Here is a 51,247-nt window from a genome sequence, read left to right as displayed (position 1 = left end):
GTGTCGCGCAGGCCGCCGCCGCCGAAGGGCTGCCCACCGCCGAACTGGCCCGCCGCAACTCCGACGTGTTCCAGCGGCTGCAGGAGCGGCTCGACGTCTCCTTCGACAGGTTCATCCGCACCACCGACGCCGACCACCACGAGGCGTCCAAGGAGATCTGGCGGCGGATGGCCGCCGCCGGCGACATCTACCTGGACACGTACGAGGGCTGGTATTCGGTGCGCGACGAGAGGTTCTTCGTCGAATCGGAGACCGAGGTGGTGAACGGGACGCGGATCGCCGTCGAAACCGGCACACCGGTGACCTGGACCGAGGAACAGACCTACTTCTTTCGGCTGTCGGCGTACACCGACAAGCTGCTGGCCCACTACGAGGCGAACCCCGACTTCATCGCGCCCGAGGTGCGGCGCAACGAGGTGGTCAGCTTCGTCTCCGGCGGCCTGCGCGACCTTCAGGCCGTGCTCGTCGGTTCCGGTCAGGAAGCGTACGTCGAAACCGTCGAGCCGCTTGAACCGCGCGATGGCGTCGGTGGCGATGTACTCGTACGCGTGCCCCAGGTGCGGCGCGGCGTTGGGGTACGTGATCGCGGTGGTGACGTAGTAGGGCTTCATCGGGACTCACCCTATTGTGTGGCGGTGAGCTCCAACCGCTCTGGTAAACGCGAGGCGCCGCCGGCGCCCGAACCGCTGGCGCCCCTGATCGACGCGCACACCCATCTCGACGCGTGCGGCGCGAGCGACGCCGCGGGAGTGCGGGCCATCGTGGACCGGGCGGCGGCCGTCGGGGTGGAGGCGGTGGTCACGATCGCCGACGACCTGGACTCGGCGCGCTGGGTCACGCGCGCCGTCGACTGGGATCCCCGCGTCTACGGCGCCGTGGCGTTGCATCCGACCCGCGCGAACGCGCTGGACGACGCGGCCCGCGCCGAGATCGAACGACTGGTCGCCCTGCCCCGGGTGGTGGCCGTCGGCGAAACCGGAATGGACCTGTATTGGCCCGGCCGCCTGGACGGCTGCGCGGAGCCCGACGTGCAGCGGGAAGCCTTCGCGTGGCACATCGACCTGGCCAAGCGGTGCGGAAAACCGCTGATGATCCACAACCGGGAGGCCGACGCCGCGATTCTCGACGTGCTGGCCGCCGAGGGCGCCCCCGACGTCGTGATCTTTCACTGCTTTTCCTCGGATGCCGCGATGGCCCGCCGCTGCGTGGACGCGGGGTGGTTGCTGAGCCTGTCGGGGACCGTGAGTTTCCGCAACGCCCGCGCCCTGCGGGAGGCGGTGCCGCTGATACCGCTGGAGCAGCTTTTGGTGGAAACCGACGCGCCGTTTCTGACGCCGCACCCCTACCGGGGCGCAGTTAACGAGCCGTACTGCCTTCCCTATACTGTGCGGGCGATCGCTGAACTGCTGGAGCGTCGGCCGGAGGACTTGGCGCGCATCACGACCAGCAATGCTCGGCGGGTTTACGGGCTGGCCTCGTGACCGGCGCCATCGGCGGGTAATTTCCCTAACACCGTCGCGCCGGAGTTGCCCAACATTGGCCGGTTCGTTACCGTCTTGTGATCGTACGGACGGGGCCCCACGGCCCCGCTGTCGTTTGTAGTCATTTTCTTGCTGAGTGGTTCGTGACTGGTTGCTGAGGTCGGGGTAGCGCGCGTTGACTGTATTGACAAAACTTCATCACAATTCATCGCCCACATTGCGCCTCCTGGTTGGAGCGCTGCTGTTGGTCCTGGGGTGCGCCGGCGGCCTTGCGGTGTCCGCGTCCAAGACGGTCACGCTGACCGTGGACGGAATGGCCATGCGGGTGACGACCATGAAGTCGCGGGTGATCGACATCGTCCGCGAGAACGGCTACCACGTCGACGATCGCGACGACCTTTACCCCGCCGGCGATGTGCAGGTCCGCGACGCCGCCAACATCGTGTTGCGGCGCAGCCGCCCGCTACAGATTTCGCTCGACGGCCGCGACGCTAAGCAGGTGTGGACGACGGCGTCGACCGTCGACGAGGCCCTGGCCCAGCTCGCGATGACCGACACCGCGCCGGCCGCGGCCTCTCGCGGTAGCCGGGTGCCCCTGGCGGGGATGACGCTGCCGGTCGTGAGCGCCAAGACGGTCCAGATCAACGACGGCGGCGCGGTGCGCACCGTGCACCTGCCGGCGCCCAACGTCGCGGCGCTGTTGAACGCCGCCGGCGCGCCGCTGCTGGAGAGCGACCAGGTGACGCCGGGCGCCGCGACCCCGATCGTCGACGGGATGCAGATCCAGGTCACCCGCAACCGCATCCAGCGGGTCACCGAGCGGGTCCCGCTGCAGCCGCCCGCGCACCGGATCGAGGACCCGGGAATGAACATCAGCCGCCAGGTCGTCGAAGACCCGGGCAGCCCGGGCACGCAGGACGTGACGTTCGCGGTGGCCACCGTCAACGGTGTCGAGACCGGGCGACTGCCGGTCGCCAACACGGTGATCACGCCGGCCCGCGAGGCCGTGGTGCGCGTGGGCACCAAGCCCGGCACCGACGTGCCCCCGGTGAGCAACGGGTCCATCTGGGACGCCATCGCGGGCTGCGAGGCCGGCGGAAACTGGGCGATCAACACCGGCAACGGGTATTACGGGGGTGTGCAGTTCGATCAGGGCACCTGGGAGCGCAACGGCGGGCTGCGGTTCGCCGCGCGGGCTGACCTCGCCACCCGCGAGGAGCAGATCGCCGTCGCCGAGGTGACCCGGGAACGGCAGGGCTGGGGTGCCTGGCCGGTGTGCAGCGGAAGAGCTGGTGCGAGCTGACCATCCGGCTCCTCGGGCGCACCGAGGTCAGGCGGCTGGCCAAAGAACTGGAATTTCGGCCACGGAAGGCTCTGGGGCAAAACTTCGTCCACGACGCCAACACCGTGCGACGGGTCGTTTCGGCCTCCGGCGTCGGCCGGTCCGACCACGTCCTGGAGGTCGGTCCCGGCCTCGGTTCGCTCACCCTGGCGCTGCTGGACCGGGGCGCCACCGTCACGGCCGTGGAAATCGACCCGGTGCTGGCCGGCCGGCTGCCGCAGACCATCGCGGAGCATTCGCACAGTGAGGCCCACCGGCTGACGGTGTGCAACCGCGACGTGCTGACCCTGCGCCGCGACGAGCTGTCCGCCGAACCCACCGCCGTGGTGGCCAACCTGCCGTACAACGTCGCCGTCCCCGCGCTGCTGCACCTGCTCGCCGAGTTTCCGTCGATTCGCGTCGTCACGGTGATGGTGCAGGCCGAGGTCGCCGAGCGGCTGGCCGCCGAGCCCGGCGGAAAGGACTACGGCGTGCCCAGCGTGAAGGTTCGTTTCTTCGGGCGGGTTCGGCGCTGCGGCACGGTTTCGCCGACGGTCTTCTGGCCGATTCCGCGGGTCTATTCCGGCCTGGTTCGCATCGACCGGTACCCGACGTCCCCGTGGCCGACCGACGACGCCTTCCGCCGGCAGGTGTTCGAGCTGGTGGACATCGCGTTCGCGCAGCGGCGCAAGACGTCTCGCAACGCGTTCGCCGCGTGGGCCGGCTCGGGCAACGAATCGGCGAATCGGCTGCTGGCCGCCAGCATCGATCCGGCCCGCCGCGGTGAGACGCTGGCCATCGACGACTTCGTGCGCTTGCTGCGGCGTTCGGCCGTTTCGGGGCACGCTTCGGCGAGCTGACCGCGATAGTCTGCTGCCGTGGCTGACGGGGCTGATCGTGTCTGACGGCAACACCGCCGCGCAGTGGGTGCCCACCGGGTCGGTCACCGTCCGCGTGCCGGGCAAGGTGAACCTGTACCTGGCGGTGGACGATCGCCGCGAGGACGGCTACCACGAGCTGACGACGGTGTTTCAGGCCGTCTCGCTGCTCGACGAGGTGACCGTCCGCAACGCCGACGTGCTGTCGCTCGAGCTCGTCGGCGAGGGCGCCGGCACGTTGCCCACCGACGAGCGCAACCTCGCCTGGCAGGCGGCCGAGCTGATGGCCGACCATGTCGGCCGGGCGCCCGACGTCTCGATCATGATCGACAAGTCCATTCCGGTGGCCGGCGGCATGGCGGGGGGCAGCGCGGACGCGGCCGCGGTGCTGGTCGCGATGAACTCGCTGTGGGAGCTCAACGTGCCGCGCCGGGACCTGCACCTGCTCGCCGCGCGGCTGGGCAGCGACGTGCCGTTCGCCCTGCACGGCGGCACCGCGTTGGGAACCGGGCGTGGCGAGGAGCTGGCCACCGTGCTGTCCCGCAACAGCTTCCACTGGGTGCTGGCGTTCGCCGACGGCGAGCTGCTCACCCCCGACGTCTTCACCGAGCTGGACCGGCTCCGGGACGGCGGGGATCCGCCGCGACTCGATGAACCGGGGCCGGTGCTGGCCGCCCTGGCCGCCGGCGACCCCGAGCAACTCGCGCCGCTGCTGGGCAACGAGATGCAAGCGGCCGCGGTGAGCCTCAACCCGTCGCTGCGCAACGCCTTGCGGGCGGGCGTGGAGGCCGGCGCCCTGGCGGGCATCGTGTCCGGCTCGGGCCCGACGTGCGCCTTCCTGTGCACCTCGGCGGGCGAGGCGGTCGACGTCGGAACGCGGCTGTCGGGCGAGGGCGTCTGTCGCACCGTCCGCGTCGCGAGCGGTCCGGTGCCGGGCGCCCGCGTCGTGCCCACACCCACTGAAGTGTGAATTCGCGCTCACCGCGCGCCACAGTTTGGCAGTTACTTAAGAGGAGTTTAAGATGGCTCCCGGTGACGAGCATCGCTAAGCACGACCACTCGATTCCGTTGTCCGCCGGGCATCCCGGCGGACTCGTCGGCTCATCACCGCTTCGAGACCTAACCGCCGCCCAACTGTGCTCGCGCGCCTGCTACCCAGCGGCGGCCAGCAGGCGGAATATGAGAATCCAGGCCTTGGGGAAATTGCCGGAACCGAGGAGGTTTTTGTGAGCAGGTTTACCGACAAGATGTTCCGCAATGCCCGCACGGTGACGACGGGCATGGTCACCGGTGAACCGCACGCGCCCATCCGGCACACCTGGGGCGAGGTTCACGAGCGCGCCCGGCGCATCGCCGGCGGCCTGGCCGCCGCGGGCATCGGTCTCGGCGACGCCGTCGGCGTGCTCGCCGGCTTCCCGGTGGAGATCGCCCCGACCGCGCAGGGCCTGTGGATGCGCGGCGCCAGCCTGACCATGCTGCACCAGCCCACGCCGCGCACCGACCTGGCGATGTGGGCCGAGGACACCATGACCGTCATCGGCATGATCGAGGCCAAGGCCGTCATCGTCTCCGAGCCCTTCATGGTGGCCATCCCGGTCCTCGAGGAGAAGGGCATCACGGTCCTCACCGTCGCCGACCTGCTGGCGTCGGAGCCGATCGACCCGGTCGAGGTCGGCGAGGACGACCTGGCGCTGATGCAGCTGACGTCCGGTTCGACCGGATCGCCCAAGGCGGTCCAGATCACCCACCGCAACATCTACTCGAACGCCGAGGCCATGTTCATCGGCGCCCAGTACGACGTCGACAAGGACGTCATGGTGAGCTGGCTGCCCTGCTTCCACGACATGGGCATGGTCGGCTTCCTGACGATTCCGATGTACTTCGGCGCGGAGCTGGTGAAGGTCACGCCGATGGACTTCCTGCGCGACACGCTGCTGTGGGCCAAGCTCATCGACAAGTACAAGGGCACCATGACCGCGGCGCCCAACTTCGCCTACGCGCTGCTGGCCAAGCGGTTGCGCCGCAACGCCAAGCCAGGCGATTTCGACCTGTCCACCCTGCGGTTCGCGCTGTCGGGCGCCGAGCCCGTCGAACCCGCCGACGTCGAGGACCTGCTCGACGCGGGCAGGCCGTTCGGGCTGCGGCCCTCGGCGATCCTGCCGGCCTACGGCATGGCCGAGACGACGCTGGCCGTCTCGTTCTCCGAGTGCAACGCCGGGCTCGTCGTCGACGAGGTCGACGCCGACCTGCTGGCGGCCCTGCGCCGGGCCGTGCCCGCCACCAAGGGCAACACCCGTCGGCTGGCCACGCTGGGTCCGCTGCTGAAGGACCTCGAGGCCCGCATCATCGACGAGAACGGCAACGTGATGCCCGCGCGCGGCGTCGGCGTCATCGAGCTGCGCGGCGAGTCGCTGACGCCCGGCTACCTCACCATGGGCGGCTTCATCCCGGCCCAGGACGAGCACGGCTGGTACGACACCGGCGACCTCGGCTACCTGACCGAGGAGGGCCACGTCGTGGTCTGCGGCCGCGTCAAGGACGTGATCATCATGGCGGGCCGCAACATCTATCCGACCGACATCGAGCGGGCCGCCGGCCGCGTCGAGGGGGTCCGGCCGGGTTGCGCGGTCGCGGTCCGCCTGGATGCCGGCCACTCCCGCGAGACGTTCGCCGTGGCGGTCGAGTCCAACGCCTGGCAGGACCCGGTGGAGGTGCGCCGCATCGAGCACCAGGTCGCCCACGAAGTGGTGGCCGAGGTCGACGTGCGGCCGCGCAACGTCGTGGTGCTGGGCCCCGGCACCATCCCGAAGACGCCGTCGGGCAAGCTGCGTCGCTCCACCTCGGTCAGCCTGGTCAGCTAGCTCGCTTTTTTGCCGCGAGCGTGCGCAGATTGCCACTGTTTGCGGCGTGTCGTCGTACGGACACGCACGCTCGCGGATGGGTAAGGGTCACGCCAGCGGGGCGAGCCCCGTGCGCACCAGGTCCAGGCAGGTGGCGGAGATGGCCCCCAAGTCCTCGACACAGCCGTTGCGCCCCCACGTCTCGACCCCGATGACCATGGCCGCCGCCAGCGTGGAGCCGGCGACGGCGGCGACGAGGTCGATGTTCCCCACGTCGGGGTAACGCTGCCGGACGAAGTCGGTGATCACCGCGGCGAACGACGCCTGAACCACCCGCAGGTGGCCGGCGATCTGCTCCCCGGTGATCAGTTCGGCGCGGGCGAGCGCCGCCTGCCGGACCAGCTCCATGTCGTGCGGATAGCTGGCCATGCTGGCCAGCACCGCGTCGAACACCGATTCGGAGCGCGGCCGTTGCGCCAGCGCCTCCGCCAGCCACTCCACCTGGGTGTCGTAGTCCTGGAACAGCACGGCTTCCTTGGTGGGGAAGTGCCGGAAAAACGTGCGCTCCGTGACGCCGGCCTCCCGCGCGAGCTGCTGCACCGTGACGTTGCCGAAGCCCTCGCTGGCAAACCGCTTCAAGGCCACCTGCCGCAGCGCCTCATGGGTCCGGCTGTGGCGCAGCTTGTGCAGGTTCGTCCGCTCGGTCATACCCCGCATCCCATCACATCCGTTGGCCTGTCAGTGCCGACATCTTCCAATTGAGTCAGTACTGACATATATTAGGGGCGCCGCGCGACGGGTGCCTGGCCAGGTCGCTGCGCAGACCATTCGGAGAAGGAGCATCAGCGATGACGGATTATGACGCGATCGTGGTCGGGGCTGGCCACAACGGGTTGACCGCGGCGGCGGTCCTGCAGCGCGGCGGCATGCGCACGCTGTGCCTGGAGGCCAACACCTACAGCGGCGGAATGGCGGCCACGGTCGAGCTGATCGACGGATTCCGTTACGAGATCGCGGGTTCGGTCCAATTCCCCACCGCCCCTGCCATCACCAAAGAGCTGGGGCTGGACACCCTGCCCACCGTCGACGCCGAGGTCCAGTCGGTCAACCTCGGCGACAACGGCGAAGAACCCATGATCTTCTACCGGGACCCGATGCAGCTGATGACCCACCTCGCCGAGAAGCTCGGGACCGAAGCGGTCACGGGCATGGCCGAGATGATCGGCTGGAGCCAGGGGCCGGCTAAGGCGCTCGGCCGCTTCGAGGTGCGCACGCCACCCAAGACGCTCGACGAGATGTATGCCTGCGCCGCAAACGAATTCGAACGCCGAGCCATTCACGAGGTGCTGTTCGGGACGGCGATGGATGCCATCGACCGCTTCCTGCCCGACAAGGACAAGCATGCGGTGCTGCGCGGCATGCTCGCCTTCCTCGCCATCAACTCCACCTACCGCGGACCCTACACGCCGGGCAGCGCGACATGTCTGGCGTTCGCTCTGGCCGTCCCGAACGAGGGCACCGCGATGATGACGAAGCTCGAAGGCGGAATCGGGGCACTGGGCCAGCACCTGCACGACCTGTTCGTCTCCCACGGGGGCGAAATCAGGTATCGCGCCAAGGTCGAGAAGATTCTCGTCGAGAACGACCGCGTCACCGGCGTGCGCCTCAAGGACGGCTCCGAGATCAGCGCGCCGGTCGTCGTGTCCAACCTGTCGCCCGATTTGACCATGATCGATCTGGTCGGCGCCGAGCATCTGACCGCGGACCTGGTCACCCGGCTCAGTGGACGCGACCACCGGGCGCCGTTCGTCCAGATCCACTTCGCCCTCGACGGGTTGCCCGAATTCGCCCCGCCGTATGACTTCCTCAACGAACCCGGCATGCAATCGTCCATCGGCATCTTCGGCTCACCCGAAGAACAACAACGCCAATGGGAGGAGTGCAAGCGGGGCATCATTCCCGACAATCCGTCGATGGGCATGCAGATCCCGTCCGTGCACGATCCCAGAATGGCGCCTCCGGGCAAGCACGCGGCGAGCGCGTTCGCCTACGCGTTCCCCGTCGAAACCCCCCGCGAACTCCACGGCCAACTCAAGAACGTGATGGCCGAGAAGGTCATCGACAAGATCACCCGCTATGCGCCCAACTTCCGCGACATCCAGATCCGGCACATCACCTTTGCCCCGTATCACATGCAGACGATGTTCGCGGCTCCCGCCGGCGACTTCTGCCACGGCATGCTGCATCCGGACCTGATGGGGCCCAACCGGCCCGGGCCCAAGGGCTTCCTCGACCTGCCCCTCGGCATCGAGGGGCTTTACCTGGGTGGCGCGGGATGCCATGGGGGACCGGGGATCACCTTCACGCCCGGCTACAACGCCGCCCACCAGGCGCTGGAGGACATGTCGCGATGACCTACGTGATCGCCGAGCCCTGCGTCGATCTGAAAGACAAGGCGTGCATCGAGGAGTGCCCCGTCGACTGCATCTACGAGGGCGCCCGGATGCTCTACATCCAGCCCGACGAATGTGTCGACTGCGGTGCCTGCGAGCCGGTCTGCCCGGTCGAGGCCATCTACTACGAGGATGACCTGCCCGACCACTACAGCGGCTACACGCGGCTCAACGCCGACTTCTTCGAACAGCTCGGCTCGCCCGGCGGCGCGGCCAAAGTCGGTGTGTGCGAGCATGATCCGTCGGCGGTCAAGGAATTGCAGCCGATGGGAGGTCAGGGCCAATGACGCGACCACTCGACGGCGCGATGGCCCTGGTCACCGGCGCGAGCCAGGGGATCGGGCAGGGCATCGCGATCGAGCTCGGCAGGCAGGGCGCCACCGTGTGGCTCACCGCCCGGACCGCCGCCGGCCTCGAGCAGACCGCCGACCAGATCGCCGAGCTCGGCGGCGCCGCGGTGGCCCGACCCTGCGATCACGCCGACGACGCTCAGGTGGTGGCCGTCTTCGACGAATTGCGTCGGGAGGCGGGCCGGCTCGATGTGGTGGTCAATGTCGCGTCGCCGGACTTCACATCGATGGTGGGACAGCCGTTTTGGACGCTGCCATTCCAGGCGATCACCGACAGCCTCGCGGTAGGGCCCCGCGCGAACTTCGTGACGTCCGCCCTTGCCGCCCCGCTCATGATCGAGCAGGGGGGCGGGCTGATCGTCAACATCTCCTCGCACGGCTGCGAGGACTACATACTGTCCACGCCCTACGGGGCGGCCAAGGCCGCCATCGAAAAGATCACGCACGACACGGCGCTCGAACTGCGCGAGCACAACGTGGCGGTGATCGGGTTGTGGCCGGGCCTGGTGCTCACCGACCGCATCCTCGCCTTCGCGACCGACGGCCCGTCGGGGTCGCGCCAGCTGTTCGGGCTCGACCTCGACATCTGCGAGTCCCCGCGGTTCTCCGGCCGCGCCGTCGTCGCGCTGTGCACCGACCCCGACCGGATGGCCCGCACCGGCCGATCGTTCTTCGCCTCCCGCCTCGCCCGCGAGTACGGCTTCACCGATGTCAACGGCCAGCTGCCCCCCGAGGTGCGGCTGCTGGTCGACCTCCTCGGTGACGGCAATGTTCCGGAGTATTGGCAGATGGTGGAGCGGTTCGGCCGTGGCTTCGCCGCAGCGTCGCCGGCGTAACCCGCGCGCAGGGCGGTCGAATTCGCCAAATTTGTCAGTACTGACGTCTTCCAATTAAGTCAGCACTGACATATTCTGGCGTCACTCGCGGGGGGTTGTGGCGGGGGAGCCCGGGGGACTGTCGAAAAGGAGCTCGAGCATGACTGATCAGCACGCGGTCGGGCCGGGTGCGCGGTAGCGATGGCACGTAGCTCGGCGGCCACCTGATGGCAGCGCGTGCCGTTCGCCCCTTGATGGGCCTGGTGACCGTCGCGGCGATCGCCGGGGTCATCGCGCTGGCCGCGGGCTCGTTTCGCGGCGACTTCACGGACAGCGTGCCGGTGACGGTGCTGTCGCCCCGCGCCGGGCTGGTGATGAATCCGGACGCGAAGGTCAAATTGCGCGAGGTGCAGGTCGGTACGGTTTCGTCCATCGAAGAGCGGCCGAACGGCCAGGCGGCGCTTCACCTGGCGATCGATCCGTCGAAGCTGCGTCTGATCCCGGCAAATGTGCTCGTCGACATCGCCTCGACGACGGTGTTCGGAGCCAAGTTCGTCCAGCTGATTCCGCCGGCCGATCCCTCCGCGCAACAGCTTCGGGCGGGTCAGGTGCTCGACGCCAAAAACGTTACGGTGGAGATCAATACGGTGTTTCAGGAACTCACCGCGGTGCTGGCGAAGGTCGAACCGGAAGAGCTCAACGAGACGCTGGGCGCGCTCGCGTCGGCGCTCAACGGCCGCGGGCACCAGATCGGTCAGATGCTCGCGGATCTGGATTCGTTTCTGGCCAAGCTGGATCCGGCCCTGGCCAACCTGGGGCATGACATCGCGGCCTCCCGAAAGGCGTTCGGCGCCTACGCCGATGGGGCACCGGACCTGGTCGAGGTCGTCAACAATGCGACGCGGGTCGGTCAGACGATCGTGGACCAGCAGGCCAACCTCGATGCGCTGCTGATCAGCACGATCGGGCTGGCCGACATCGGGAACGACGTCGTGGGCGGCAACCGGCGCGCCCTGACCGACGTTGTCCAACTGCTGTTGCCGACGACCGATCTCACCAACGAGTATCACGAAGCGCTGAATTGCGCGATCGCCGGAATGCTTCCCGTGGCGAAGAACCCGCCGCCACCGGACCCCGGCGTCGTGGTTTCGGTCAGCTTCACGCTGGGACTCGAACGCTATCGATACCCGGGTCACCTGCCGAAGGTCGGGGCCAAGGGCGGTCCGCATTGCCAGGACCAACACCTGCCGGCCGTGCCGTACGAAACGGCGCCGCCGTTCCTGGTCACCGACGTGGGCGCCAACCCATGGCAGTACGGAAACCAGGGCATCCTGCTCAATTCCGACGGGCTCAAGCAACTGCTCTACGGACCGATCGACGGGCCACCGCGCAACTCCGCTCAGATCGGACAACCCGGGTGAGCGGCGGGACGCGCGCGACGGTATTCAAGTTCGGCGTCTTTGCCGTCGTGATGGCCACGCTGACCGCGTTTCTCTTCTTCATCTTCGGCGAGTACCGCACCGGCGCGACCAACGACTACTCCGCCGTGTTCTCCGACGTCTCGCGCCTCAAGGTCGGCGACTCCGTGCGCGCGGCCGGCATCCGGGTCGGCACCGTCAACGGCGTCGAACTGCGCACGGACAAAACGGTTTTGGTGACGTTCGACGCCGATCGCACCGTGGCCCTCACCACCGGCACCAAGGCGGCGGTTCGCTACCTCAACCTGGTCGGCGACCGCTACCTCGAGCTCGTCGAGGGGGCCGGGTCGACCCGGCGGTTGCCGGCGGGTGCCCAGATTCCGCTCGACCGCACCGCACCCGCCCTCGACCTCGATCTGCTCCTCGGCGGCCTGAAACCCGTCGTCCAGGGACTCAATCCCCAGGACGTCAACGCGCTCACCTCGTCGCTGGTGCGCGTCTTTCAAGGCGAAGGCGACACCCTGGACTCGGTCTTCTCGAAGACATCGTCGTTCTCGAATGCCATGGCCGACAACAACCGAACGGTCCAGCAACTCATCGACAACATGCACGCGGTGCTCGCCACGCTCGTCAAGGACGGCGACAAGTTCTCCGGCGCCATCGACCGGCTCGAGCGGTTGACCACCGGCCTTGCCCAAGATCGCGACACGATCGGCGCCGCGATCGACTCGCTGGACAACGGAACCGCGTCCATCGCCGATCTGCTGAGGAAAGCGCGGCCGCCGCTGGCCGGTACCGTGCAGCAATTGGGCCGCCTGGCGCCGCTGCTCGATCAGGGCAAGGACCAGATCGACGTGGCGCTGCAAAAGGCCCCGAACAACTATCGCAAACTCGTCCGCCTCGGCGCGTACGGCAGCTTCATCCAGTTCTACATCTGCGGCATGACCGTCCGGGTCTCCGACCTGCAGGGCCGAACCGCCGTATTCCCCTGGCTCAGGCAGGTCGGCGGCAGGTGCGGGGAGCCCGATGAGTAAGTACCGCGGTGCCCACCTGATCCGGGCCGGCTTCATCGGCATCGTCCTGATACTCCTCGTCATCGCGGTGGGTCTGCAGCCGCAGCAACTCGTTTCGCTGGCGACCGACGTCCGTTACCAGGCGCTGTTCGCCGAAGCGGGCGGGCTGGAAGTCGGCAACGACGTGACGACATCCGGGATCAAAGTCGGCACGGTCTCCGACATCGAGCTGCGCGACGGCAACGCCCTGGTCACGTTCACCGTGCGCGGAAAGGTCAAGCTCGGGTCGTACAGCACCGCTCACATCAGGACGGGTTCGTTGCTGGGCCGGCGGGTGCTCACCCTCGATTCGACGGGCAGCGGGGCGCTGCGCCCGTCCGACGTCATCCCGGTCTCACGCACCTCGTCGCCCTACACCCTGACCGAATCGGTCAGCGACCTCACGACAAACCTCGCGGGCACCGACACCGCATCGCTGAATCAGTCGCTGGACACGCTCTCGGCGACGATCGACCGCGTCGCACCGCAATTGGGGCCGATGTTCGACGGCCTGACCCGCCTGTCGGAGTCCCTCAACGGCCGCAACAAGACGCTCGGCGACGTCCTCAAGGACACCAGCACGCTGACCGGCATCCTGTCGGAACGCAGCCAGCAGGTGAACAGGTTGATCCTCAACACCAATGACCTGCTCGACGTGCTGGCGCGGCGGCGCGAGGCGATCGTCGACCTGCTGGCGAACGTGTCGGCCGTCGCCAAGCAACTGTCCGGTTTGGTCCGCGACAACGAAAAGACCCTGACACCCATGTTGCAGAAGCTCAACGCGGTGACGGCCGTCCTCGAGAAGAACCGCGACAACATCGCCAAAGCCCTTCCGGGCCTGGCCAAATACGAGGTCACCCAGGGCGAGGCGGTGTCCAGCGGGTTCTACTACCAATCGTTCACCCCGAACGTGATGCCGCCACAGTTCATCCAGCCGTTCCTCGATTACGCGTTCGGGTTCCGCAGGGGCGACATCCCCGGTCAACCACCGGACAACGCCGGACCGCGCGCGGAATTCCCCTGGCCGCGCAACGGGATTCCGCAGGGGCCGCACTGATGCCGCGGAACAGGTTGGTAGTGATCGCGGCCATCGCGCTGGTCGCGCTGGGAGTCGGCGGTACGGCTTTCGTTGCCTACCGGACGTTCCTGCGGCCGAAGACGATCACGGCGTACTTCACCACCGCGACCGCGATCTACCCCGGCGACCGGGTGCGGGTGTCCGGCGTCAGGGTCGGCGAGATCACGGCGATCCGCCCCGAGGGCAACCTGGTCAAGGTCACCCTTCATGTCGACCGCGACGTGCGCATCCCCGCCGACGCCAAGGCGGTGATCGTCGCCCAGAACCTGGTCGCCGCGCGCTACATCCAGCTGGCACCGGCCTACCGCGGTGGCGGGCCGACGCTGGCCGACGGGGCGGTGCTTGGCGTGGAGCGCACCGCGGTACCCGTCGAATGGGACGAGGTGAAAACCCAATTGACGCGACTGGCCACAGATTTGGGACCTAACAGCCAGGTGTCGACGCCGTCGGTCGCACGGTTCATCGACAGCGCCGCGGGCGCGTTGAGCGGCAACGGCCAAAAGTTGCGCCAGACCCTGGCGCAGCTGTCCGGGGTGGGCCGAATCCTGGCCAACGGCAGCGGCAACATCGTCGACATCATCAACAATCTGCAGGTCTTCGTCACGGCGCTGCGCGACAGCAACGAGCAGGTGGTCCAGTTCGAGAATCGGCTCGCCACGCTCACCAGCGTGCTCGACGACAGCAGGTCGGAGCTGGATGCCGCCCTGACCGATCTGTCGAGCGTGGTGGGCGACGTGCAACGATTCGTGTCCCGAAGCCGCGACCAGGTTTCCGAACAGATCCAGCGGTTGGCCAACGTCACGCAGAACCTCGTGGACCATCGCACGGACCTGGAGAACCTGTTGCATGTGGCCCCGAACGCGTTCGCCAATTTCTACAACGCCTACAACCCCGACACCGGTGACACCATCGGATCGATTGTGCTCAACAACTTCTCGAACCCCGTGCAGTTCATCTGCGCACAGATCGGGGCGCTGGAAAACGCCACCGCGACCGAGACCGGCAAGTTGTGCGCCCAATATCTCGGCCCGGCACTGCGAGCGATCAACTTCAACTATCCGCCGTTTCCGATGAGCATGGTACTGATGAAGTCGGCCAACCCCGACAACATCGTCTATTCCGAGCCGCGCCTGGCGCCGGGCGGCGCGGGCCCGGGGGCCGCGCCACCCGAGCTGCCGCCCGCGGTGTCCGCTTACACGGGCCTGCCGGGCGACACCCCGCCGGCGGCGCCGCCGCCCCCACCGCTGGGACGCATACCCGGTGCGGCGCAACCCGAGCCGCCGCCGACGACGGCCACGGGCACCGGGACGCAAGACCTACCGGCGCGCGAACCCGCGAACGTGCAGGACATGCTGCTACCGGTGGGAGGGCCGCAGCCATGAACCCAGTGCCGCAGCTGCGCCGGGCGATCGCCGCCGGCGCCGTCGTGCTGTCGACCGCGACCGGCTGCGCGTTCCAGGGGCTGAACTCGCTGCCGCTGCCCGGCACGGTGGGGCGAGGGCCGGGTGCGGCCGTCTACCACGTCGAGTTGGCGAATGTCAGCACGCTCGAGGCGAATTCGCCGGTGCTGCTCAACGACGTGGTCGTCGGCAGCATCGATCGGCTGACCTTTCGCGACTGGCACGCCGATGTCGAGATCTCGGTGAAACCCTCCGCCGTGGTGCCCGCCAACGCGGTGGCCCGCGTCGGGCAGACCAGCCTGCTGGGGTCGATGCATCTCGAGCTGAACCCACCGCCGGGCGAGGCCGCGACCGGCCGGCTGCAACCCGGCTCGACCATTCCGCTGAACAGGTCCGCGACCTACCCGTCGACCGAGCAGACGCTCTCGTCGTTGTCGGTGGTGGTCAACGCCGGCGGGCTGGGGCAGATCGGCGACATCATCCACAACTTCGGCGCCGCCATGGCCGGGCACGAGGACCAGATCCGCGACCTGCTGATCCGGCTCGACGACTTCGTGGGCACGCTGGATACGCAGCGCGACAACCTCATTGGCTTCATTCAGGAGCTGAATCGGCTCACCGACACGTTCGCCGGACAACGCGACGTGATCACTGCGGCGCTGCACAAGATACCGCCGGCGTTGGACGTGCTGATCCGGGAGCGGCCGCGCCTCACGACGGCGTTGGACAAGTTGCGGGTCTTCAGCGACACCGCGACCGGGCTCGTCAACGACACGCGGGACGACCTGGTGCACAACCTGAAGAACCTGGAACCGACGATCAAGGCGCTCGCCGATATCGGTCCCGACCTGGACACCGCGCTGGCCTGGGCGACGACCTTTCCGTACGGCCAGAATCTGATCGACCGAGGCGTCCGCGGTGACTACATGAACATGTTCCTGATCGCGGACCTGACGCTGCCCCGGGTCAAGCGGACGCTGCTGCTCGGCACCCGGTGGGGTCAGGTCGGCGCGAAACTGGTTCCGGCGCCGGGAGAACCGGAATACCTGAACTTCACCTACGGTCAGCCCGCCGCGGGGGCGCCACCGCCGCCGCAAGGCGTTCCGGCGCCGGCGGCGCCCACCGCGGGCGGGACGGAACCCGGCCCGCCACCGCCGGCTCCGGTCGCCCCGCTGCCCACCGATTTCCCGCCGCAAGACCAGGCCGGTGGCTGATGCTGACGCGCCTCGTCAAGATCCAACTGGCCATCTTCACGATCGTGTCGATCCTCGGCGTCGTTGCCATGGCCGTGGTCTACATCCAGGCGCCGACCCTGCTCGGCATCGACCACATCACCGTGCGACTCGAATTGCCCTCCGGCGGAGGGATATACCGATTCGCCAACGTGACCTACCGTGGCGTGCAGGTGGGCAAGGTCACCGCGGTCGACCTGCGACCCGGCGGGGTGCAGGCGACGCTGTCGCTCGACACGTCGGTGCGGATCCCCGCCGACCTGCAGGCCGAGGTGCGCAGCGTCTCGGCGGTGGGCGAGCAGTACGTGGACCTGCGGCCGCGGAACAACGCCGGCCCCTACCTCCACGACGGCTCGGTCATCCCCGTCGAGCGCACCACGATTCCGCAAGCCGTCGGGCCGATGCTGGACCGGGTCAGCGCGCTGATCAACAGCATCCCCAAGGACAAGATGAGCGCGTTGCTCGACGAGTCGTTCAAGGGGCTCAACGGGGCCGGCTACGATCTCGGCTCGCTGCTCGACTCCTCGGCCCAATTCACCCGGGACGTGGCGCCCGTCTCCGATCGGACCCGGACCCTCATCGATGACGCTGTGCCGCTGCTGGATTCACAAGCCGGGACGACCGGCGCAATCCGCACCTGGGCGCACAGCCTGGCGGGTGCGACGCACACGCTTGCGACCGACGATCCGCAGCTGCGCACGCTGCTGAAGACCGGACCGGGCGCCGTCAACGAGGTCTCCCGCCTGCTCGACCAGATCAAGCCCACGCTGCCGGTCCTGTTGGCGAACCTCACCACCGTGGGTCAGGTCCTGGTGACCTACAACCCGTCGGTCCAGCAGTTGTTGGTGTTGCTGCCACCGGTGATCGCGTCGCTGCAGGCGTCGGGTCTGTCGAAGAACAACCCGACCGGGATGGCGCTCGGCGAGTTCGCGATCAGCATCGGCGACCCGCCGCCGTGCACGGTCGGCTTCCTGCCGCCGTCGTCGTGGCGATCCCCCGCCGATACGACCACGGTCGACACACCGGACGGGTTGTATTGCAAACTGCCCCAGGACTCCCCGATCGCGGTCCGCGGCGCCCGCAATTATCCCTGCATGGGCAAGCCCGGCAAACGCGCGCCGACCGTGCAGATCTGCGACAGCGACAAGCCCTACGAACCGCTGGCCATGCGCCAGCATGCGCTTGGTCCCTATCCGTTGGATCCGAACCTGATCTCGCAGGGCATCCCTCCCGATGACCGGGCCACGTTCGGCGATCACACGTACGGCCCGGTGGATGGGACCCCGCTGCCGCCGGGCGCCGCGCCGTCGGGAACGCCGCCCGGCGCCGCGCCGAGTTCGCTGACGACCGACGGGCCGGCGGCCAATCCGCCTGTCGGCGTTGCCAGATACGACCCCCGGACCGGCAAGTACCTGGCGTCCGGCGGCCAATTGTTCCGGCAATCCGACCTGGTGACCGCCGGGGCGCCGAAGTCGTGGCAAGACATGCTGCCGAGATAGGGCGGCTACCAGGCGTGGACGCGGTTCTGCGCCGGCTCCAGCCCCAGCTCGATGAGCAACTCGGTGGCGTCGGCGGCCTGCTCGCAGATCGTCGGGACCACGCCGCGCTCGGCGGCGGCGAAGTTCTCCAGCACGAAGGCCGCCGGGTCCTTGCGTCCGGGCGGGCGGCCGATGCCGATGCGCACGCGCTGAAACTCCTTGGTGCCCAGCGCCGCCGCCACCGAGCGCAGCCCGTTGTGGCCGCCCTCGCCGCCGCCGATCTTGAGCCGGATGCTGCCGAACTCCAGGTCGAGGTCGTCGTGGATGACGATGACGTCGGCCGGGGCAACGGAGTAGAACTTCGCCAGCGGCCCGATCTGGCGGCCGGACTCGTTCATGAAACAGCGCGGCTTGGCCACCAACACCGAGTGCCCGGCCAGCCGACCCGTGACCACCTCGGCGCCGGACCGCTTGTGCGCCTTGAACTTTGCCCCGAGCCGCGCCGCGAGCAGGTCGGCGACCATGAACCCCAGGTTGTGCCGGGTGCGCGCGTAGTTGTCTCCGGGATTGCCCAGGCCGACCACCAGAAGCGGTTCGGCCACGTCGCGAACCGCCTACTCGGACTCTTCGGCGGGCGCCTCGGCTTCGTCGCCCTCTTCGGCCTCGGGGGCCGCCGCCTCGCCCTCGGCGGCCTCGCCCGCGCCCTCTTCCGCGAGGTCCGCGGCCGTCGGCGCGTTCACCACGTTGACCACCAGCAGGTCGGGGTCGGAAACCAGGCTGACGCCCTTCGGCAGCGTGATCTGCCCGGCGGTGAACTGAGTGCCCGGAGGGGCGTCCTCGACGGACACGGTCAGCTGCTCGGGAATCGACATGGCCTCGGCCTCGATCTCGATCGTGTTGGTTTCCTGGGTGACCAGGGTGTCGGGCCCGGCCTCGCCCTCGATGACGACGTTGACCTCCACGCGCACCTTCTCGCCGCGGCGCACGACCACCAGGTCGGCGTGCTGGATGGTGCGGCGGATCGGGTGGATGTCGAGCGCCTTGGTCAGCGCCAGCTGCTCCTTGCCGGCGATGTCGAGCGTCAGCACCGCGTTGGTGCCCGAGTGCCGCAGCACCGCCGCGTAGTCGTGGCCGGGCAGCTCCAGGTGCTGGGGCTCGGCGCCGTGACCGTAGAGCACCGCGGGAATCTTGCCGTCGCGCCGGGCCCGGCGCGACGCGCCCTTGCCGGTCTCGGTTCGCACCGTCACCGCGAGTTGGTTGACTGCTGACTTGGCCATCGTGTCGCTCCTGTTGCTCACTCGTTCGGGGCACGGCCAGGTCGCGACAATGAAGTCGGTCTCCGTCGATAACGGTGTGCTAGCACCCTCGCCGTGACGCCCGGTCAGGGTAGCGCATGGGTAGCTCGCAGCGGAAATTGACGAGCGTGCATTCAGGGCTTTCGGTGTGCATCCAGGGCGCATATTTGACGCGGTTTTCGCCCAGGGCGCACAGCCAAAGCCCGCAGCGCACACTCGGTCAGAGCGGGAATTTGGTGCCCGTGAGCTGCTCGGATAGCTCCCACAGCCTGGTGGCGGTGGCCGCGTCTCGCGCCCGCCGGCTGCGCCCGACCGGTTGGGTTCGGCCCAGGTAGCCGAATCGCGGGCCGACGAACGTGTCGCCCGGCAAGTCCCGCGACGCCGCGTACAGGGTCTGGCGGGCGCCGAAATCGGCGTCGGTGGCCACCACCCGCGTGGCGGCCGACATCAGCGCGTCGCCCAGCTTGCGGCCCGACGCGCCCTGCAGGTTGGTGTGCGAGTAGCCGGGGTGAACGGCCAGCGCCCGCAGCGGCGAACCCGCCGCATCGAGGCGGCGCTGCAGTTCGCTGGTGAACAGCAGGTTGGCGAGCTTCGACTGGCTGTAGGCCAGCCAGGGGGAGTACCGCCGGTTCTTCCAGTTCAGGTCGTCGAAGTCGATGCGGCCCGGCCAGTGCGCCATCGACGACACTGTGACGACGCGATCTGTGAGCTTGGGCAACACCAGGTTGGTGAGCGCTAAATGGCCGAGATGGTTGGTGCCGATCTGGCTCTCGAAGCCGTCGACGGTCAGCGCGTAGGGGGCGGCCATGATGCCGGCGTTGTTGATCAGCACGTCGGCCCCGTCCACGCCGTCGGCGAACTCGCGCACCGACGACAGGTCCTGCAGGTCGAGCCGGCGCACCTCGACGTCACCGGTCATCTGCTTCGCGGCGGCGTCGCCCTTGCCCGTGTTGCGGACCGCCATGACGATCTTCGCGCCGCGGCCGGCCAGCTCGCGCGCCGCCACCGCGCCCAGCCCGCTGTTGGCGCCGGTGATGATCACGGTGCGCCCGGCGAACGACGGCAAATCCGCGGCGGTCCAGTCAGTCATGCCTGCTGAGCTTAATGAAAGCGTGCCGCGAGCGTGCAACTACCGACGGCGCCACTCGGAAATGCGCAGCCAGTCGCACTTTCGCGGCGCGAATCACTTTGCGGCCACGACGAATCCGTGGATGATCGCCTCGATGTCGGGTGCCTGCGCGGCGGCCTGGTCGGCCAGGCTGGTGATGGTCAACTGAACCAGGTAGCGCTGGTTCGCGGGCGGCGACCCGGTGGGGATGACGATCCGGTTGAAGCTGTGCAGCCGCGTGCCGTCGAGGTCGTAGCTGCCCTGGATCATCGACGACGGAAAGCCGTTGTAGTTCGCCGTCGAGGCGTCGAGCTGCTTGAAATCCGCGAACAGCTGGGCGTCGTCGTTGCCGTGCTTGATCACCTGCGCCGGATCGAAATCCCCCGTCAGCTTGAAGACCACGAGCCGGGCGGTCGGATACTTGCCGCCGTGCGAGATGATCACCGTCTCCTTGGCGATGTTCGGGCTGGTGAACGGCGACCAGCCCGGCGGTGTCGGTATCGACACGGTCAGGTCGGGCAGGGAGCCCGGCGCCACCTGGTGCCCGTTGACGCCGATGTTCTGCAGATACTGCGACAGGGGGACGGGCTTGCCCGTCGTCGTGGTGGTGGTGCCGGCGGTCGAACTCGTGGTCCAAACCGACTGGTAGTCCGGGGCTTTCGGCGGTGAACAGGCGCACAGGAGCACAGCGACCACCGCGACGGCGGCGCCCCCACGCAACTTCACAGAATCTCGCGCACCGCGTCGATCGGCCGCGCCAGCCGGGTGCCCTTCGGTGTGACGACGAACGGGCGCTCGATCAGGACGGGGTGTTCGGCCATCGCGTCGAGCAGTTGGTCATCGGTCGCTGCCGCGAGATTGAGTTCGGCGTAGAGCGGTTCGCGCTTGCGCACGGCGGTGCGCACGTCGATGCCGGCGGCGCGGATCATGTCGACGAGTTCGGCCCGCGACGGCGGCGTCTTCAGATACTGGACGATCGTCGGCTCGACACCGTTGTCCCGCAACAGATCCAGCGTCTTGCGGGAGGTGCTGCATTTCGGGTTGTGGTAGATGACGGTATCGGCCATCTAGGCGTCCCCGTCGAAAAGCCCTGTCACGGAGCCGTTTTCAAAGACGGCGCGAATGGTGCTGGCAAGCAGCGGCGCGATGGACAGGACGGTGAGCTGCGGGAAGCGCTTCTGCTCGTCGATCGGCAGCGTATTCGTGACGATCACCTCCCGGGCGCCACAGGACGCCAGGCGCTCGGCGGCCGGATCGGACAGCACGCCGTGGGTCGCCGCGATCACCACGTCGCTGGCGCCGTCGTCGCGCAGCAGGTTCACGGCACCGGCGATGGTGCCGCCGGTGTCGATCATGTCGTCGATCAGCACGCACGTGCGCCCTTCGACCTCGCCGACGACGCGGTTGGACACCACCTGGTTGGGCACCCGCGGGTCGCGGGTCTTGTGGATGAAGGCCAGCGGCACGCCGCCCAGCGCGTCGGCCCACTTCTCGGCGATGCGCACCCGGCCCGAATCGGGGGAGACCACCACCATGTTGCCGTCGGGGTAGTTGTCCTTGATGTAGCCGGTCAGCAGGTTCTGGGCCCGCATGTGGTCAACGGGCCCGTCGAAGAAGCCCTGGATCTGGTCGGTGTGCAGGTCGACGGTCACGATCCGGTCGGCGCCCGCGGTCTTGAGCAGGTCGGCGACCAGCCGCGCCGAGATGGGCTCGCGGCCCCGGTGCTTCTTGTCCTGCCGGGCGTAGGGGTAGAACGGCATGACCGCGGTGATCCGCTTCGCGCTGCCGCGCTTGAGCGCGTCGATCATGATCAGCTGTTCCATCAGCCAGTTGTTCACCGGCGCCGGGTTCGATTGCAGGACGAACGCGTCGCAACCGCGCACCGACTCGTGGAAGCGGACGAAGATCTCGCCGTTGGCGAATTCCCGCGCCGTTTGCGCGGTGACGTGGACGTCGAGTTCCTTGGCAACCTGTTCGGCCAGCTCCGGATGCGCGCGGCCCGAGAACAGCATCAAATTTTTTCGGTTATCGGTCCAGTCGTGGCTCACCGCACTGCCCTCGTTTGGGATCGAAATGGAAGCCTCATCGTACGTAGCGAATCGTACGGAAACGCGGCCGGGTTACCAGGGACCAAATTCACGGTGTCTGTTCGGGCTCTGGTTTGTCCGGGGTTTTTTCCAGCGCCTCATCGGCCGCCTTCGCCGCCGCGCTGCCCGGCCGCTTGCGCTGCACCCAGCCCTCGATGTTGCGCTGCGGCCCCGCCGACACCGCCAGCGCGCCGGGCGGGACGTCGTCGCGCACCACCGTGCCGGCGCCCGTGTAGGCGCCGTCACCGACGCTCACCGGCGCGACGAACATGGTGTCCGAGCCGGTGCGGACGTGCGAGCCGATGGTGGTGCGCCGCTTGGTTTCGCCGTCGTAGTTGACGAACACGCTGGACGCGCCGATGTTGCTGTGCTCGCCGATGTCGGCGTCGCCGACGTAGGTCAGGTGCGGGACCTTGGTGCCGGCCCCGATGGTGGAGTTCTTGGTCTCGACGAACGCGCCGAGCTTGCCGTCGGATCCCAGCGCGGTACCCGGCCGCAGGTAGGTGTACGGCCCGACCGTGGCGCCGTCCCCGATCGACGAGGACGTGCCGTGGGTGCGGACCACCGAGGCGCCGTCACCGACGATCACGTCGGCCAGGGTGGTGTCGGGTCCGACGACGCAGCGGCCCCCGATCCGGGTGCGGCCATGCAGCTGGGTGCCGGGATGGATCACGGTGTCGCGGCCGATCGTCACGTCGACGTCGATCCAGGTGCTGGTGGGATCGATGATCGTGACGCCGGACATCTGGTGGGCGGCGACGATCCGGCGGTTGAGTTCGGCGCCCAGTTCGGCCAGCTGGACGCGGTTGTTGACGCCGGCCACCAGCGCGCTGTCGGCGACGTGCTGGGCGTGGACGGTCCGGCCGTCACCGCGCAGGATCGCGATGGCGTCCGTCAGGTAGAGCTCCTGCTGGGCGTTGTTGGCGCTCAGCCGGCTCAGCGCCGACCGCAGCGCCGCGATGTCGAAGGCGTAGACGCCGGCGTTGACCTCGTGGATCTCGCGCTGCGAGGGCGTCGCGTCGGTGTGCTCGACGATGCCCATCACCTCGTTGTCCTGGGTGCGCAGGATGCGGCCGTAGCCGACCGGATCGCCCAGCGTCGTGGTGAGCACCGTGACCGCGGCCCCCTGGGCGCTGTGGGTGGCAATCAGGCCGGCCAGGGTGTCGGAGTCCAGCAGCGGCGTGTCGCCCGAGGTGACGACGACGATGCCGGCGTAGTCGTCGGGCAGGGCCGACAGGCCGCACAGGACCGCGTGGCCGGTACCCAGCGGCCGGTCCTGCAGCGCCACGTCGATCGAGCGCCCGAGGGCCTCGCCCAGCTCGGCGACCAGCGGCTCGACGCGCTCGTGGTCGTGGCCGAGGACCACCACCAGGTGCTGGGGCGCCACCTTGGCGACGGCGTGCAGGGAGTGCGACAGCATGCTGCGGCCGGCGATCGTGTGCAGCACCTTCGGGGTGTCGGAGCGCATCCGGGTGCCGGGTCCGGCCGCGAGAACCAGGACCGCGGTGTCACCACGAAACGCCATGAACTCTCCTACTACCCTTCGCGCGAAGGTGCGTGTTGGTACGCCGACACGCCCTCAAGCGTGTCATTTCATGCACGCTCGCCGCAAAGAGCCACGCTGCTCCGTCGCCAGGACTCGAACCTGAACTCTCAGAACCAAAATCTGATGTGCTGCCGATTACACCACGACGGACTACCGGGGCCCATACGCCCGCGCCACCAAGACTCTAGACGGGACGGCTGCGCCGCGCCGAACCGATACGCTGATTGACGTGGCCGTTCTGGACCCCCAAACGCACAAGGAGCCGGACAAGGAAGCGCGGGCACCACGCGCCCGGATGACCGGTAGCGAGCGCCGCCAGCAGCTCATCGGCATCGCGCGCTCGCTGTTCGCCGAACGCGGTTACGAGGGCACCTCGATCGAGGAGATCGCGCTGCGGGCCAACGTGTCCAAGCCCGTCGTCTACGAACATTTCGGCGGCAAGGAGGGCTTGTACGCCGTCGTCGTCGACCGCGAGATGTCGGCGCTGCTGGACATGATCACCTCGTCGCTGACCAACAACCGGTCCCGGGTGCGGGTCGAGCGTGTCGCGCTGGCGCTGCTCACCTACGTCGAAGAACGCACCGACGGCTTCCGGATCATGCTGCGCGACTCCCCGGCCGCGATCAGCTCGGGCACCTATTCCAGCCTGCTCAACGACGCCGTCAGCCAGGTCAGTTCCATCCTGGCCGGCGACTTCGCGCGCCGGGGCCTGGATCCCGACCTGGCCCCGCTCTACGCGCAGGCGCTGGTGGGCTCGGTGTCGATGACCGCGCAATGGTGGCTCGACACCCGCGAGCCCAAGAAGGAAGTGGTGGCCGCGCACCTGGTCAACCTGATGTGGAACGGCCTGACGCACCTGGAGGCCGATCCGCGGCTGCAGGACGAGTAGGAGCTAAGGCCGCACCCCATCGAGGAAGTTGTTCAGGGCGTGTTTGCCGATCTCCCGGATGCCCAGGCGTCGCGGCAGCAGGCGGGTCACCACGAACATCATGCGGCGGTTCGGCGCCCCCACCTGCATGCTGGGCCGCTTGCCGAGGTACAACACCGCCTCCTCGACGTTTTCTTCGGGGGTATTGATCAGGCTGCCCCGGGCCCGCGCGACCTCGAGCGCATCGGCGGCCCCGGGCGAACTCGTCAGCCCGGCCATGCATGCCAGCACGTGGACGTTGTCGGGTTTCAGTTCGTACCAGAGCCCTTCGGCCAGAATGATGTTGTAGGCCCTCGTCGCGCCGTAGTGCGTGTAGTACGGGCTGCCGATCAGCCCCGTGCCGCTACTCATCAGGACGATGCCGCCCCGACGGCGCGCCTTCATCAGCGCCCCGTAATGGTAGGTCAGCCCAAACGGGCTGGCGCAGTTGATGTTTATCCGCTGCCGCTCGAATTCGAGGTTATCGGCCCAGAATCCCCCGACCGTGGCGAGCGCGGCGTTGGACACCAGCAGACCGACTTCGCGGTCCCCGACGGCCGCGATGATGTTTTCGACGGCATCGCTCGCCCCCAGTTCCTGGGAGATGGCGAGCACCTCCACGCCGAACCGTGTCACCAGTTCCTGGCGTTTCTTCTCGAGCTTCTCGGGGTCGCGCGCGACGATCGCGACCGACAGGCCTTGGGACGCAGCGTAATCCGCCCAGGCGCCGCCGATGCCCTCGCTCGCGCCGGACACGAGCGCCCAGGGTCCGTACTGCGCGGCGAAGTTCCTCGGGGGGCGCCGGGCGAGCGGGCTGTGCGCTTGCCACTGCCTGGCGGCGATGGACTTCACCGCCAGAGCCGATTGTGCTGCGTTCATAGCTACCTTCCTGGTGTTCGTTCCGTCAGCGTGGGAATGGCCTTGAGGCGCTCGATCAGCATGGCCAGCACGTCGTCCGGCACGTCGGTGACCGGCAGGCTCAGGCCGGTGCACACGCCGGAATACCACCGCGCGAGCACCGCGGGAATGTCGTCGTAGGTGCCTTGCGGCACCACGCGGTCCAGCACCTCGTCGGTCAAATGCATGGGCAGGTCGGTCCATTCGTTCCGGCGCGCCATGCCGCTCAGCGCATCGCCGATGTCCTCGAAACCGAAGAATTCGAGCTGTCGCCGGTAGGCCGGGGTGCTGTAGAGGAAGGCGAGTTCCGATCGCCGGTGTTCCCGCAGCCGCGCCAGCTCATCGTCCGTGGCGGCCATCAACGGCTGCGGGTTGGCCACCACGGCGACCGGCGCGGCCGTGCGGCGCCCGCTTTTGGCGCCCTCGGCCAGGGCCGGCAGCGTCTGGGCCTCGAGGATCAACGGGTGGGAATTGGTGGGATGGCAGACGAAGCCGTCGGAGAGCTCACCGGCCAGCACGCACATCTTCGTGTTGACCCCGCCGGTCCAGATCTGCGGGGGCGGGCACGCGATCGGCCCGGGGTTGAAATACGGCTGTAGGCGGTTGAATCGGTAGAACCGCCCGCTGTAGTCGAGGGGCTCGCCGGTCTGGAACGAGTGAAATATGGCGAGTACCGCTTCGATGTACTCCCGCATGCGCAGCGCCGGCTGCGACCAGGGGACCGAGAATCGTCCGACGATGTTCCCGCGCACCTGGGTGGCCAGGCCGAGCTGGAAGCGCCCGCCGGAGTACCTGGCGAGGTCCCACGCCGCGTACGCGGTGATCATTGGGCTGCGCGGAAACGCCAGCGCCATGCTCGTCCGCACGGTCAGCCGCGTCGTCTGCGCCAGCGCCAGCGCCGCGACCGTGAACGCGTCATGGATGGTCTCGGGCACGTGGATGACCTCGAAGCCGATGCCCTCCATGCGCGCCGCCCACGGGCCGATCTCGGCCAGGCCCAGCTGGGCCGGCGCGGAGGCGACGACTTCCATCGGCCGCCCGGCGGTCACCGGCTGAGCCCCCGGACGATCAGCGTGGTGTTGTGCTCGAGCCAGGCGCCGTCGAGCGTGCGTTCGGTGGCCATCGACATCATGACCGTGCCGCCGATCATGTCCATCAGCAGCCGCGCGTCGATGCCGTCGGCCGCCGACCCGTGGGCGGCGGCGCCGTCCAGGTAGTGCTGCAGGCGCTCGTAGGTGCTGCCCTGCAAACGATCCAGCAGCCGCGCCGACAGCCCGGGCTCCGACGGCAGCTCGGCCGTCAGGCCCGACACGGCGCTGTGCACCGCCGGCCGGCTGAACAGCTGGATCGATCCCTCGAGCAGGCTGCGCACCACCGTGGTCAGGTCGCCGGTCAACGGCAACTCCTCTTGTGGCGTCGGGGGAAACACCGCCGCGAAGACGAGTTCGATCTTGGTGGGGAAGCGGCGGTACACCGCCGGCGGCGTGGCGCCGGCGCGGGCCGCCACCAACGGAATGCTGAGCCGCGCATAGCCGATCTCTTCGAGCAGCTCGTTGGTGGCCTGCAGCACCGCGTCGTCGATGCGCGCATCGCGGGGCCGACCCTGGGACTTGGCGTCGCGACGCCGGCGTTGCACGGGTGTTGATTTCATTACGTTCAGATCGTAATGTTTTGCGGAGCCGGGCACAACGGTCCGCCTGAACATCGGGAGGCATCGAGCAATCGGCGCAGTCCGCGAACTCCCTGCGCGTCAACAGGTTTCGTATCCACTCAACGATGAGGGACGCCCGTCATGGCCATCGACACCCCACCCAGACCGCTACCGTTTCGGATCCTCAACGGCGGCTACCGCGCCGCGCGGACGCTGGGCGCTCATCCCTTGCCGCTGCGCAAGTACGCGCTCATGGACCGGGCCAGCCGGCGCGCCGGCGGCCTGACCGACTTCGGCGACCCCCGCTTCGAGGAGGGCCTGGACCGGCTCATCGAGTCGATCAATGACGAGGACAGGCTCAACGGCTTCGGCCGCATCCTGGCCACCACGCACCTCACCAACCTGCTGCGCCAGCGGTTGCTGGTCATGGACCACATCCGCAGGAACCCCTCGATCAGCCACGAGGTCATCGCCAAACCGGTCTTCCTGGTCGGCGCGCCCCGCACCGGCACCACGATCACCCATCACCTGCTGAGCCAGGACGATCGGTTTCGGTTCCCCCTGACCTGGGAGTGCGACGAGCTGCACCCCCCGCTGGATCCCGCCACGATGCGCACCGACCCGCGCATCGCCCGCAGTGAAAAGCAGATCCGGCGCACCTTGGCGCTGGCCCCCGATCTGGACGCGGCCCACCCGCTGGGCGCGTGGGAGGCCCAGGAATGCGCGCTGTTGCACGCCTACGCCTTTCACAGCGAGACGTTTCTCGTCATGTTCAACTGCCAGGGCTACGACCGGTGGTTGGCCGACCAGGACCGCACCTGGGTCTACCAGGAGGAGAAGCTGCTCCTGCAGTACATGCAGAGCGGGGGACTGCGCCCGAAGGAGAGCTGGCTGCTCAAGACACCACCGCACATGGCCAACATCGACAAGATCCTCGACGTCTTTCCCGACGCCCGCTTCGTCACCACCTACCGCGAACCCACCGAGGTCATCGCCTCCAGCTGCAAGCTGTCCGGCACCGTCTTCGCGATGGTGACCGACGACGTCGACTGGCATGACCACGGCCGTTACATGAGCTGGCGCACCGGTGGCATGCTCGCCCGCAACGTCGAGCTGCGGCGCGAATTCGCCGACCGCTCGGCGCAGTTCATCGACTTTCCGATGGACCGGATGGTGCGCGACCCGATGGCGTGCGTCAAGGAGGTCTACGACCACTTCGGCATCGAACTCACCGCCGAGGTGCACCGCAAGATGAGCAGGTTCATGGCCGAGCGCGGCATGTCCTCCCGCAAACCCAACATCTACCGTGCCGAGGATTACGGACTCGACATCCCGACGATGTGGCCCGAACTGCAGTACTACCGCGACTTCTACGGAATCGAGGACAAGCGATGACCGAAGAGCTGGGCGAGGCCGTGCGGGCGGCGTGGCGGAGGTTCGGCGACCTGAACGACGACCTGCTCACCGTCGCGCTGGCGCAGGGTGACCTCGACGAGGGTTCGGCCGCCGCGTTGCTCGGGCGCCTGGTCGGCCACATCCAATACATGGGGCTGCAACTGCGCAGCGACCCGGCGCGACCGACGCTGATCAATGCGCAGTACGCGCCCTGGAACTGGGGTCATTCCAACCCCGACACCCTGTACCTGTCGGCGCGCATCGACGATGCGCACGACTACCGGGTGTACGGCACGTTGGGCTCGGTCGCGCAGACCACCTTCGGCGTCTACGCCGGCAAGGATGACCAAGCCCGGGCGGTCAAGACGCAGTCCGAGGACCTCGACGTCGCGCCGGACGGCTCCTTCGAGATCTACTTCAGCCGCGAGAAAATGGGGGATACCAACTGGTTTGAGCTGCCCGCCGGCGCCGAGTCGTTCTGCTGCTATCAAACCTACGGTGACTGGCAACGGCAGTCGAAGGGCAGCATCCGCATCGAATGCCTCAATCCGCAACCGCCGGCGGAACCGCCGTCGCCGGCGCACACCGTCGCCGCGTTCGACGAGCACCTGGCCGCGTCGCGCGACCTGTTCACCATGTGGGTCAACGACATTCCCGCGCGCGTCTTCGGCGCCCTGCCGCGCAACGTCGCCATCCCGCCGATGCAGCCGCCGTCGGCGATGGCCGGCGCGTGGTTCGTGCCCATCTCCTGGGAACTGGAGGACGGCCAGGCCTTGGTGATCGACTACCAGATCCCCAGCGGCAGCCCCTATGTCGGCATCTGCCTGACCAACCGGTGGAGCGAGATGATCGACATCGCGACCCGGCAGACGAGTCTGAACCTCGGCCAGTCGCACACCGACGGCGACCGGGTGCGGGTGTTGGTGGCCGCCCAGGACGTCGGCGTCGAAAACTGGCTCGACGCCCGCGGGTACCGAAGCGGGGTCGTCACCTGGCGCGCCACCGCGGCCGAGCAGCCCGCGACGCCGACGGCCACGGTGATCGACCTCGACGACGTCGACGAGTACTTCGACCCGATGCGGCGGGTCACCGCCTACCAGCGGGCGGCGGCGTTGTCGGCGCGGCAACGCCACTTCGCCGAGCGCGACGCGATCTGACGCTGAGGGGGCCGGCGCCCGGCCCGGTCTCGGCGCTGTCGAGGATCCTTAGAATGGATTCATCATGACCGGACCGGGGCCTGCTCGCCCAGAAACCCCGATCGCGGGGCTCGTGGACCTGGCGCTGACGGCGCCGACCTTCCAGCAGCTGATCGACGGCGCGACATCCCGGCCCCCCGAATTGAGCCTGGTCGGGCCGGCCAGCGCGCGGTTGTTCGTCGCGGCCGCGCTGGCGCGGCTGGGTCCCCTGCTGGTGGTCACCGCGACCGGGCGCGAGGCCGACGAGCTGACCGCCGAATTGCGCGGGGTGTTCGGCGACGCCGTGACGGTCTTCCCGTCCTGGGAAACATTGCCGCACGAACGTCTTTCACCCGGCATCGACACCGTCGGCGCCCGGATGCTGGTGCTGCGCCGGCTGGCCCATCCCGACGACCCGCGGCTGGGGCCCCCTTTGCGGGTGGTGGTGACGGCGGTGCGGTCGCTGTTGCAGCCGATGACGCCGCGGCTGGGCGACGTGGAGCCGGTCAGCCTGAGCGTCGGCCGGGAGATCGCCTTCGAGGAGGTCGTCGCCCGGCTGGTCGAGCTGGCCTACACCCGGGTGGACATGGTCGGGCGGCGCGGTGAGTTCGCGGTGCGCGGCGGGATCCTCGACGTATTCCCGCCGACCGCCGAACACCCGGCGCGCGTCGAGTTCTGGGGCGACGAGGTCAGCGAGATGCGGATGTTCTCGGTCGCCGATCAGCGCTCGATCCCCGAGATCGAGGTCGACTCGGTCGTCGCGGTGGCGTGCCGCGAACTGCTGCTCACCGACGACGTGCGGGAGCGCGCCGCCGCGCTGGCCGTTCGGCACGCCGGCCCCGAGCCCGCCATCACCGGCAGCGTCACCGACATGCTGGCCAAGCTGGGCGAGGGCATCGCCGTCGACGGCATGGAGGCGCTGCTGCCAGTGCTGCGGCCCGGCGAACACGTGCTCCTGACCGACCAACTGGCCGCGGGCACCCCGGTGCTGGTGTGTGACCCGGAGAAGGTGCGCACCCGCGCGGCCGACCTGATCAAGACCGGCAGCGAATTCCTCGAGGCGTCGTGGTCGGTCGCGGCGCTCGGTACGGATGCGCCCGTCGACGTGGCGCAGTTCGGCGGGTCCGGCTTCGCCGAACTGGACGACGTGCGGGCCGCCGCGGCCCGCGCCGACCATCCGTGGTGGACGCTGAGCCAGCTCTCCGCCGAGTCGGCGGTGGAGCTGGACGTGCGGGCGGCGCCGTCGGCCCGCGGGCACCAGCACGACATCGACGGCATCTTCTCGATGCTGCGCGCCCACGTCGCCACGGGCGGGCACGCCGCCGTCGTCGCGCCCGGCACCGGCACCGCCCACCGGGTGGTCGAGCGGCTCACCGAGTCCGACACCCCCGCCGCCATGCTGGAACCGGCTGCGACCCCGAAGCCCGGGGTGGTCGGCGTGCTCAAGGGCCCGCTGCACGACGGACTGATAGTCCCCGGCGCCAACCTGGTGGTCATCACCGAGACGGACCTGACCGGCAACCGGGCCACGGCCGTCGAGGGCAAGCGGCTGGCCGCCAAGCGGCGCAACACCGTGGACCCGCTGGCGCTCGCGGCCGGCGACCTGGTGGTGCACGACCAGCACGGCATCGGGCGGTTCGTGGAGATGGTCGAGCGGACCGTCGGCGGCGCCCGGCGCGAATACCTGGTTCTCGAATACGCCTCCAGCAAGCGGGGCGGCGGTTCGGACAAGCTGTACGTGCCGATGGACTCGCTGGACCAGCTGTCCCGGTACGTCGGCGGGCAGGCGCCGGCGCTGAGCCGCCTCGGCGGGAGCGACTGGGCCAACACCAAGACCAAGGCGCGTCGGGCCGTGCGCGAGATCGCCGGCGAGCTGGTGTCGCTGTACGCCAAGCGGCAGGCCAGCCCCGGGCACGCGTTCGGGCCGGACACCCCGTGGCAGGCCGAGATGGAAGACGCGTTCGGGTTCACCGAGACCGCCGACCAGCTGACGGCGATCACCGAGGTCAAGGGCGACATGGAAAAGCCGATCCCGATGGACCGGGTGATCTGCGGCGACGTCGGCTACGGCAAGACCGAGATCGCGGTGCGCGCGGCGTTCAAGGCGGTCCAGGACGGCAAACAGGTCGCGGTGCTGGTGCCCACCACGCTGCTGGCCGACCAGCACCTGCAGACGTTCAGCGAGCGGATGGCCGACTTCCCGGTGACCGTCAAGGGGCTGTCCCGATTCACCGACACCGCCGAGTCCCGCGCCGTGATCGACGGCCTGGCCGAGGGCACGGTCGACATCGTGATCGGCACCCACCGGCTGCTGCAGACCGGGGTGCGCTGGAAGGACCTCGGCCTGGTCGTCGTCGACGAGGAGCAAAGGTTCGGCGTCGAGCACAAGGAGCACATCAAGTCGCTGCGCACCCACGTCGACGTGCTCACCATGAGCGCCACCCCGATCCCCCGCACGCTGGAGATGAGCCTGGCCGGGATCCGCGAGATGTCGACGATCCTCACCCCGCCCGAAGAGCGGTATCCCGTGCTGACGTACGTCGGCCCGCACGACGACAAGCAGGTCGCGGCCGCGCTGCGGCGCGAGCTGCTGCGCGACGGCCAGGCGTTCTACGTGCACAACCGGGTGAGCTCCATCGACCGGGCCGCGGCCCGGGTCCGCGAGCTGGTGCCCGAGGCGCGCGTCGTCGTCGCCCACGGGCAGATGCCCGAGGAGCGGCTGGAACGCACCGTGCAGGGGTTCTGGAACCGCGAGTACGACATCCTGGTCTGCACCACGATCGTGGAGACCGGCCTGGACATCTCCAACGCCAACACGCTGATCGTCGAGCGCGCCGACACCTTCGGGCTCTCCCAGCTGCACCAGCTGCGCGGCCGGGTCGGCCGCAGCCGCGAGCGCGGCTACGCCTACTTCCTCTATCCGCCGCACGTGCCGTTGACCGAGACGGCCTACGACCGGCTGGCGACCATCGCGCAGAACAACGAGCTGGGCGCCGGCATGGCCGTGGCGCTGAAGGACCTCGAGATCCGCGGGGCCGGCAACGTGCTGGGTGTCGAGCAGTCCGGGCACGTCGCCGGGGTCGGCTTCGACCTGTACGTGCGGCTGGTGGGCGAGGCGGTGGAGGCGTACCGGGCCGCCGCCGACGGCCAGACGGTCACCACCCCCGAGGAGCCCAAGGACGTGCGGATCGACCTGCCGGTCGACGCGCACCTGCCGCCGGACTACATCGCCAGCGACCGGCTCCGGCTGGAGGGCTACCGCCGGTTGGCCGCGGCCGGAGACGACGCCGCCGTCGGCTCGGTTGTCGAGGAGCTGATCGACCGCTACGGCGCGCTGCCCGAACCCGCCGAGCGGCTGGTGGCCGTCGCGCGGCTGCGGCTGCTGTGCCGCGAAGCCGGCATCACCGAGGTGTCGGCCCCTTCGGCGGCGACCGTGCGGCTGTCGCCGGTGACGCTGCCGGACTCGGCCCAGGTGCGGCTCAAGCGGATGTACCCGGCCGCGCACTACCGCGCCACGACGAACACGGTCCAGGTCCCCATTCCGCGGGCCGGCGGCGTCGGGGCGCCGCGCATGCGCGACGTCGAGCTGCTGCAGATGGTCGCCAACCTCGTCACGGCACTGCAGGGAAAACCACAGATAGAGATTGGTATAACGGGGTCACCAGCACCGATGTCCGGGGAGGAGCGACGCGCATGATCGTCGTCTTGTTCGATCCCCGCCGCCCGTCGCTGGTGCCGGTCGAGGCCATCGAGCACCTCGCCGGGGAGGTGCAATACACCGAGGAGATGCCCGTCGCGGTGCCCTGGTCGCTGCCGGCCGCGCGTCCGGTGCACTCCGGGGACCCCGATGCGCCGGCGCCGGTGCTGCTGTCCTCCGATCCGGACCACCCCGCGGTGGCCGCCCGCCTGGCTGCCGGGGCCCGGTTGATCTCGGCGCCGGACAGGCAGCGCGGCGAGCGACTGGTCGACGCCGTGGCGTTGATGGACAAGCTGCGCACCGCGGGGCCCTGGGAAAGCGAACAGACCCACGACTCGTTGCGCAGGTTCCTGCTCGAGGAGACCTACGAGCTGCTGGACGCCGTGCGCAGCGGCGACGCCGAGGCGCTGCGCGAGGAGCTCGGCGACGTGCTGCTGCAGGTCCTCTTCCACGCCCGCATCGCCGAGGACGCGCCGCAGTCGGCGTTCACCATCGACGACGTCGCGGCGGCCTTGATGCGCAAGCTGGGCAATCGGGTGCCCGGAGTGCTTGCGGGCCAATCGATTTCGCTCGAAGAGCAGTTGGCCCAGTGGGAGGAGGCCAAGGCCTCGGAAAGGGCGGCAAAGGCGCGAAACTCGGTGATGGACGACGTGCACACCGGTCAGCCGGCACTGGCTCTGGCGCAGAAGGTGATTCAGCGCGCCGAGAAGGCGGGGCTGCCCGCCGACCTGATCCCCGCGGAGATGACCTCCGTTTCGGTGGCCGCCGACATCGACGCGGAAAGCGCGCTGCGCGCGGCGGTTTTGGAGTTCGTGGACACGGTCCGCGGCGTGGAGACCGCGATCGCGGCCGCGCGCCGCGGCGACACCGTTCCGGTCGAACTCGACGTCGCGCAGCTGGGCGAGGTCACCGAGGAGGAGTGGCGCGCGCACTGGCCTGTCGCCGAATCGGCCGCCGAGGAAACGGTCGCCCCCGAGTCCGCCGCCAAGTCGTCCGGCGGGGGCTCCAAGCGGCGCAAAGGGCGGAAATAGGGCCCGGCATCGGTGCGCCTGGGGCGCGAATCGCCGGGGTAGCCGCGAAACCCGTGGGACGATGGTCGTGGCCGGAGTTGGTGCAGGGGAGCAGTAGGGGAGCTTAAACGGGCATGGTTTCGCCGAGGCGCTGGTTGCGTGCGGCCGCCGTGATCGGCGCGACCGCCATGCTTCTCGCGTCCAGCTGCACCTGGCAGCTGAGCCTGTTCATCCCCGCGGGCGTCCCGCCGCCGGCCGGCGACCCGGTGCCGCCGGTGGACACCCACGTCAGCGGCCGGCCCGCGGATCAGCTACGCGACTGGGCCCGGCAACGGTCGGCGGCGTTGGAGATTCCGGTCATCGCGCTGGAGGCCTACGCGTACGCCGCCCGGGTCGCCGAGGTCGAGAACCCGAAATGCCACATCGCGTGGACCACGCTGGCCGGCATCGGGCAGGTCGAGAGCCACCACGGCACCTACCGGGGCGCGACCCTGTCACCGAACGGGGACGTGAGCCCGCCCATTCGTGGCGTGCGGCTCGACGGCAGCGGGGGGACCCTGCGCATCGTCGACGCGGAGGAAGGCACCGACGGCGAGCCCGGCGTGGTCCGCGCGATGGGCCCGATGCAGTTCATTCCCGAGACGTGGCGGCTGTACGGGGTGGACGCCCACAACGACGGCCGCGTGAGCCCGGACAACATCGACGATGCGGCGCTGGCCGCGGCGGGCTATCTGTGCTGGCGCGGAAAGGACCTCGGGACGCCGCGGGGATGGATCACCGCGCTGCGGGCCTACAACAACTCCGGCGTCTACGCGCGGGCGGTGCGGGACTGGGCGACCGCCTACGCGGCGGGTCACCCGCTGTAGCAGGATGTATCGCTGACCCCCGCTTTACGACGCAAGGAGAACCAGTGCCGATTATCGAGCAGGTCGGGGCCCGCGAGATCCTCGACTCCCGCGGCAACCCGACCGTCGAGGTCGAGATAGCTCTGATGGACGGGACGTTTGCCCGCGCCGCGGTGCCGTCCGGCGCGTCGACGGGGGAGCACGAGGCCGTCGAGTTGCGCGACGGCGGACAGCGTTACGGCGGCAAAGGCGTGCAGAAGGCGGTGCAGGCAGTCCTCGACGAGATCGGTCCCGCGGTCATCGGCCTGGCTGCCGACGACCAGCGGCTGGTGGACCAGGCGCTGGTCGACCTCGACGGCACCCCCGACAAGTCCCGGCTGGGCGGCAACGCCATCCTCGGCGTCTCGCTGGCCGTCGCCAAAGCCGCCGCCGATTCCGCCGAGTTGCCGCTGTTCCGCTACCTCGGCGGCCCCAACGCCCACATCCTGCCGGTGCCGATGATGAACATCCTCAACGGCGGGGCGCACGCCGACACCGCCGTCGACATCCAGGAGTTCATGGTGGCGCCGATCGGCGCGCCCAGCTTCGCCGAGGCGTTGCGGTGGGGCGCCGAGGTGTACCACTCGCTCAAGTCCGTGCTGAAGAAGGAGGGCCTGTCGACCGGCCTGGGCGACGAGGGCGGGTTCGCCCCCGACGTGGCCGGCACCACCGCGGCGCTGGACCTGATCGGCGGCGCCATCGAGGCGGCGGGCTTCAAACTCGGCACCGACGTGGCGCTGGCCCTCGACGCGGCGGCCACCGAGTTCTACACCGACGGCACCGGCTACGCCTTCGAAGGCTCCACCCGCACCGCCGAGCAGATGGCGGAGTTCTACGCCGGCCTGCTCGGCTCCTATCCGCTGGTGTCCCTGGAAGACCCGCTGTCCGAAGACGATTGGGACGGGTGGGTGGCGCTGACGGCCGCGATCGGCGACCGGGTGCAGATCGTCGGCGACGACATCTTCGTCACCAATCCCGAGCGCCTCGAAGACGGCATCGAAAAGGGCGTCGCAAACGCCTTGCTGGTCAAGGTGAATCAGATCGGGACGCTGACCGAGACGCTCGACGCGGTCGCGCTGGCCCACCACAGCGGATATCGCACGATGATGAGCCATCGCAGCGGCGAGACGGAGGACACCACGATCGCCGACCTGGCGGTGGCCGTCGGTTCCGGTCAGATCAAGACCGGCGCGCCCGCCCGCAGCGAGCGCGTGGCCAAATACAATCAGCTGTTGCGGATCGAGGAAGCCCTCGGTGACGCGGCACGCTACGCAGGCGATCTGGCGTTCCCCCGGTACGCGCTGGACCAGAAATAGGTTGAAACGCTTTGACGCCCAAGCCCGATCCGAAGCGGCGCTCCCCGGCATCGCGCCCGGGGAAGGCCGGCGATTCGGTTCGGCGCCGTCGCGCCGTCAAGCCGTCGCAAACCGCTACGAGCCGGTCGCTGCAGGAGCGGGTCGTCGAACCCATCAAGCGGCAGGTTGCCGAATCCGTCGAGCAGCGGTCCGACCAGCGGCTGGGGTTCACGGCGCGTCGGGCGGCGGTGCTGGCCGCGGTGATCTGCGTGCTCACCCTGACCATCGCCGGGCCGGTGCGCACCTACTTCGCGCAGCGCACCGAGATGAACCAGTTGGCCGCCAGTGAGGCCGCGCTGCGCCGCCAGATCGCCGACCTCGAACAGAAAAAGGTGAAACTGGGTGACCCGGCCTACATCGCGGCGCAGGCCCGCGAGCGCCTGGGTTTCGTGATGCCCGGGGACATTCCGTTCCAGGTGCAACTGCCCCCGACGGCGGCGGTACCGTCGCAGCCCGGGGCGGACGCGGCGAAGCCGGCCAGCCACGACCCGTGGTACACGTCGCTGTGGCACACCATCGCCGACGCCCCGCACCTGCCGCCGGCGCCGCCGGCGCCGCCCGAGCCGCCTTCCCCCGGTGGTTGATCGAGCCGACCTGGATGCGGTGGCGCGTCAGCTCGGACGTGAGCCGCGCGGGGTGCTGGAGATCGCCTACCGTTGTCCCAACGGCGAGCCGGGCGTGGTGAAGACGGCGCCGAAACTTGCTGACGGCACGCCCTTTCCGACGTTGTACTACCTGACCCATCCGGCGCTGACCGCGGCCGCGAGCAGGCTCGAGACGACGGGATTGATGCGCGAGATGACCGAGCGGTTGCGGCGGGACCCCGAACTGGCCGCCGCGTACCGCCGGGCCCACGAATCGTATCTGGCCGAGCGCGACGCGATCGAGCCGCTGCGGACCACTTTCTCCGCCGGGGGAATGCCGGACCGGGTCAAGTGCCTGCACGTGCTGATCGCGCACTCGCTGGCCAAGGGTCCGGGCACCAATCCGCTTGGCGACCAGGCGTTATCGATGTTGGCCGACGATCCCGCGATGGGCCCGCTGTTGGTGGTGGGGCAGTGGTGAGCCGGCTCGCCGCGATCGACTGCGGTACCAACTCGATCCGGTTGCTGATCGCCGACGCCGACGACGGCCGGCTCAGCGATGTGCACCGCGAGACGCGGATCGTGCGATTGGGCCAGGGTGTCGACGCGACGGGCGAGTTCGCGCCGGACGCGATTGCCCGAACCCGGGCCGCGCTGGCCGATTACGCCGCGCTGCTGAAGGAGCATGGCGTCGCGCGGGTGCGAATGGTGGCGACGTCGGCGGCTCGCGACGTCGCGAATCGCGATGTCTTCTTTGCGATGACGGCCGAGGTGCTGGGCGCCGTGTTGCCCGGCGCGGTTGCCGAGGTGATCACCGGTGCCGAGGAGGCCGAGCTGTCCTTCCGCGGCGCCGTCGGCGAACTAGACAGTGCCGCGGCGCCGTTCGTCGTCGTCGACCTCGGCGGCGGCTCCACCGAGATCGTGGTCGGCGGGGATGCGGTGGTGGCCAGCTACTCGGCCGACATCGGGTGTGTCCGGCTCACCGAGCGTTGCCTGCACTCGGATCCGCCGACGCCGCAGGAAGTGGCGGCGGCCCGCACGGCGGTGCGCGAGCGGCTCGACGTCGCACTGGGCGTGGTGCCCGTCGAGGCGGCGCGGACGTGGGTTGGCCTGGCGGGGACGATGACGACACTGTCCGCGCTGGCGCACAATATGACGGCGTATGACTCTGCGGCCATTCATCTTTCGCGCGTCGCGGGCGATGACCTGCTGGCGGTGTGCGAGCGGCTGATCGGCATGACGCGATCCGAGCGGGCGGCGCTGCCGCCAATGCACGAGGGCCGGGCCGACGTGATCGGCGGCGGGGCGATCGTGGTGGAGGAATTGGCGCGCGAGCTGCGCGCCCGCGCCGGGATCGACGAGCTGATCGTCAGCGAGCACGACATTTTGGACGGCATCGTGCTGTCGATCGCCGGTTGAGTCACACACTCGCCACTGTGGCCCCCGCGCGGAAGGCGGCACCCTTTGTGCCCGCCTCATAGCGACAAGTTCGGTGTGTCAGATCGTGCGATCGCCGACCAAGTCACTTCCGCCACACTGGTCCCGGCGCGGAGGCGGCACTCTTCGTGCCCGCCTCAGAGCGACAATTCCGATATGTCAGACCGGTGTGCCACCCTGCGGCAATGAACCTCAAAGGAATCGAGCTGCGTTACGTGCTCACGATGCACCTCGCGCACAATGGACGGGCGACAATCGCCGACATGATGGATGCGCTTCAGAAGCAGGGCTTCTGCGTCTCTGGTAGGCCATCGAAAGCCATCTCGGATGCGTTGCGTTGGGCGGTTGGCCGCGACAGGGCCCGCCGGCTGGGTCGAGCTCTGTACGGGCCGGGATGCATTCCGCGGAGCACCGAGCACCGAATACACCAACGAGTGCTCGCTTTGCGGGCCGCCGCCAAGTTGTCGCTATGAGCCGGGCACAAAGGGTGTCGCCTCCGCCAGAGGCCAATGTGGCGGATGTGACTTAGGCCTCGAACCGGTAGCCCATACCCGACTCGGTGAGCAGGTGCTTGGGATGCGACGGGTCATCCTCGAGTTTGCGCCGTAACTGCGCCAGATACACGCGCAGGTAATGGGTTTCGGTGGCGTACGCCGGTCCCCAGACCTCTTTCAACAACTCCTCGCGGCCCACCAGCTTGCCGCGGTTGCGCACCAGCACCTCCAGCATGCCCCACTCGGTCGGCGTGAGGTGCACCTCCGCGCCGTCCCTGGTGACCTTCTTGGCGGCCAGATCGACGGTGAACGAGTCGGTTTCGACCACCGGCTCATCGGTTTCGGACGCCGCCGCGTTGCGGCGGACCGCGGCGCGCAACCGAGCCAGAAACTCGTCCATCCCAAAGGGTTTCGTCACGTAGTCATCGGCGCCGGCGTCGAGGGCCTCGACCTTGTCGGACGAATCCGTTCGGGCCGACAGCACGATCACCGGCGCCGAGAGCCAGCCACGGAGGCCGGCCAGCACCTCGATGCCGGATATGTCCGGCAGGCCGAGGTCCAGGATCACCACGTCGGGCTTGTGCTCGGCGGCCGCGCGCAGCGCTCCGGCACCGGTCGAGGCGGTGACGACCTCGTAGCCACGCACCGACAGGTTGATCCGCAGCGCGCGCAGGATGTGCGGCTCGTCGTCGATAACCAATACCCGGGTCATCGGCGCCGCTCCTCCTCATCGCTGCGTTCTGCATCGTCGCCGGCGCGGGTCATAGCGCACCAAACGCCTGCGGCGCGGCCAGATCCACCACGACGGTCAGCCCGCCGCCCGGGGTGTCTGCGGCCGCGATGGTGCCGCCCATCGCCTCGACGAAGCCACGCGCCACCGACATGCCCAGGCCCACGCCGGTGGTGTTGTCGTGATCACCCAGCCGCTGGAAGGCCTCGAAGACCTGGTCCTCGGTGCCCTTCGGTATCCCGGGACCCTCGTCGATCACGTTGATCAGGACGCGATCGCCCACCCGTCCGGCGTTGACTCGAACCACACAGTTGGGCGCGTAGCGCAGCGCGTTGTCGATCAGGTTGGCAAAGACCCGCTCCAACAGCCCGGCGTCGGCCATCGCCACCGCGTCGCCCACGTCGACCTTGACGCGATCGATGGCCGACCGATAAAAGCCGGTGGCGCCCTTGCCGATACTGACCAGCGCGCGCTGCACCGTTTCCTCCAGATAAACGCGCCGCAGGTCCGGGTGGATCACCCCGGCGGCCAGGCGTGAGGAGTCCAGCAGGTTCCCGACCAACGCGGTCAGCTGGTCGATCGATTCCTCGATGGTGGCCAGCAATTCGGCGGTGTCCTGCGCGGAAAAGGCGACATCCTCTGCGCGCAGGCTGGACACGGCCACCTTGGCCGCCGCCAGCGGCGTGCGCAGGTCGTGGCTGACCGCGGACAGCAGGGAACGCCGCAGCTCGTCGGCCCGCACGATCGCCTCGGCCCGGCTGGCCTCCTCGGCCAGCTCGCGCTGCCTGATCAGGCCCGCCGCCTGCTTGGCCACCGCGCTGAGCACCCGGCGATCCCGCGTGGAGAGCTTCTTGCCCGCCAACAGCATCCAGAACTCTTCATCGCCGACTTCGATCGCGGTGTCGGCCGAATCGACGCTCACACAAGGGTCTTTGCCCACGCAGGCGACGATGTAGCCTTTCCGTCCGACGGCGCGGTCTTCCTCGCTGGGCTCGCGCAGCATGCTGACGGCGCGCTGGGAATAGGTCTCCCGCACGCGCTCCAGCAGGGTCTCCAGGTCGGCGCCGCGCAGCACCGACCCGGCGAACAGCGTCAGCAGCTCGGCCTCTTGGGATGCCCGACGGGCTTCGCGGGTGCGTTTGGTCGCGCCGTCGACGAGGATGGCGACGGCGACCGCCACCAACAGCAGCACCAGCTCTGTGACGGCGGCGGCCGGTTCCGCGATGGTAAAGGTGTGTCGCGGCGCGGTCAGGTAGTAGTTCAACAACAGGCTGGACAGCACCGCCGAAAGCACAGCCGGGGCAACGCCTCCGAGCAGGGCCACCACCAAGACCCCGACAAAGAACAGCGCGCTGTCACCGCTGGTCCCCAGATACGGGTCCAACAACGCAACCGTCACGGCGCAAATGGCCGACGGCACTATGACGGCGGCCAGCCACGAGGCGACGCGGCGCTCCCGGGGGGCCAGCGGGCCCAGGTGAACGACGCGCTTGGATTCCTCGTGCGTCACCATGTGCACGTCGATCTTCCCGGACCGCTCCACGATCGTCGGGCCGATCCCCTCCTCGAAGATGCGCGCCCACCGGGGCCGGCGCGACGTGCCGATCACCAGCTGGGTCGCGTTGTTCTCCCGGGCGAAATCAAGTAGGGCCGTGGGAACGTCGTCGCCGACCACGGTGTGCAGGGACGCGTTCAGGCTGTTCGCCAGCTCGCGGATCTTGGTCATCCTGCGTTCCGAGACGCCGGCCAGCCCGTCACCGCGGATGACGTGCACCACCATCAGCTCGGCGCTGGACTTCGACGCGATCCGCGATGCCCGTCGCACCAACGTCTCCGACTCCGGGCCGCCGGTGACCGCCACCACGACGCGCTCCCGCGCCTCCCACATGTCGGTGATCTTGTTCTCGGCCCGGTAATTGGCCAGCGCCGTGTCGACCTGGTCGGCCAGCCAAAGCAGCGCCAATTCCCTTAGCGCGGTGAGGTTTCCGCGGCGGAAGTAATTCGACAGCGCCGCGTCGATCCGTTCCGGCGCATAGACGTTTCCGTGCGATAGCCTGCGGCGCAGCGCCTCCGGGGTGATGTCGATGAGCTCAACCTGGGAGGCCTGGCGCACGATGGAGTCCGGGATGGTTTCCTGCTGCTCGATGCCGGTGATCTGGGCGACGACGTCGTTGAGGCTTTCCAGGTGCTGGATGTTGACCGTGGAGATCACCGTGATCCCGGCGTCCAGCAGCTCTTCGACATCCTGCCACCGCTTTTCGTTCTTGCTGCCGGGCGTGTTGGTGTGGGCGAGCTCGTCGACCAGGACCACCTGCGGATGCCGCGCCAGCACGGCCGGCACATCGAGTTCGGGGAAGATGCCGCCCCGGTATTCGACGAGGCGCGGCGGAATGACCTCGATGCCCTCAATCAGCTCAGCGGTTTTCGCGCGACCGTGGGTCTCCACCACGGCGGCCACCACATCGGTGCCGCGCTCCAGTCGCCGGTGGGCCTCGCCGAGCATCGCGTACGTCTTGCCGACGCCCGGAGCCGCACCGAGGTAGATGCGTAGTTCCCCGCGCTTGGGACGGTGGTCGGTCGCGCTCACGTCAACCATCATCCCCCTAAGTTCGATGGCCTGGCTCCTAACTCGCGCCGTCCGGCGCTCGCCGTCGCCAGGCTGGGCTAGCCCGAGACCGGATACTGCTGATCGAGTTGCAGGTTGAGTTCCAGCACGTTTACGGTCGGCTCACCGAAGATCCCGAGGCCGCGGCCGGTGCGGTAGTGCGCGAGGACCGCCCGGATCTGGTCCGGGCTGACGTGGCGGGCCTTGGCCACCCGGGTGACCTGGATGTCGGCGTAGGCCGGGGAGATGTTCGGATCAAGGCCGCTGCCGCTGGCGGTGACCGCGTCGGCCGGCACGGCCGGGCTTTCGGGCGCGGCGCCGCGGACGGGCACGATCTGGCCGATCGTGTAGTCCTCGCCGTACTTGGCGCACTCGACCCGCACGCCCTGGTAGATCGACAGGAACGGCGCCTGTGTCGACTGGCACGGCTCGTTGACGCTGACCACCCGGGTGGGGGCCACGACGTTTCCGCGGGCATCGCGCGGGCCGATCACCGAGAGCACCGCGCCCACGCCGCCGCCCGTGCAGAACGGGCGCGACCCGTCCACGCCCTCGAGCCGGCCGACGGCGGCGCTGCGCGTGCACACCTGCGTCAGCAGGCTGGGTTTGCCCGGGGCGTCGACGATGCTTTCGGGGCCGAGGTTGCTGGCGCCCGACGAGAGCGGGTCGTAACCCGTGCCGGCCGCCGACGGGCGGCTCTGGAAGTACTGCGGCAGCGCGTTCCCGCCTGAGTCGGTGAACAGCTGGCCGATCAGCCGGCTGCCGACCGGCTTGCCGTTGGCGGTGAGGATCGACCCCTCGGCCTTGTCGTGCAATCCCGGGATCTGCGCCACCAGCCAGACGGACAGCGGGTAGGCGAGACCGGTGAGCACCGTCAGCACCAGCAGCGCGCGAAAGGCCGCCCAGTGCATGCGGACGAAATTGGAGAACTTCATGTCAGGACATCCCGGGGACGAATTGAACGATGAGGTCGATTGCCTTGATCCCGATGAACGGGGCGACGATGCCGCCGAGGCCGTAGACGTAAAGGTTGCGGCTCAACAACTTTGACGCGCTGCTCGGCGTGTAGCGCACGCCGCGCAGCGACAACGGGATCAGCGTGACGATGATGATCGCGTTGAAGATCACCGCCGACAGGATCGCCGACTGCGGGCTGTGCAGCCGCATGATGTTGATCATGTCCAGCCCGGGGAACAGCGCGACGAACATGGCCGGGATGATCGCGAAGTACTTGGCGATGTCGTTGGCGATGGAAAAGGTCGTCAGCGCCCCGCGGGTGATCAACAGCTGCTTGCCGATCTCGACGATCTCGATCAGCTTGGTGGGATCGGAGTCGAGATCGACCATGTTGCCGGCCTCTTTGGCCGCCGAGGTTCCGGTGTTCATCGCCACGCCCACGTCCGCCTGGGCCAGCGCCGGTGCGTCGTTGGTGCCGTCGCCGGTCATCGCGACCAGCTTGCCGCCCTCCTGCTCGCGCTTGATCAGCGCCAGCTTGTCCTCGGGCGTGGCCTCGGCGAGGAAGTCGTCGACGCCGGCCTCGTCGGCAATCGCCTTGGCGGTCAACGGGTTGTCGCCGGTGATCATCACCGTGCGGATGCCCATCTTGCGCATCTCGTCGAAGCGTTCCCGCATGCCCTGCTTGACGACGTCCTTGAGGTGGATGACTCCCAGCACGGCGGCCTCGCCATTCAGGCATTCGCCGACGACCAGCGGGGTGCCCCCGCCGGCCGAGATGCCGTCGACGATCTCGCCGAGCTGCAAGGGAACCTTGCCGCCCTGTCCGCGAACCCATTCCGCGACCGAGCTGGCCGCGCCCTTGCGCAGCTGGTGTCCGTCGAGGTCGACGCCCGACATCCGGGTGGCGGCGGAGAACTCCACCCAATGGGCGTGCGCCAGTTCGCCCGGAGCGCGCTCGCGCAGCCCGAAGTGCTGCTTGGCGAACACTACGATCGAGCGTCCCTCCGGCGTTTCGTCTGCGAGGCTGGACAATTGGGCGGCGTCGGCCAGCTGCTCCGGGGTGACGCCGTCGAGCGGGACGAACGCACCGGCCTGCCGGTTGCCCAGGGTGATGGTGCCGGTCTTGTCGAGCAGCAGGGTGTTCACGTCACCGGCGGCTTCCACCGCGCGCCCGGACATGGCCAGCACGTTGCGCTGCACCAGCCGGTCCATCCCCGCGATGCCGATCGCCGACAGCAGCGCGCCGATCGTGGTGGGGATCAGGCACACCAGCAGCGACACCATCACGATCCCGGTGACACCACTTCCGTTGAGCGCCTGGGTGTCCGGGACCCCGGGGTTGTTCATCTTGGAGTAGATCGCCAGCGGCTGCAGGGTCGCGACGGCGAAGACGAAGATGATCGTCAACGCGGCCAAGAGGATGTTCAGCGCGATCTCGTTCGGGGTCTTCTGCCGGTTGGCGCCCTCGACGAGCGCGATCATCCGGTCGATGAAGCTTTCGCCCGGCTTCTGGGTGATCTTGACGACGATCCGGTCGCTCAGCACGGTGGTGCCGCCGGTGACCGCCGAACGGTCGCCGCCGGATTCGCGGATCACCGGCGCCGACTCGCCGGTGATCGCCGATTCGTCCACCGACGCAATGCCTTCCATGACGTCACCGTCGCCCGGTATCACCTGCCCGGCCTCCACCACGACGATATCGCCCTGCTGCAGCAACGGCGCCGCGACCTCCTCCTCAACCCCGGAGGTGCCGGGCGCCCAGCCCTTGAGCCGCCGGGCCAAGGTCTGGGTTTTGGCTTTGCGCAGCGTTTCGGCCTGGGCCTTGCCGCGGCCTTCGGCCACCGCCTCCGCGAGGTTGGCGAAGAGCACGGTCAGCCACAGCCACACCACGATCAGCCACGCGAACCAGGTTTCGTTGATGATCGCCAGCGCGGTGCTCCAGGCGGCCCCGATTTCGACGATGAACATCACCGGGTTGCGCCACAGGGTGCGGGGGTCGAGCTTGCGCAGCGCGTCCGGCGTCGAGCGCCACAGCATCTTCGGGTCGAGCAACCCGCCGTGCACCCGTTTCGTGCCTGCGGCGGTCGCGGGGTGCGCCTGCTCGGGCGGATCGACGGCGGTCGCGGTCATCAGTGGATTCCTTCAGCGAGAGGCCCGAGCGCGAGCATGGGCAGGAACGTAAGGGCAACGAGGATCACCGTGACGCCGGCGACCATCCCGACGAACTGCGGCCGATGGGTGGGCAGGGTGCCCGCCGATTCCGGCGTGTGGCCCTGCTTGGCGAGCGATCCGGCCAGCGCCAGGACGAGCACGATCGGCAGGAACCGGCCGAAGACCATGGCCAGCCCAAGGGCGGTGTTGTACCAGTTGGTGTTGACGCTGATTCCGGCGAAGGCGGAGCCGTTGTTGTTGGCGGCGGAGGTGAACGCGTACAGCACCTCCGACAGCCCGTGCGGGCCGGTGTTGAGCATGGCGGCGCGTTCGCCGGGCAGCGCCATCGCAGTCGCGGTGCCGGTCAGCACGATCAGCGGGGTGACCAGGAAATAGCTTGCCGCGAGCTTGATTTCGCGGGGGGTGATCTTCTTACCGAGGTATTCCGGGGTGCGGCCCACCATCAGTCCGGCGACGAACACCGTGATCACCGCCAGGATCAGCATGCCGTACAGGCCCGAGCCGGTGCCGCCGGGCGCGACCTCGCCGAGCTGCATGTTGAACAAGGCCATCATCCCGCCGAGGCTGGTGTAGGAGTCGTGGAACGAGTCGACGGCACCGGTCGAGGTGAGCGTCGTCGAGTCGGCGAACACGGCGGAGTTGGCGATGCCGAACCGCTGCTCGACTCCTTCCATGGCGGCGCCGACCGCGGTCGGAACGGTGCCGTGGTGCTGCAGCTGGAACCACATCATGAAGGACACACTGATCGCGTACAGGGTCGCCATCACCGATGCGATCGCGTAGCCCTGCTTGGTGCTGCCCACCATGCGCCCGAACGTGCGCGGCAGCGAGAAGCTGATCACCAGCAGTAGGAAGATCTCCAGCCAGTTGGTCCACGTCGTCGGGTTCTCGAAGGGGTGCGCGGAGTTCGCGTTGTAAAACCCGCCGCCGTTGGTGCCCAGCTCCTTGATCGCCTCCTGGCTGGCCACCGGGCCGCCGGTGATCGTCTGCTCGGCGCCCCCGAGGGTCGAGGCGACCTGGTCGTGAAGGTGGAAGTTCTGGATCGCCCCGCCGGCGATGAGCAGGATCGCCGCGACGGTCGAAATGGGCAGCAGGATGCGCAGCACCGTGCGCACCAGGTCGACCCAGAAGTTCCCCAGATCGCCGGTGCGCTTGCGGGCGAAGCCGCGTACCAGTGCGATCGCCACCGCCATGCCGACGGCGGCCGAGACGAAGTTCTGCACCGCCAGCCCGGCCATCTGGACCAGGTGGCCTTGCGTCGACTCACCGGAGTAGGCCTGCCAGTTTGTGTTGGTGACGAAGCTGATGGCGGTGTTCCACGCGAGTCCCGGCGTCATGTGGGTGGCCGGGTCGTGCAGGTGCAGCGGCAATTTGCCCTGCACGAGCTGGAACACGAAAAGGAATAGGATGCTGACCGACGAGAACGCCAACACGCTGCGCGCGTAGGCACCCCAGGTCTGCTCCGAGCGCGAGTCGACACCGATCAGCCGGTAGATCGCCCGTTCGGCGGCGGAGTCCTCCTCCGCCGTGTACACCCGGTACATGTAGTCGCCGAACGGCACGTGCACCACCGCCAGCGCCGCGACCAGGACGATGAGGAAGATGATCCCCGCTGTGGTTGTGCTCACTAGAACCTCTCCGGAAACAGCAGCGCGGCCGCGAGATATACGGCAAGGAGTACGGAAAGCGCCAAGCCGACGACGTTTTCGTAGCTCACAGCCGCTCGACCAGCTTCTGCGTCAGCCCGAGCACGGCGAACACCGCGATCGTCAGCAAGACGTAGATCAACACGCCCATCGGGTCTCCATTCCGCCGTATTCCGCGCACACTTAACGGCCTCAGCGAGTAAGCGGCAACGCAGTACTCGGAGGCAAAGCCAGATTGAAACTAGACAGAGTTCGTCGAACAGGGCCTTTGGTTGACACTTTCCTAACGGCGTCGCCGTGTGCCTTTACGGTTTCTTTACGCCCGAATCCGGCGCTTACAGCGGGCGACGAGCGGGGTCAGGCGCGATCGATGACCGGATCGTCGATCAGCGGGAGGCGAACCCGGAAGACCGTTCGGCGGTCGGCGGATTCGGCGGTCACCGAGCCGTGATGGGCCTTGACGATCGAACTCACGATGGCCAGGCCCAGCCCGATGCCCGAGCCGTTGGACCGGGACGTGTCCGCGCGGGCGAACCGCTCGAACAGCCGGGGCAGCAGGTCCGCGTCGATGCCGGGCCCGTCGTCGGCCACGGTCAGTTCCGCATAGGAAGATTCGCGGCCGCGATGGCAGGTGATCCCGGTCGTCACCGTGATGTCCGGCGGCGTGTGCACCCGGGCGTTGCTGAGCAGGTTGCTGACCAACTGGTGTAGTTGGGCGTGGTCGCCACGGACCCACACCGGCTCGTCGGGCAGGTCTGTGACCCAGTGGTGTGTCGGCGCCGCGACGGCGGCGTCGTTGACCGCATTGATGACGAGGTCCGCCAGGTCGACGTCTTGTGTCTGCAGGTCCTGGCCCTCGCCCAGCCGCGACAGCAGCAGCAGTTCGTCGACGAGCACCGCCATGCGCCGCGCTTCCGACTCGATGCGCGCCAGCGCGTATTCGGTGGTGGGTGGCAGCGCCGAGCTGTCCTGGCGCGTCAGTTCGGCGTAGCCCTGAATCGCCGCCAGCGGCGTCCGCAACTCGTGGCTGGCGTCGGTGAGGAATTGCCGCATCCGCATGTCTGACTCGGCGCGATGCGCCAGCGCGCTATCGACGTTGTCCAGCAATCGGTTCAGCGTGTGCCCGACGATTCCCACTTCGTTGTCCGGATCGGTGTCCTGCGGTCGCACCCTGGCGCTGATCCGGTGATCGCCGTCGGTCAGTGGCATGGCGGCGACCTCGGCGGCGGTCGCGGCGAGCCGGCGCAGCGGGCGCAGCGTGGACCCGACCACCCACACGGTCAACCCCGCGGTGACCGTCAGGGCCACCGCGACGAGCAGCGTGGTGGCCAGCTGTTTGCGCGCGACGATTCGGTCGGCGACGTCCAGCGATACCCCGGAGACCAGGAGGTCAGTCCCGTCGACGCGGCTATCGACGCGATACGCACCGAGGCTGCCAAGCGTCTCGGTTCGGGGCGGGGCATCCGGCCACGACTGCGCCTGGATGGCGCGAACCACATCGGGCGGCGCGGGTCGCGCTTCCGCTTCGGAAAAAACCGCCGAGCCGATCACCACTCCGTCACGCAGCACGGCGATGAGATTCCCCGGCGTTTGATCGGTGAACTCGAGCATGGCCTGTTCGATCGGCCGGGCCCCGCGTTGCCCCGCAGGCTGCTCGTCGCTTCGGTATCTGGTGTACGAGTTGCTCAGGGCTTCAAGGGATTGGGCGACCGCGGCGTCGCTCATCGCGGTGACGTAGCCGCGCAGGCTCAACACCGAGACGATGCCGACCGTCACCAGCACCACGCTGACTACGGCCAACACGCCCAACAACAACTGGCGGCGCAGCGAGTGGGGAAGCCACCGCGGACGGTCCCTGGATGGCGTGGGCCCCGTACCCGTCATTCCGGCGGTCGCAGCATGTATCCCACGCCGCGGACGGTGTGGATCATCGGCTCGCGGCCGGCGTCGATCTTCTTTCTCAGGTATGAGATGTACAAGTCGACGATGCTGGTGCGGCCGGCGAAGTCGTAATTCCAGACGCGGTCCAGGATTTCGGTGCGGCTCAGCGCGCGGCGGGGATTGCGCATCAGGAAGCGAAGTAATTCGAACTCGGTCGACGACAGCGATATCGGTGTGCCGCCGCGGGTGACCTCGCGGCTGGCGGTGTCGACGTGCAGGTCGCCGATCTTCAGTGATTCGGCCGCCGGTGGGCTCAGCTGGGTCGAGCGGCGCAACAACCCCCGCAGCCGCGCGACGAGCTCCTCGAGGCTGAACGGCTTCGTCATATAGTCGTCCGCGCCCGCGGTGAGGCCGGTGACGCGGTCCATGACCGAGTCGCGCGCGGTGAGGAACAGCGTGGGGGTGTAGGCGTCGGATTCGCGGATCCGCTGCAGGATCCGCAGCCCGTCCACGTCGGGCAGCATGATGTCGAGCACGAGGACGTCGGGATTGACGCCCTCGAACTTCGCGATGGCCTCGCGCCCGTTGTGGGCGATGTCGACGACCCAGCCCTCGTAGTGCAGCGCCATCTTCACCAAGTTGGTCAGCGCGGGCTCGTCGTCGACCAGCAAAACGCGGATCGGTGAGCCGTCGGCACGGTAGATGCGGGGCAGCTGCCCCAGGATGGCCTGGCGTGGCCGTTGACTTCCTGCGTGTCCCGTCATCACGGTCATGTTCCTACATTCTCCCAAGCGCACATGTCATTGTCACGGACCTCATAGAGTTCTCAAATAAACCGTGTTTCGTGGCTCACACCGGGCATCGCCTAACGTCTGCCTCGCATGTCTCGCATCAGCGTGCTTGAGATGAGATGATCATCCAAAAATACTGTCATCTACGGATATTGGTTTGACCGGGCGGAGCCGCTTCGGGCGGTAGTGCCCCAAATTACAGCGATGCGAACGGAATTCAGTTGATCACAAGGCGCTGCGCTTCAGCGGACGCCGTCGCAGCCGGGCAGTCGCGCGCGACGGCCGAAGGCAAAGCCGCCCTCAATCTCGTTAACGTAGCGTTACGCGATGTTACGAATGTTGGCATCCCGAAATGAGTTTCGTGGCTCCACTGTCGCGCGCTCTGGCCTTGGCGGCTTCACCGACGGCTGCTGACCGCGGGGAGTTCGGGTTCGCCGGCGCCCGAAACTGGCTCCGGAAAACCAACCGGTCCCGCTTCGGTCGCGCCGGTGACGCCGGCGGGCCGCGGCGGCGGTGTCCGGGCGTCCGCCGGGGCGCTGCGTTGGGATCGCCGTCGGCGGGCGGCGGTGCACCGCTCGCGTTGTACACGTGCTCGCGCACACCACGTCCGTCCGGGGCATCGGCGTCCAGGACGCAAGTTCGGAATAACTGGATCAGCAAACTCGAGCAAGGGATAGGAACGGGCGATGGACTTTGGCGCGCTGCCACCGGAGATCAACTCCGGTCGGATGTATCTGGGGCCGGGGCCGGGGAGCCTGCTGACCGCTTCGGCGGGGTGGGAGTCGCTGGCGGCCGAGCTGGCCGATGCGGCCGGCGGGTACCGGTCGGTGATCGCCAGCCTCACCGACGAGTCGTGGCTGGGGCCCACATCGCAATCCATGGCCGCCGCGGTGACGCCCTACATCACGTGGATGACGGCCACGTCCGCGCAATGTGAGCAGGCGGCCACGCAGGCCACGGCGGCGGCGGCGGCTTTCGAGGCGGCATACGCGATGACGGTGCCGCCGCCGTTGATCGCGGCGAACCGTGCGCAGCTCATGGCGTTGGTCGCGACGAACATCTTCGGGCAGAACACGCCGGCGATCATGGCCACGGAGGCCGAGTACAGCGAGATGTGGGCACAGGACGCCACGGCGATGTACGGCTA

The 51,247-nt window shown here is 68.6% G+C and carries 45 protein-coding genes, 1 tRNA gene and 3 pseudogenes; 27 read left to right on the top strand and 22 right to left on the bottom strand.

Annotated features, from left to right (window positions below; all coding sequences use genetic code 11):
* A pseudogene (locus A5673_RS29765) lies at positions 1-452 on the top strand (class I tRNA ligase family protein); the annotation flags it as partial.
* A gap of 33 nt (positions 453-485) precedes the next feature.
* Here A5673_RS29765 and A5673_RS28805 read toward each other — a convergent pair.
* Positions 486-611, bottom strand: a pseudogene (locus tag A5673_RS28805) (class I tRNA ligase family protein); the annotation flags it as partial.
* A gap of 18 nt (positions 612-629) precedes the next feature.
* Between A5673_RS28805 and A5673_RS26955 the strand changes: the two are divergent.
* From A5673_RS26955 to A5673_RS26935, 5 genes are all read left to right on the top strand, one after another.
* The gene (locus tag A5673_RS26955; RefSeq protein ID WP_068239805.1) at positions 630-1,481 is read left to right on the top strand and encodes a TatD family hydrolase; all 852 of its coding nucleotides are present in this window, start codon (positions 630-632) and stop codon (positions 1,479-1,481) included.
* Between the two features lie 175 nt (positions 1,482-1,656).
* Entirely contained in the window at positions 1,657-2,784 is a 1,128-nt protein-coding gene (locus A5673_RS26950) for a resuscitation-promoting factor (RefSeq protein ID WP_068239790.1), read from the top strand.
* Complete coding sequence (gene rsmA / locus A5673_RS26945) at positions 2,748-3,662, top strand: 16S rRNA (adenine(1518)-N(6)/adenine(1519)-N(6))-dimethyltransferase RsmA (RefSeq protein ID WP_068239788.1); 915 nt, start codon at positions 2,748-2,750, stop codon at positions 3,660-3,662. Before A5673_RS26950 ends, rsmA begins: the two co-directional genes overlap by 37 nt.
* Positions 3,663-3,693: 31 nt before the next feature.
* The gene (locus A5673_RS26940; protein ID WP_197518483.1) at positions 3,694-4,650 is read left to right on the top strand and encodes a 4-(cytidine 5'-diphospho)-2-C-methyl-D-erythritol kinase; all 957 of its coding nucleotides are present in this window, start codon (positions 3,694-3,696) and stop codon (positions 4,648-4,650) included.
* A gap of 256 nt (positions 4,651-4,906) precedes the next feature.
* Complete coding sequence (locus A5673_RS26935) at positions 4,907-6,541, top strand: fatty acyl-AMP ligase (RefSeq protein WP_068239783.1); 1,635 nt, start codon at positions 4,907-4,909, stop codon at positions 6,539-6,541.
* 87 nt (positions 6,542-6,628) lie between these two features.
* On the opposite strand, the gene A5673_RS26930 is transcribed toward A5673_RS26935, so the two are convergent.
* Entirely contained in the window at positions 6,629-7,228 is a 600-nt protein-coding gene (locus tag A5673_RS26930; RefSeq protein ID WP_068239780.1) for a TetR/AcrR family transcriptional regulator, read from the bottom strand.
* Positions 7,229-7,368: 140 nt separating this feature from the next.
* On the opposite strand from A5673_RS26930, the gene A5673_RS26925 reads away from it, so the two are divergent.
* From A5673_RS26925 to A5673_RS26885, 9 genes are all read left to right on the top strand, one after another.
* Positions 7,369-8,934 (top strand): NAD(P)/FAD-dependent oxidoreductase, encoded by a 1,566-nt coding sequence (locus A5673_RS26925; protein WP_068239776.1) that lies wholly within the window; start codon positions 7,369-7,371, stop codon positions 8,932-8,934.
* A complete protein-coding gene (gene fdxA, locus A5673_RS26920) occupies positions 8,931-9,260 on the top strand; it encodes a ferredoxin (RefSeq protein ID WP_068239773.1) in 330 nt (109 codons plus the stop codon). Before A5673_RS26925 ends, fdxA begins: the two co-directional genes overlap by 4 nt.
* Positions 9,257-10,159 (top strand): SDR family NAD(P)-dependent oxidoreductase, encoded by a 903-nt coding sequence (locus A5673_RS26915; protein WP_068239771.1) that lies wholly within the window; start codon positions 9,257-9,259, stop codon positions 10,157-10,159. The genes fdxA and A5673_RS26915 overlap by 4 nt, the downstream gene beginning before the upstream one ends.
* A 206-nt stretch (positions 10,160-10,365) precedes the next feature.
* Complete coding sequence (locus A5673_RS26910) at positions 10,366-11,559, top strand: MCE family protein (protein WP_068239769.1); 1,194 nt, start codon at positions 10,366-10,368, stop codon at positions 11,557-11,559.
* A complete protein-coding gene (locus A5673_RS26905; RefSeq protein ID WP_255396659.1) occupies positions 11,556-12,590 on the top strand; it encodes an MCE family protein in 1,035 nt (344 codons plus the stop codon). Before A5673_RS26910 ends, A5673_RS26905 begins: the two co-directional genes overlap by 4 nt.
* A complete protein-coding gene (locus A5673_RS26900) occupies positions 12,583-13,665 on the top strand; it encodes an MCE family protein (protein WP_068239766.1) in 1,083 nt (360 codons plus the stop codon). The genes A5673_RS26905 and A5673_RS26900 overlap by 8 nt, the downstream gene beginning before the upstream one ends.
* Positions 13,665-15,068 (top strand): MCE family protein, encoded by a 1,404-nt coding sequence (locus A5673_RS26895; RefSeq protein ID WP_068239763.1) that lies wholly within the window; start codon positions 13,665-13,667, stop codon positions 15,066-15,068. Before A5673_RS26900 ends, A5673_RS26895 begins: the two co-directional genes overlap by 1 nt.
* Entirely contained in the window at positions 15,065-16,300 is a 1,236-nt protein-coding gene (locus tag A5673_RS26890; protein ID WP_082958978.1) for an MCE family protein, read from the top strand. The genes A5673_RS26895 and A5673_RS26890 overlap by 4 nt, the downstream gene beginning before the upstream one ends.
* Positions 16,300-17,817 (top strand): MlaD family protein, encoded by a 1,518-nt coding sequence (locus tag A5673_RS26885; protein ID WP_068239757.1) that lies wholly within the window; start codon positions 16,300-16,302, stop codon positions 17,815-17,817. The genes A5673_RS26890 and A5673_RS26885 overlap by 1 nt, the downstream gene beginning before the upstream one ends.
* A 5-nt stretch (positions 17,818-17,822) precedes the next feature.
* Here the strand turns inward: A5673_RS26885 and pth are convergent, their stop codons facing one another.
* From pth to A5673_RS26845, 8 genes are all read right to left on the bottom strand, one after another.
* A complete protein-coding gene (pth, locus tag A5673_RS26880) occupies positions 17,823-18,398 on the bottom strand; it encodes an aminoacyl-tRNA hydrolase (protein ID WP_068239754.1) in 576 nt (191 codons plus the stop codon).
* Between the two features lie 12 nt (positions 18,399-18,410).
* A complete protein-coding gene (locus A5673_RS26875; RefSeq protein WP_068239799.1) occupies positions 18,411-19,073 on the bottom strand; it encodes a 50S ribosomal protein L25/general stress protein Ctc in 663 nt (220 codons plus the stop codon).
* Between the two features lie 238 nt (positions 19,074-19,311).
* Entirely contained in the window at positions 19,312-20,181 is an 870-nt protein-coding gene (locus A5673_RS26870) for an oxidoreductase (RefSeq protein WP_068239750.1), read from the bottom strand.
* Between the two features lie 93 nt (positions 20,182-20,274).
* Positions 20,275-20,925 (bottom strand): LpqN/LpqT family lipoprotein, encoded by a 651-nt coding sequence (locus A5673_RS26865; RefSeq protein ID WP_068239748.1) that lies wholly within the window; start codon positions 20,923-20,925, stop codon positions 20,275-20,277.
* Entirely contained in the window at positions 20,922-21,266 is a 345-nt protein-coding gene (arsC, locus tag A5673_RS26860) for an arsenate reductase (glutaredoxin) (RefSeq protein ID WP_068239746.1), read from the bottom strand. Before arsC ends, A5673_RS26865 begins: the two co-directional genes overlap by 4 nt.
* A complete protein-coding gene (locus A5673_RS26855) occupies positions 21,267-22,247 on the bottom strand; it encodes a ribose-phosphate diphosphokinase (RefSeq protein ID WP_066915287.1) in 981 nt (326 codons plus the stop codon).
* A gap of 88 nt (positions 22,248-22,335) precedes the next feature.
* Complete coding sequence (gene glmU, locus A5673_RS26850; RefSeq protein WP_068239743.1) at positions 22,336-23,811, bottom strand: bifunctional UDP-N-acetylglucosamine diphosphorylase/glucosamine-1-phosphate N-acetyltransferase GlmU; 1,476 nt, start codon at positions 23,809-23,811, stop codon at positions 22,336-22,338.
* Between the two features lie 99 nt (positions 23,812-23,910).
* A tRNA-Gln gene (locus A5673_RS26845) sits at positions 23,911-23,982 on the bottom strand.
* A gap of 145 nt (positions 23,983-24,127) precedes the next feature.
* Here A5673_RS26845 and A5673_RS26840 point away from each other — a divergent pair.
* Positions 24,128-24,721, top strand: a complete 594-nt coding sequence (locus A5673_RS26840) for a TetR/AcrR family transcriptional regulator (RefSeq protein ID WP_139830735.1) — start codon at positions 24,128-24,130, stop codon at positions 24,719-24,721.
* Between the two features lie 3 nt (positions 24,722-24,724).
* Here A5673_RS26840 and A5673_RS26835 read toward each other — a convergent pair whose 3' ends face one another.
* From A5673_RS26835 to A5673_RS26825, 3 genes are read right to left on the bottom strand one after another with little or no spacing between them, the layout of a single operon-like run.
* Positions 24,725-25,591 carry an SDR family oxidoreductase gene (locus A5673_RS26835; RefSeq protein WP_197518482.1) on the bottom strand — a complete coding sequence of 289 codons (867 nt, stop codon included), beginning with the start codon at positions 25,589-25,591 and terminating at the stop codon, positions 24,725-24,727.
* A 29-nt stretch (positions 25,592-25,620) separates the two neighbouring features.
* Positions 25,621-26,667: a TIGR03617 family F420-dependent LLM class oxidoreductase gene (locus tag A5673_RS26830; protein ID WP_068239797.1), complete on the bottom strand. Its 1,047-nt coding sequence runs from the start codon at positions 26,665-26,667 to the stop codon at positions 25,621-25,623.
* 14 nt (positions 26,668-26,681) lie between these two features.
* On the bottom strand, positions 26,682-27,287 hold the full coding sequence (locus tag A5673_RS26825) for a TetR/AcrR family transcriptional regulator (RefSeq protein WP_197518481.1): 606 nt from the start codon (positions 27,285-27,287) through the stop codon (positions 26,682-26,684).
* A gap of 141 nt (positions 27,288-27,428) precedes the next feature.
* Between A5673_RS26825 and A5673_RS26820 the strand changes: the two genes are divergently transcribed.
* The 10 genes and pseudogenes from A5673_RS26820 to A5673_RS30295 form a co-directional block, all read left to right on the top strand.
* Positions 27,429-28,682 carry a sulfotransferase gene (locus A5673_RS26820; RefSeq protein WP_068239736.1) on the top strand — a complete coding sequence of 418 codons (1,254 nt, stop codon included), beginning with the start codon at positions 27,429-27,431 and terminating at the stop codon, positions 28,680-28,682.
* Positions 28,679-29,839, top strand: a complete 1,161-nt coding sequence (locus A5673_RS26815) for a DUF1214 domain-containing protein (RefSeq protein WP_068239733.1) — start codon at positions 28,679-28,681, stop codon at positions 29,837-29,839. Before A5673_RS26820 ends, A5673_RS26815 begins: the two co-directional genes overlap by 4 nt.
* 64 nt (positions 29,840-29,903) lie before the next feature.
* Entirely contained in the window at positions 29,904-33,554 is a 3,651-nt protein-coding gene (gene mfd / locus A5673_RS26810) for a transcription-repair coupling factor (RefSeq protein ID WP_068239731.1), read from the top strand.
* Positions 33,551-34,585: a nucleoside triphosphate pyrophosphohydrolase gene (locus A5673_RS26805; RefSeq protein ID WP_068239728.1), complete on the top strand. Its 1,035-nt coding sequence runs from the start codon at positions 33,551-33,553 to the stop codon at positions 34,583-34,585. The genes mfd and A5673_RS26805 overlap by 4 nt, the downstream gene beginning before the upstream one ends.
* 113 nt (positions 34,586-34,698) lie before the next feature.
* Positions 34,699-35,430 (top strand): lytic transglycosylase domain-containing protein, encoded by a 732-nt coding sequence (locus tag A5673_RS26800; protein ID WP_068239726.1) that lies wholly within the window; start codon positions 34,699-34,701, stop codon positions 35,428-35,430.
* A 44-nt stretch (positions 35,431-35,474) separates the two neighbouring features.
* Positions 35,475-36,764 (top strand): phosphopyruvate hydratase, encoded by a 1,290-nt coding sequence (eno, locus tag A5673_RS26795; RefSeq protein ID WP_068239724.1) that lies wholly within the window; start codon positions 35,475-35,477, stop codon positions 36,762-36,764.
* A gap of 11 nt (positions 36,765-36,775) precedes the next feature.
* Complete coding sequence (locus A5673_RS26790) at positions 36,776-37,387, top strand: septum formation initiator family protein (protein ID WP_068239721.1); 612 nt, start codon at positions 36,776-36,778, stop codon at positions 37,385-37,387.
* Complete coding sequence (locus tag A5673_RS26785) at positions 37,380-37,868, top strand: DUF501 domain-containing protein (RefSeq protein WP_068239718.1); 489 nt, start codon at positions 37,380-37,382, stop codon at positions 37,866-37,868. Before A5673_RS26790 ends, A5673_RS26785 begins: the two co-directional genes overlap by 8 nt.
* The gene (locus tag A5673_RS26780) at positions 37,862-38,806 is read left to right on the top strand and encodes a Ppx/GppA phosphatase family protein (protein ID WP_156748664.1); all 945 of its coding nucleotides are present in this window, start codon (positions 37,862-37,864) and stop codon (positions 38,804-38,806) included. Before A5673_RS26785 ends, A5673_RS26780 begins: the two co-directional genes overlap by 7 nt.
* A gap of 203 nt (positions 38,807-39,009) precedes the next feature.
* Positions 39,010-39,307: pseudogene (locus A5673_RS30295) on the top strand (hypothetical protein); the annotation flags it as partial.
* Positions 39,308-39,349: 42 nt separating this feature from the next.
* Here A5673_RS30295 and A5673_RS26775 read toward each other — a convergent pair.
* The 9 genes from A5673_RS26775 to A5673_RS26740 all read right to left on the bottom strand — a co-directional run bounded on the left by A5673_RS26775 (position 39,350) and on the right by A5673_RS26740 (position 50,082).
* Entirely contained in the window at positions 39,350-40,030 is a 681-nt protein-coding gene (locus tag A5673_RS26775; protein ID WP_068239715.1) for a response regulator, read from the bottom strand.
* Positions 40,031-40,079: 49 nt separating this feature from the next.
* Complete coding sequence (locus A5673_RS26770) at positions 40,080-42,647, bottom strand: sensor histidine kinase KdpD (RefSeq protein WP_068239712.1); 2,568 nt, start codon at positions 42,645-42,647, stop codon at positions 40,080-40,082.
* Between the two features lie 65 nt (positions 42,648-42,712).
* Positions 42,713-43,588 carry a potassium-transporting ATPase subunit C gene (locus A5673_RS26765; RefSeq protein ID WP_068239709.1) on the bottom strand — a complete coding sequence of 292 codons (876 nt, stop codon included), beginning with the start codon at positions 43,586-43,588 and terminating at the stop codon, positions 42,713-42,715.
* 1 nt (position 43,589) lies between these two features.
* Positions 43,590-45,740 carry a potassium-transporting ATPase subunit KdpB gene (gene kdpB / locus A5673_RS26760; RefSeq protein WP_068239706.1) on the bottom strand — a complete coding sequence of 717 codons (2,151 nt, stop codon included), beginning with the start codon at positions 45,738-45,740 and terminating at the stop codon, positions 43,590-43,592.
* Positions 45,740-47,410, bottom strand: coding sequence for a potassium-transporting ATPase subunit KdpA (gene kdpA, locus A5673_RS26755; RefSeq protein ID WP_068239703.1), 1,671 nt, complete (start codon positions 47,408-47,410; stop codon positions 45,740-45,742). Before kdpA ends, kdpB begins: the two co-directional genes overlap by 1 nt.
* A complete protein-coding gene (gene kdpF / locus A5673_RS30290) occupies positions 47,410-47,499 on the bottom strand; it encodes a K(+)-transporting ATPase subunit F (RefSeq protein ID WP_108637383.1) in 90 nt (29 codons plus the stop codon). The genes kdpA and kdpF overlap by 1 nt, the downstream gene beginning before the upstream one ends.
* The gene (locus A5673_RS30285) at positions 47,496-47,609 is read right to left on the bottom strand and encodes a potassium ABC transporter ATPase (RefSeq protein ID WP_231971463.1); all 114 of its coding nucleotides are present in this window, start codon (positions 47,607-47,609) and stop codon (positions 47,496-47,498) included. Before A5673_RS30285 ends, kdpF begins: the two co-directional genes overlap by 4 nt.
* Before the next feature lie 176 nt (positions 47,610-47,785).
* On the bottom strand, positions 47,786-49,312 hold the full coding sequence (locus tag A5673_RS26745) for a cell wall metabolism sensor histidine kinase WalK (RefSeq protein WP_068239697.1): 1,527 nt from the start codon (positions 49,310-49,312) through the stop codon (positions 47,786-47,788).
* Positions 49,309-50,082, bottom strand: coding sequence for a response regulator transcription factor (locus A5673_RS26740; protein ID WP_068239694.1), 774 nt, complete (start codon positions 50,080-50,082; stop codon positions 49,309-49,311). Before A5673_RS26740 ends, A5673_RS26745 begins: the two co-directional genes overlap by 4 nt.
* Positions 50,083-50,786: 704 nt before the next feature.
* On the opposite strand from A5673_RS26740, the gene A5673_RS26735 reads away from it, so the two are divergent.
* The coding region (locus A5673_RS26735) for a PPE family protein (protein WP_156748663.1) at positions 50,787-51,247 on the top strand (461 nt) is incomplete at its 3' end.

The organism is Mycobacterium sp. E3198, from assembly GCF_001667015.1.
In the GTDB taxonomy this organism is placed as follows: domain Bacteria; phylum Actinomycetota; class Actinomycetes; order Mycobacteriales; family Mycobacteriaceae; genus Mycobacterium.
The sequence above is the reverse complement of the archived record's forward strand: the minus strand, read 5'-3'. Positions and strand labels throughout refer to the sequence as shown.

Coding starts and splice junctions, on each gene's coding strand:
- A5673_RS26820 (WP_068239736.1), top strand. CDS start 27,429: ATGGCCATCGACACCCCACCCAGACCGCTACCGTTTCGGATCCTCAAC.
- arsC (WP_068239746.1), bottom strand. CDS start 21,266: ATGGCCGATACCGTCATCTACCACAACCCGAAATGCAGCACCTCCCGC.
- A5673_RS26765 (WP_068239709.1), bottom strand. CDS start 43,588: ATGAAGTTCTCCAATTTCGTCCGCATGCACTGGGCGGCCTTTCGCGCG.
- A5673_RS26900 (WP_068239766.1), top strand. CDS start 12,583: ATGAGTAAGTACCGCGGTGCCCACCTGATCCGGGCCGGCTTCATCGGC.
- A5673_RS26910 (WP_068239769.1), top strand. CDS start 10,366: ATGGCAGCGCGTGCCGTTCGCCCCTTGATGGGCCTGGTGACCGTCGCG.
- mfd (WP_068239731.1), top strand. CDS start 29,904: ATGACCGGACCGGGGCCTGCTCGCCCAGAAACCCCGATCGCGGGGCTC.
- A5673_RS26770 (WP_068239712.1), bottom strand. CDS start 42,647: ATGATGGTTGACGTGAGCGCGACCGACCACCGTCCCAAGCGCGGGGAA.
- A5673_RS26870 (WP_068239750.1), bottom strand. CDS start 20,181: ATGACTGACTGGACCGCCGCGGATTTGCCGTCGTTCGCCGGGCGCACC.
- A5673_RS26875 (WP_068239799.1), bottom strand. CDS start 19,073: ATGGCCAAGTCAGCAGTCAACCAACTCGCGGTGACGGTGCGAACCGAG.
- A5673_RS26915 (WP_068239771.1), top strand. CDS start 9,257: ATGACGCGACCACTCGACGGCGCGATGGCCCTGGTCACCGGCGCGAGC.
- A5673_RS26825 (WP_197518481.1), bottom strand. CDS start 27,287: ATGAAATCAACACCCGTGCAACGCCGGCGTCGCGACGCCAAGTCCCAG.
- A5673_RS26885 (WP_068239757.1), top strand. CDS start 16,300: ATGCTGACGCGCCTCGTCAAGATCCAACTGGCCATCTTCACGATCGTG.
- kdpB (WP_068239706.1), bottom strand. CDS start 45,740: ATGACCGCGACCGCCGTCGATCCGCCCGAGCAGGCGCACCCCGCGACC.
- fdxA (WP_068239773.1), top strand. CDS start 8,931: ATGACCTACGTGATCGCCGAGCCCTGCGTCGATCTGAAAGACAAGGCG.
- A5673_RS26800 (WP_068239726.1), top strand. CDS start 34,699: ATGGTTTCGCCGAGGCGCTGGTTGCGTGCGGCCGCCGTGATCGGCGCG.
- A5673_RS26830 (WP_068239797.1), bottom strand. CDS start 26,667: ATGGAAGTCGTCGCCTCCGCGCCGGCCCAGCTGGGCCTGGCCGAGATC.
- A5673_RS26930 (WP_068239780.1), bottom strand. CDS start 7,228: ATGACCGAGCGGACGAACCTGCACAAGCTGCGCCACAGCCGGACCCAT.
- A5673_RS26740 (WP_068239694.1), bottom strand. CDS start 50,082: ATGACCGTGATGACGGGACACGCAGGAAGTCAACGGCCACGCCAGGCC.
- A5673_RS26890 (WP_082958978.1), top strand. CDS start 15,065: ATGAACCCAGTGCCGCAGCTGCGCCGGGCGATCGCCGCCGGCGCCGTC.
- glmU (WP_068239743.1), bottom strand. CDS start 23,811: ATGGCGTTTCGTGGTGACACCGCGGTCCTGGTTCTCGCGGCCGGACCC.
- A5673_RS26925 (WP_068239776.1), top strand. CDS start 7,369: ATGACGGATTATGACGCGATCGTGGTCGGGGCTGGCCACAACGGGTTG.
- A5673_RS26840 (WP_139830735.1), top strand. CDS start 24,128: ATGACCGGTAGCGAGCGCCGCCAGCAGCTCATCGGCATCGCGCGCTCG.
- A5673_RS26895 (WP_068239763.1), top strand. CDS start 13,665: ATGCCGCGGAACAGGTTGGTAGTGATCGCGGCCATCGCGCTGGTCGCG.
- A5673_RS26775 (WP_068239715.1), bottom strand. CDS start 40,030: ATGACCCGGGTATTGGTTATCGACGACGAGCCGCACATCCTGCGCGCG.
- A5673_RS26815 (WP_068239733.1), top strand. CDS start 28,679: ATGACCGAAGAGCTGGGCGAGGCCGTGCGGGCGGCGTGGCGGAGGTTC.
- A5673_RS26805 (WP_068239728.1), top strand. CDS start 33,551: ATGATCGTCGTCTTGTTCGATCCCCGCCGCCCGTCGCTGGTGCCGGTC.
- A5673_RS26745 (WP_068239697.1), bottom strand. CDS start 49,312: ATGACGGGTACGGGGCCCACGCCATCCAGGGACCGTCCGCGGTGGCTT.